This is a genomic window from Pseudomonas sp. DSP3-2-3 (assembly GCF_049898225.1).
Taxonomy (GTDB): domain Bacteria; phylum Pseudomonadota; class Gammaproteobacteria; order Pseudomonadales; family Pseudomonadaceae; genus Aquipseudomonas.
Window position 1 is genome coordinate 1 of the sequence record NZ_JAFCXH010000032.1, and the last position, 55,817, is coordinate 55,817.

A 55,817-nucleotide genomic window follows, 5' to 3' on the forward strand; every position below is an offset into this window, starting at 1 on the left:
CAGGGAGTTACTTTTGGTCGTATGCTTTTTCATGGACTCGCCCTCGCTGTCGTTGGCTTCTTAAGAATGCCACCGTGGCGCTACAGACGCCTCGGCTTGGGCGAGTCCATCCAATTACAAGGCTCAAGTCGCTTTTTTGTAACACAACACGTCTATCTTCAACTGTGCCCGCAAAAACACGCGGGCACGAACACCACGATTTCATAGGGGGCGCGCCTTAGGCAGGGAGCGACCCCTTTTTTTGTCTTCTTATATACGATTTAGTGCTTAATAAATATCTTCTTATTCCTTAACGAATATATGTCCCTTCCTTATACTTGGCCTCATGACCGCACCCCATGCAGGAGGCTGACCCCATGCACAACGAGTCGATTCGCTATCTGATCGTGCCAGGCTGGCAAGGGTCACCCGATGATCATTGGCAAACCCACTGGCAGAACAGCCTGCCCAACAGTACGCGCGTCGAGCAGGCCGATTGGCTCAAGCCGCGTCGCGAGGATTGGGTTGGCGAATTGCAGCGCAGCATTGCCGCCGACAGTACGCCGGTGATCTTGATTGCGCACAGCCTGGGGTGCGTGACCGTTGCTCATTGGGCGCGTCTGGCGCCGCTGGAATCCTTGCGCCAGGTGCGCGGCGCGTTGCTGGTTGCGCCGGCGGATGTCGAACGGCCCAATTGCTCGCCGGCGCTGCGCAATTTCGCGCCGATCCCAAAGGATTTGCTGCCATTTCCTACGCAGATAGTCACCTCCGATAACGACGCGGCGGTCAGCACGCAACGGGCCATGGACATGGCCCGTGACTGGGGCGCTGACATGAGCGTGCTCGGTGAAGCCGGGCACATCAACGTCAAGTCAGGGCATCGGCGTTGGGAACAAGGTTTCGCTTATCTGTATCGCCTGCAAAGCCGATTGGAACATCACGCTCGGCGTCGCGCATGAACTCAACAGACGCGATGAACGTCGCGTTTTCTTTTCATTACTTCGTCAGTTTTTCCCAACCGGGCCATGTGGTCCGGATATTTATTTTTTAACGCGTGAGCCGTCGCAAGGCTCGGGCGGGAGTTTTGCCATGAGCCTTAAAGAATCCTTCGGTCAGCCGTTACTGACCTTTCCCGACGCCGAAAAAAGCCCGCTGAGCATTCGCGCTAAAGCGCTGGTTTTCGTTGACCCACGCTCGCGGCAGCTGCGTGAGGAAATGGAACAACTTGCGCCGCGCGAACTGCCAGTGCTGATTCGGGGCGAGTCCGGCACGGGCAAGGAATTACTGGCACGCCATATTCATCGCGGCAGTGATCGCACCGGTCTGTTCGTGTCGGTCAACTGCGGCGCGATCAGCCCGTCCTATGCCGACGCTGAGCTGTTCGGATATGCCGCCGGCGCCCACAGCGGTTCGGTCAGCAGCCGCGCCGGCTGGTTCGGCTCGGCCAACGGCGGCACACTTTATCTGGATGAAATCGGCGATTTGCCACTACCAATCCAGACCAAACTGCTCGCCGCCCTTGAGAACCACGAAGTCACCCGCGTCGGCGCCCAGCAGCCCAGCCCGGTAGACGTGCGACTGGTCGCCGCGACCAGCATCGACCTGGCCAAAGCCGTGGCTGCCGGAAAATTCCACGAGCGGCTGTTTCACTACCTGAGTGAAGGGCATCTGGAATTGCCCTCGCTGCGCGAACAGCCGGGCAACATTCTGCCGCTGGCCGAGTATTTTCTCGGCATCTACAGCAACCGCCTGAACTTCGAAGTACCGCTGATCAGCGACGCGGCGCAACAAGTGCTCGAAGCCCACAGCTGGCCTGGCAACACCCGTGAGCTGGAAAACGTCATCCACTTTGCCTTGCTGGTCAGCAGCGGTGACGAGATTTTGCCGGAGCATCTGAATCTGCCGGACAGTGTCGATCCACTGGTGGAAATTGAGCGGCTTGTAGGAAAACTTCTTGTTGATGCAAAGGTTGAGCAGCTCTTTGCGACCCAGCGGCTGCTGGAGGCGGTTAAATCCAGAGTGGAAAGCGGCGCCCGCTGACTCGGCCCCCTGATTTTCGACGCCACATCCTTTGGAGGGATGTGGCGTTTTTATTTGGGCACAAAAATGTGCTGAGGGTTTCTTTCATGGTCGAAGGATAAATCCTACGACTCGCGACTTGTTATTCCCGCTATAAAACCGTAGATGGTCTATTGAAGTTGTATTAAATATGCTGATTTTGTGGGTGTTTATTACTTTTGATTGCATGTGCTGGACAGGCGAAAATATCTGAACCAGTCTGTTGTCGAGAAAATAAATGACCAGTGTTTCTCAGCGTTGATTTAATCAGCTCTCTTTCATTGGTGTTCAAAGCGGATCTCCGCTACCGAATCAATTCAATTTGTTGAGGCCCCCTCTTGTGCGGGGCATCCGAGGTATTGTTATGACTGCAATGTGGAATCAAATAGATACATTCTCCATCGAAAGTGCAACAGGCAATAATACTCTTTACGCGAATGGTCGTCAGTCAATCAAAGTGCGTGTCGCCGTAAAAGTTGTTGACGTAAATAATAAACCAGTGATCCTCACGGACCGTGAACGATCAACGATCACGCTGGTGAATTTTCATGGCGGCAAGGAAATCAAGTATCGCGATGCTCGTATGACTTCGCCGGTTGACTCCCAGTATGGTGACTGGGACTGGTCGCTGACAAAAATCGGTGGCTTTAGTTATTTTCCTGCCAATGGGGCGCAGACGCAGGGGCAAAGCGACGGGTCGGGCACTCAGGCGTCGGGTACTTACTATGTCGATATTTATGTCCGCTCTATAAGTCAAACACCTATTACACTGGCCGTGCGAATCAAACGGGACGATGGCATATCGTTCGACTCTCTCGAGTTCACCAGCGGTCGCCTCGAACTGCAGCCAGTTCCCCGTCCTGTCTACGGCCTGTCGCAGTACCGACTGGATAAGGTGACCGTCAAGCAGTGGCCGAAAAATGTTACTGGTCTCTCCGGCCTTGTCGCTCTTTTCTATCATCGGCTTGTTTTTGTCACAGGGGGAGAGAATTTGCAGTTCAAGTCTGTAAGTTTGTCTCCTGATGGACTTTATGCTCATCCAGACTTTGATGTCTATCAGGCATCAGTCGTTGGATTCACCGAGCCGGGTAATAATCAGATTTCTTACCTTTACCCACACGCCGCTATGCCCTCAAAGTTGGAATTGTCTCCTGCGCCAGGAGAGATCTTTTTTGTTGAAACGGGATTGGCAGGCAAGTCCGCCGGAGATATATATCAAGCTGCTTCCAAAAAAGATACGCTGGCGTGTACTGTCAATGCCGTGGATGTCTACGGGAACCTGCACCAGATAAATATGCGCTTCCAAACGAACAATAGTTGGCAGCCAGAGCTTTATTGATAGAACCATCGCGCCTGGTAGTCGGGCGCGATGACCTACAGTTTGATCCGATAGAGTTGTCTCTGACATGAAGCATATTTATTCAAACGCCTATAACTTTTTAAGCTTTGTCACCGCGGGAGTCGATCCTCGTACCGGCACATACAGTTGTAATATTTCCTTATCCGCGCTTATGGCCAATGCATTGAGTGGTCCATCGGTACCGGTGTCGATAGGGTTTAACGCGCTCAACACTGCAAACGCTGGTTTCGGCCTGGGGTGGACTCTGCCTCTTACGAGGTATAACAGCACTAGCCGTGAACTGGTGTTATCGAGCGGTGCTCGGTACAGGGCGAATTTAGCGCCGGATTTATTCGTCCTCATCGACAAGAAAGTTCGCGACTTGAAAGCAACCCGGGTAGGCGATGAGCTATTCGTCGAGCATAAGTCCGGCATTGTCGAGGTGTTGACCACTTCAGGGTCAAGCGGGGATGAATGGCTGGTCTCGAAAATTTATTCGCCCGAAGGCCGGGCGGTCAGCCTGGTCTACAGCCTCGTTGGTGGACAACAATTGTTGCGCGAGATTCGCGACGAGAGCTCGACCTTACTGACAGTGGATGTCCCGACGGGCTCTTCGCTGGCCTCCAGCATTACGCTGTGGCCGGAGAGTCCGTCCAGGAAGTTGGTCTTCATGCTGCAGATGCAGAATAACGAGCTGACGAAAATCAGCGTGTTATTGGATAACAACAGCCGAGCCTCGTGGCGCCTGACCTATGGGACCGTCGACGGACTGCGTCTGATCACGCGGCTGGAGCTACCGACTGGCGGCATTGACCGGATTGAATATCAAGCGTCTGCCTTGAGTCTACCCGCAGACGCGCCTGTCAGCGCCCTGCCCGCTGTGTCTTCGCACACCAGTTTTGCAGGCTCTGACCAGCCGCCCGTGAGACGGGAATATAGATACTCGTTAAAAAACTATCTGGGGAATGGCTCCAACGCCAGATGGCGCGATGACGGGGATAACCTGTATCAGGCGCCGGGCGATTATGAGTACGAGTCCACGGAAGAGCTGGTTCTGGGCGCCGGGACGAGCAAGCGGACAGTACGGAGCACCAGGCGAATCTACAATCGGTTCCATCTTCCCGTTGAAGAGACTGTCAATCAGAACGGAAAGACCGTGCGTAGCCGCACTCAGTATCATGAAAAACCAGGCCTGAAGTTCGAGGAGCAGCCTGCCAACTTTCAGTTGCCGATGAAGGTAGAAACTTCCTACTTCGATACGACAGCGCCTGACGTCGTCCGTATCGAAACGACGCTGACTGAGTACGATGAATTCGGAAACATTCTGAAGACGGTCTCGCCAACCGGAATTACCGAAGTTTTCACGTATTACCCGCTGGGCGAAACCGATGGTTGTCCTGCCGATTCGTTTGGGGCGGTGCGCTGGCTTAAACGGAAAACGTTGATCCCCGCGCCTGATCGGGCTCCAGCAGCCGCGTTGACATGCCTCTATCGCTACATCCAGTTGCCATCTGCCAGCTCGCAAAGGGACGCCTTCCTCGCATTGGAAAAAGAGTCTGTTTTTCAGGATGACGAGGATGCACCGGTCATGGCCATCGCGCGGCAATATGAGGCCGATCGCGACAGCATTTTTTTCGGTCGAGTGACGCGGAAAATCGAAACGGTTCAGGGCATTGAGTCGGTGTTCGATTACCACTATGAGCGAATGGATGACGCCGTATGCACAAAGACGACGCTGACGGCAGCAGACGGCGCCAGCACCACCAGGTCTACCTGGCAAAATCTGTTTACTGGTAACGAAGAGAAAACCGTTGGGCAGTTGGGCGTTGCGAGCGAGGTAACACATGACCGCCTCGGCCGCAAAACGCTTGAAATGCTCGCACCAAAGACCTCAAGCCAAGCGACGAGAACTCACAGCTATCACTTGGCTGATCGGGTGGACGACCCGGTGGAAACGCGGACGGTCGCCGCCAACGGAGGCACGATGCTGACGCGGCTTGATGGCATGAGCCGCAGATCAACGGTTGAAGTCCAGGATGTCGACGCCGACGGGCAACCGATGCGGGCCGTGTACAGCGCCAGTTACGATGCTCTTGGTCAGATGATCGAGGAAACCAATACGGATTGGCTGGACGGCAAACCTCATGCGCTGTCGAGCCGGTATACATACGACGATTGGGGCAACCGCAGTGCCCATATCGGACCCGATGGCGTACTCAACCATGACCGGCACGATCCGATTGCGCTGACACAGACCCAGGGAAGCGATAAGGCGGGTCTGACGATCATTACCAAAAATGCGTTTGGCAAAAACGACACCGTTGAGCGTATAGACCGCAACGGCAAGTCCTGCGCAATCACCTCGTATAGATATGACGGGCTGGGACGCTGTGTACAACAAACCGACCCGCTGGGGAATGTCACCCGTTTTGAATACGACTTTGCAGATCGTCTGGTGCTTACTCAATTGCCCGATGGCTCACGTATCAAAAAAGCCTTCGTTGCACACAGCACCGAAGACCTGGCCACGCACATTTGGGTCAACGACTATCTGGTAGGGCAGCGAACCTATGACGGGTTGCTGCGGGTCACCGATATCACCGTGGGTGGGCGTACCGAAAGGTTTACCTACACCGGTTCCCAGCCCAATCCAGCCACGCATGCCACTGCCGGCAGCAAGGTCATTGCGTACAAGTACGACCCGGCTCTCAACAATCAAGTTATCGAGCGAAGCGTGGAGGGGAGTAGCAACCTGTCTGCACAATTTCGCTATGACAACCTTCAAGCCAGGTTGATTCAGGCATCCAGCCCGGACAATCAACAGCAACGCAACTATTCCCCTTCTGGCCAGCTCGCGAGCGACAACCTGAGCGCGGGGCAGACTTCACTCGATTCCGCTCAACGCAGTTCACTTAACGGTTTGCCGATGGTTTACGTCGATGCATCTGGCTTAAAGCAGATTATTCGCTATGACGCGCTGTGCCGAATCGCTCAGGTAGAGCAGGGGACAGTCAAAGCCGACTACGCCTATGACCAACATGGCCATGTCAGCCGGATCGAAACGCTCGATACGCAAAGTGAACGCAAACTCATCACGGAGTTGGAATACGACGATTTTGGTCGTGAGGTGCGTCGGGTGCTGACGGTAGATCCGAATCAGCCTGAGGAGTTGTCGCAGCAATTCAACGAGAGTGACAAATTGATCCGTCGCACGCTGCGACGCGGCAGCTCTCTGATGCGTGATGAAGTGTTTGCGTATGACGTGCGCGGGCGACTTGAGCGCTATCAGTGCGATGGCGAGCATCTGCCGGTGGATTCGTGTGGCAAAGCCATTCTCCGCCAAACCTATACGTTCGATGAGCTGGACAACATTCGTCAATTGAAAACGGAGTTTGCTGAAGGCGAAAACGTCGCAACCTATGAATACGAATCTCCAGACAAAACCCAACTCAGTCGCGTTCGACATAGCCATACGGATTACGCCGCGCAAGAAGCGATATTCACTTATGACCCTGACGGCAACCAGCTCAATGACGAGCTTGGCCGTCGCATGATTTATGACGATCTGGGCAGGCTGGCCTCGGTCGCGCAGGAGCAGGCATGAATCAACTAATCAACTATCGCTATGACGCTTTGGATCGACTGATAGGAATCGATCCGGCGGGAGCTTCCAGCATCACGCGGACTTATCGCAGCGGCCGCGTCGCCACCCTGCATGGGGCAGGACAACAACACAGTCTGATGGAAGCGGGTGGTCGTGTGCTGGCTCAAACGACTGTCTCCGGCAGCTCGGTTGTGAACACACTGCTGGGCAGCGACCGGCAACGCAGCGTTTTGCAATCGGTTACTGGCGACGAAATCAGGCGCAGTGTCTACACGCCCTACGGAAGCAGCTCAGCGGATGGAGGCATGCAAAGTCTATTGGGTTTTAACGGTGAATTACCGGACCCTGTGACCGGGTGTTATCTGTTGGGTAACGGATATCGCGCCTACAATCCCGCACTGATGCGCTTCAACAGCCCCGACAGCATGAGTCCGTTCGACTCTGGCGGCATCAACCCTTATGCCTACTGCCTGGGCGATCCGATCAACATGAGTGATCCGACCGGGCATTTCTCATGGAAGTCGATTTTGAGCATCGCGATTGCCGTTGCCACTATTGCAATCACAGCAGTTACGCTGGGTATTGGCACGCCTCTGACCGGGCCGCTCATCTTTGCGGCAGTTCTCGATATCGGCTCAAATGTCCTCAGTATTGCCAGCACTCTCTCGACGGAGTTGGCTCCGGACTCGAAGGCGGGAAGCGTCCTGGGCCAGTTCGGTCTCGCTCTGGCGGCATTGTCGCTCTCGGTTCCCTACGCTGCGAAATTCGCAGCTTCGCGCAGCACTCGAGCGGCGGCCGGGTTTTTCGATGCGGGTCCTGTGTCGGTTACACGGCAAGGCGCTTTCAGAGGGCGACCGAAAAACCTCAGCGGGGCGGCGAAGGTGGGCAAAGGCGCCAGAAACACGGTCGCGCTACAAAACCGTCTGGAGCAGGTGCAGGAAGCTTTCAAGTATGTGAAATATGTCGGCTACGCCGTCAAAGGCTCGGACTTTGTGGAGAGCTCAATCCTCCCTTACTTCAAGCCGCCTGCTTCGGATGGCGCGGATCAGACACCTTCCACGGTAAATGCATTTTCGGGCGGCGGCGAAGCACTGCGGGGTTTGCAGGGTCAGGGGCCGGTCGGTATGAAGCTGAGTGAGTTTCTCACTGCGGATGATAGCGGCAGTCAGGCAATCCGGGAGTTCTGATCGCGGTCCTGGGCAGTGCATGATCTACCTGCATAAGCTTTAAAGGCATAAGCATTTGCCAAAAAAGTATTGTCTTGGAATAAGAAATATCGGTAATGTCCGCTCCACGCCCCCGACGCCATCCGCGTCGGGGCAACTCATTGATGAGCTGTTGTTCCGACGACCTCGATTTTCCCTAAGGACATTGCATGAAAAAGACGTTTTTGTTGACCGCTCTGGCGGCTGCGCTTTCGATCGGCCTGGCTCACGCGGGCGAAAAACTGGTGGTCGGCGCGACGCCGGTTCCCCACGCTGAAATTCTTGAGCTGATCAAACCGCAACTGGCCAAAGAAGGCGTGGACCTGGAAATCAAGGTCTTCACTGACTACGTACAACCTAACGTTCAACTGAACGAAAAACGCCTGGACGCCAACTACTTCCAGACCAAGCCTTATCTGGATGGCTTCAACAAAGGCAAGGGCGCGACGCTGGTTACCGGCGTTGGCGTACACGTTGAACCGTTTGGCGGCTACTCCAAGAAGTGGAAGTCCCTGGCCGAGCTGCCGGAAGGCGCAACCATCGCCATCCCTAACGAAGGCAGCAACGCCGGTCGCGCTCTGCTGCTGTTGCAAAAAGGCGGTCTGATCACTCTGAAAGATCCGACCAACGCTCTGGCAACGCCGAAAGACATCGCCTCCAACCCGAAAAAATTCAAGTTCCGCGAACTGGAATCCGCTGTGTTGCCGCGCGTTCTGGATCAGGTCGACCTGGACATGATCAACACCAACTACGCCCTTGAAGCCAAGTTGAGCCCGAAGAAAGACGCGTTGATCATCGAAGGCGCTGACTCGCCGTACGTCAACTATCTGGTGACCCGTACCGATAACGCGCACACCGACGCGATCGAGAAACTGTCCAAGGCGTTGACCAGCCAGCAAGTCAAAGACTACATCAACAAGAAGTACGACGGCGCGGTAGTGCCGGCGTTCTGATTGAGGCTGTAAACCTGCAATACCCAACGCCGACACTGGCAGCAGTGTCGGCGTTTTTGCGCATGGAAGGGCGCTCATCTCCATATTGTGGGAGCGGATTTATTCGCGAAGACGGCTTTCCAGGCAGTGCATATGTAGTGGATGAGCCGACGTTTTCCCGGATAAATCCGGTCCCACATGAAGCGCTGCTGTTCAGGCATCTAGCTCAATCCGAACTATCCATATGCGATAACGATATTTAAATTTAGTTTCTTATACCTATAAAGTCATGACTCTTAACCACCAGTCTTCTGGAGTCGGAGTTCATGTCAGCATCCTCCCTCGCTTCATCACCTGTTCAAGCCGCACCTCAAGTCTTTGAGGTACGTCCGTTCGCTGAAAAAGTTGGGGCGGAAATCGTTGGCCTGGATCTGTCCCTGCCGCTCAATGACGCCGACTTCGCGCGCGTTCATCAAGCGCATCTGGATCACCACGTTGTGGTGTTTCGCGATCAGCAGATTACGCCGCAGCAACAGATCGATTTCAGCCGCCGCTTTGGCATCCTGCAAATCCATGTGCTCAAGCAATTCCTGCTGGCCAACCACCCGGAAATCCTCATCGTTTCCAATATTGTTGAAGACGGTCAGCCGATTGGTCTGGGCGATGCCGGCAAATACTGGCATTCGGACCTGTCCTACAAAGAACTGCCGAGTCTGGGTTCAATGCTGCACGCTCAGGAACTGCCAAGCGAAGGCGGCGACACCTTGTTCGCCGATATGCACCTGGCCTGGGATACGCTGCCGCAACATTTGCGCGATGCCGTCGAAGGTCGCTCTGCGGTCCACAACTACACCGCGCGCTACAGCGAAGGCGATAACGCCGCCAGCTGGCGCCCGAAACTGACGCCTGAGCAACTGGCCCAGGTGGTCGAAGTGACTCATCCGATTGTGCGTACTCACCCGGAAAACGGTCGCAAGGCGCTGTTCGTCAGTGAAGGTTTCACCACGCGCATCGTCGGCCTGCCGGAAGACGAAAGCCGGGCACTGTTGAACGAAATCTACGCCCACAGCGTGCGCCCCGAGCATGTCTATCGCCATCAATGGCAGCCGCATGATCTGGTGTTCTGGGACAACCGTTCGCTGATCCATCTGGCTGCCGGTTGCCCGCCGCAGCTGCGCCGCAAACTCTTTCGCACGACCATTCAGGGCGATGCGCCGTTCTGATTTCGGGAGCTTTTCCATGAATGCTGTTTTGCAAAGCCACACGGCTAGCGAAAGCTTGATCGCGCCGCAGGTCAACCAGCCCACCGCTGAAGCACTGCTGCAAGTCCAGAACGTTAGCCTTGAATACCGCACCCCCGAGCGCGTGGTGCGGGCGACTCATCAGGTGAGCTTCGAGGTTGATCCGGCTGACCGATTCGTCCTGCTCGGCCCTTCGGGCTGCGGCAAGTCGACCTTGCTCAAAGCCGTCGCCGGTTTTATCAAACCCAGCGAGGGGCAAATTCGCCTGGCCGGAGCCGAAGTCAGCGAGCCTGGCCCGGACCGCATCGTGGTGTTTCAGGAATTCGACCAGCTGCCACCGTGGAAAACCGTGATCCAGAACGTGATGTTTCCGCTACTGGCCTCGCGCACGTTGAAGCGCAAGGAAGCCGAAGAGCGCGCGCATTACTACCTGGCGAAAGTCGGCTTGAGCGCCTTCGCCGACGCGTACCCGCACACCTTGTCCGGCGGCATGAAAGCGCGCGTGGCAATTGCCCGGGCGCTGGCGATGCAGCCGAAAATCCTGCTGATGGATGAACCTTTCGCAGCGCTCGACGCGCTGACCCGTCGCAAGATGCAGGAAGAGCTGCTGGAACTGTGGGAAGAGGTGCGCTTCACCTTGCTGTTCGTGACGCATTCCATCGAAGAAGCGCTGGTGGTCGGCAACCGCATCCTGTTGCTGTCGCCGCATCCCGGTCGCGTGCGGGCGGAAATCAACAGCCATCAATACGATCTGAAAAGCCTCGGCGGCGTGGGTTTTCAAAACACTGCCCAGCGCATCCATCGCTTGCTGTTCGATGAAGGCGAAACCGAATCGGTGGATCGTGAGTTGAGCTTTCAGGACATTCGGATTGCTTACTAACACTACGACCCAGTGTGGGAGCGAGCTTGCTCGCGAAGAGGCCGGGTCGGGCGATGCAAATCACCGCCTGCTAAAAGCCTTCGCGAGCAAGCTCGCTCCCACCGGGTGAGTTGCGCACAACAGAGAACCAAACCATGAGCCTTGCACCACCCATTCGTGAAGAATACGAAGTCACGCTCGAGCCATTCACCCAGGAAGAACTGGCTCGTGAAATCCCGCTGGCGCAACGCATCTGGCAGCTGAGCTGGGTGCGCAAGAGCGTGATCCTGATCGTGCTGGCAGTGATCTGGGAAGTCGCTGCGCGGATTCAGAACAACGATCTGCTGCTGCCCAGTTTCCTGCAAACCGCAGCCGCGTTTTATGACGGCATCCTTAGCGGTGAACTGATCGGCAAAGTGTGGATTTCCCTTACCGTGCTGATTCAGGGCTATTTGATCGGCATTGTGCTGGCCTTCGCCCTGACCACCCTGGCGGTTTCCACCCAGTTAGGCCGTGACCTGCTCAGCACCTTGACCGCTATGTTCAACCCGCTGCCCGCCATCGCGCTGCTGCCGCTGTCCTTGCTGTGGTTTGGCCTGGGTCAGAACAGCCTGATCTTCGTCCTGGTGCATTCGGTGTTGTGGGCGTTGGCGCTCAATACGTATGCAGGCTTTCTCGGGGTTTCCGAAACCCAGCGCATGGCCGGTCGCAATTACGGTCTCAAAGGCCTGCGCTTCGTCTGGTACATCCTGATCCCGGCTGCGCTGCCGTCGATTCTGGCGGGCCTGAAAATAGGCTGGGCCTTCGCCTGGCGCACCTTGATCGCCGCCGAGCTGGTGTTCGGCGCGTCGTCCGGTAAAGGCGGCCTGGGCTGGTACATCTTCCAGAACCGCAACGAGCTGTACACCGACAAGGTTTTCGCCGGGCTGGCAGCGGTAATCCTGATCGGTCTGCTGGTGGAAAACCTGCTGTTCGCCAACATCGAGCGCCTGACCGTCAAACGTTGGGGAATGCAGCGCTGACTTGATCGAAATTCCTACATCTGTTGGAGCGAGGCTTGCCCGCGAATCAGTCGACGCGGTCAGTCAGGTTTACCGCGTTATCGCTCTTCGCGGGCAAGCCTCGCTCCAACCCATTCTTATGAGGTTTACATGGCAATTTCTTTTAAACATCCAGCCCTCATCGCGCTGGCCGCAACCATAGGTCTGCTTAGCAGCAGCGCTCAGGCCGAGGGCAAAATCAGCATCGCCCAGCAGTTCGGCATCGGTTACCTGATTCTCGACGTGGTTCGCGATCAACAACTGATCGAGAAGCACGGCAAAGAGCAGGGCGTGGACATCAAGGTCGACTGGAACAGCATTTCCGGCGCCACCGCGATGAACGAAGCCTTGCTGGCTGGCGCGCTGGACGTAGTATCGGCTGGCGTGCCGCCGATGCTGACCATCTGGGACCGCACCAAAGGCAAACAGAACGTCAAGGCCATTGCCTCGCTGGGCTCGATGCCTAACTACCTGCTGACCAACAATCCCAACGTGAAAACCCTCAAGGATTTCACCGAGAAGGATCGCATCGCGGTGCCGGCCGCTGGCGTGGGCTTCCAGTCGCGCACCTTGCAGATCGAAACCGCCAAGCAGTTCGGTAATGACAACTTCAAGAAATTCGACAACATCTCCGTGAGCCTGGCGCACCCGGACGCCACCTCGGCGCTGATCGCTGGCGGTTCGGAAATCAACTCGCACTTCTCCAGCCCGCCGTTCCAGTATCAGGAACTGGAAAACCCCAATGTGCATAAAGTGCTGAGTTCCTACGACGTGCTGGGCGGTCAGGCGACGTTCAACGTCCTCTACACCACCCAGAAATTCCACGACGAAAACCCGAAGACCTACAAAGCGTTCTATGACGCGCTGGCCGAAGCCGAGAAAATCATCAAGGCTGATAAGCCTGCCGCCGCCAAAACCTATATCAAGGTCGAGCAGTCCAAACTGCCGCTGGCGCTGGTCGAGAAAATCGTCGCCGATCCGGAAATCGACTTCACCGTCGTGCCGCAACGCACCTTCATCTACGCCGAAAAACTGCAGGAACTCGGCGTGCTGAAAAACAAGGCGGCGAGCTGGAAGGATTACTTCTTCGAAGAAGCGCATGGCGGTGCGGGTAGCTAAAAGGTATTCCTGACCCGTTGGAGCGAGGCTTGCCCGCGAAGAGGTTGGTACACCCGATACAATTGTCGGCTGTCACAACGCCTCGCGAACAAGTTCGCTCCTACATGATTTGCGCATCAACTCGCCACATTCCGACGTATTACAGACCTTTCCTGCATCCATTTCCGTTTCCCTTGAGTGAAGTTTCCGAGAAAATCCCGAGCCCTTGCGCCTGTCAATTGCGCACATTAGTCTGCGTCTCGTCACTCAAAAGCAGTGATTGGTTTAATGAGTGTCAGGGAGATAAACATGGTCAAAGCAGCCCCCGTTTCACAGCCATTCTCACTCGAAACATCCTTGCTGCACGTCGCTGAATTGCTCAGCTGCGCCGCCGCTACCGCCTACGAAACCGGCGACTGCCTGAACGGCCCGAAACGCGACCTGGCGTTCTCGGTGGTGCATCTGATCACCATGGCCAAAACCGAACTGGAGCGCTCGCTGGATCACGTTGAAGAGCGTTGAGCTGACCAAAATCCGCTAGCCCTATTCGCGGGCAAGCCTCGCTCCAACGGAGCACGCGTTACTTCAGCTCAAAAATTCTCGCCAGCCGATCTCATCTCTCGTTGGAGATTCTATGTCTGGGGTCAACCGCCAGGCGCCGCAGATGTATTGTCTGAACCGGCGCCTTCCCGGCTAAAGCCGGTCCCACTGGATCGCGCTGATTGTGTGGGACCGGATTTATCCGGGAAGACGGCATTCCAGTAGACGCAAATACAGCGGCTGTACGTCCTATCGTGAATGTTGCGTAGATCCGTTGGAGCGAGGCTTGCCCGCGAGCAGTCCAAAAACCTAGCAGTTCTGCTAGTACCTCCCTCGCCCCATGACGCGCAAACTTGAGCGATCTATGCCGCGACGCGAGATCTTCAATGGCCGACCCAATCGAGCTTTGCCGCTATCAATACGATGCGCTGGATCGGCTGGCCACGCGCACGCCGCTGTCCGAGGCTATAGCGCGACGGTTTTACAACGGTGATAGCTTGGCGACGGAGCTTCAGGGCATTGAACACCACACCATTCTGCGCATAGGCAATCAACTCCTCGCGCACAAAAACCAGTCTGGCATCGTGTTGCTCGGCACCGATCAACAAAACAGCGTGCTGCACGCCGACGACATTGCCATTGCTTATGCACCCTATGGCCATCGAGAGAAGATCGACGTACTGCCGGGCCTGCCCGGTTTCAACGGCGAACCATCCGATCCCGTTACCGGACACTATCTGCTGGGCAACGGCTATCGCGCTTATAACCCGGTGCTGATGCGTTTCAATAGCCCGGACAGTTTGAGTCCGTTTGGTAGCGGTGGATTGAATGCCTATGCGTACTGCATTGGGGATCCGGTGAATCGGAGTGATCCTACCGGACACGTGTCGTGGCCCGCAGGAATGGGATTGGGTCTGAGCGTGATCGGTATTTTAGCGAGCATCGCAACCTTTGGCGCCGCGACGCCGCTGGCCATTGCGGGGCTGGCAACGGGTGTTGCCTCCGGTGCCGCTGGCGTTGCGCAGGCAGTCACGGAAAAATCCAATCCGGAGGCGAGTTCGGTGCTCGGCTGGGTGGGGCTCGGACTGGGTGTGGCTTCGGCTGGTTTTGGCGCTACGGCGGTGTTTCAGAGGGTGGGGAATCGGATCCATGAGTCTTTGGTGGCTTCCGGCGGATTATCAGGCAGAAACGCCGGAGGGTTAGGGATTGGCAATATTGCGTCGAAAGGGATTCCCCCGCCGTCGCCGACGCTTGAAGGTATGCCGATGGAGATAATGGACAAAATCACTAAAAATTTGCCCGGTCAGAGCATGGGAGTTCTGTCCAGGGTTTCGCCAAGGATGAACAACGTAGTGAATCGGTTATCTGCGTCACGATTCCAAAAGGTTATGGACAAAACCAAGAGCTACGGGGGGGTGATAATGCAAGTGGATAATATCGGCATGGGGAGCACGCCGGGCATAGCCCCATCAGTTGCCAAACGGGCAGGTTTCACCTTGGCGATCGCTCAAGCAGATTATCCTGAGCCAATGATTAGACGGGCGCCGAACGGAAAATGGATCAGATATGGTGGCATTCGTATTTGACCGTGCCTTAGAGCCTTCGAAGCCGTGCGTTGCTCCAAAGGGATTCATCAATCCGGCCAATGCCAGGCCGGTGCATCCAGCATCCCTTGCCCGACAATCCCGGTCTGCCCCAGCACCTTTTCCAATTCAATCGCATTGCATTCAGGGTCCTGCCCAAGCGCGGCGATGAGTCGCGAAGCATGGGAAACCACCCACATCTGGCAGTTATGCGAAGCCTTGATAATCAATCGGGCCAGTGCCGGAAGTAGATCCGGATGCAGGCTGGTTTCCGGTTCGTTGAGGACCATCATGGTGGGTGGGCGTGGGGTGAGCAGCGCGGCGATCAGCAGCAGATAGCGCAAGGTGCCGTCCGACAGTTCGGCTGCGGAAAGGGGCCGGAGTAAACCTTCCTGATAGAACAGCACCGCGAACTGGCCGCCGGGTACGGCATTGATCTTCAGGCTTGCGCCGGGGAAGGCGTCGCTGATGGCGGCATGTAGCGCATGGGCATCACCGATCTCCAGAATGGTTTGCAGCGCAGCGGCCAGGTCGCGGCCGTCGTGATGCAGCACGGGCGTGCGGGTGCCCAATTGCGGGCGACGCACTGGCGCGTCGGCGTCACTGCGAAAGTGATCATAAAAACGCCAACCGCGAATGGTTTCCCGCAGTTGCAGGACTTCCGGGCAGGTGCGCATGCTGCCGACCTGATCGAACAAGCTGTCAAACGCCGGGGTGTGCTGCGCCAGGACATCCCAGTCCCGGCCTTCGCGTGCGCGGATCATCGGGCCGCTGCGTTGCACCAGCAAACTCGCCGGGCGAAACAGCGGTCCGGCCCAGATACATTCCTTTTTGATCTCTGGGTCCAGGGCAAACGCGCTGAGGATTTTATCCGGCAGGCCCAGGGAAATCGCGTAGCTGAAATCCTCTCCGGCAAAGCCCAGACGCAGGCGTCTGACGTGCTGCCGTGGCCCGCCTTGCACCTCGACTTCGCCGTTGCGCATGCGTCGGGAGAGTTTCTCCGGCCCGGCCCAGAATGTGGAATCCAGGCCGCCTTCACGCGCCAATGCATTGATCACCCCGCCTTGGGCGGTTTCGGCGAGCAGCCGCAAGGCGCGGTACAGGTTAGACTTGCCGCTGCCATTGGGGCCGGTAATGATATTCAGGCGCTCCAGCGGGACGATCAAAGTGTTGATTGAGCGGTAATTGGCGACAGCCAGGGTCTTGAGCATTGATGGTCCTTGCGGCAGAAAAATGCCTGATATCAGTGCGTCACGAGTTTATCTGCCCAAGGAACCCTCGGCTACGCGCAGGGTCGCATAGTCACAGCGGCGCCACGTCTTTTCAGGGGCGCGCCCGGCATCCGCAAAAGGAGTCTGCATGCCTGCTTCCCCTTCAAGACCCGCCCTTTCGAAACTGGCCATTCTCGGACTGACCCTGTCGTTCGTGCTGTTGGGCGGGTGTGGTGAAGACAGGCCATTGGAGCCGAAGCTGCCACGCGTGCGCGTGCAGCAGGTTCAGACGATGGATTTTGCCGCCAAGGTTGCGCTGACTGGCGATATTCAGGCGCGGGTACAAACCCAGCTTTCGTTCCGGGTTGGCGGCAAGATCATCCAGCGCATGGTGGATGTGGGCGCCCGGGTGACTGCCCGTCAGGTCCTGGCCAGGCTTGATCCCAAGGATTTGCAGACCAATGTTGATTCAGCCACTGCCGAAGTTGCCGCGCAACAGGCGCGAGTGACGCAGACCAGCGCCGCGTTCGTGCGTCAGGAAAAACTGCTGCCCAAGGGTTACACCAGTCGCAGCGAATACGATTCAGCCCAAGCGGCGCTGCGCAGCAGCCAGAGCGCGTTGAAAGCCGCTCAGGCGCAACTGGCCAACGCCCGGGAGCAACTGGGTTACACCGCGCTGATCGCCGACGCGCCTGGCGTGATTACCGCGCGCCAGGCGGAAGTCGGGCAAGTGGTACAGGCCACCATGCCGATTTTCGGTCTGGCGCGCGATGGAGAGCGCGATGCGGTATTCAACGTGTATGAATCTCTCTTCATCGAGCCACCCACGGGTCGCGAGGTGCAGGTGACGTTACTCGACAATCCGCAGATCAAGGCCAGCGGCAAGGTGCGCGAAGTGACGCCTGCGGTGTCTGCCGAAACCGGCACGTTGCAAGTGAAAATCGCCCTGAGCCAACTGCCGGTCGGCATGGATCTGGGTTCGGTGGTCAGCGTGGCGTTGAGCGCGCCGGGCAAGGCCAGTGTTGAATTGCCATGGGCGGCGCTGACCAAGGGCCTGGGCGAGCAATTGGGCCAGCCAGCGGTGTGGGTAGTGGACGATCAGGGCAAGGTGCAACTGCGTGCGGTTACCGTCGGGCGGTATCTGACGGCCAAGGTGATCATTACCGATGGCCTGCAAGGCGGCGAAAAAGTCGTGGTCGCGGGTGGGCAGTTGTTGCATCCCGACATGCAAGTCGAAGTGGCTGACGCTGAGCAAAAACAGACGGCAGGAACGCAACCATGAAACGTCTTTCCTGCATCCTTTTGGTCAGCCTGCTAAGTGGCTGCGCCAAGGAAGAGCCTGCGCCAGAGCCGGTGCGCCCAGTGGTGTTCGTCGAGGCCAAATCCCTGACCGAAGAGAGTCTGGGACGCTTTGCCGGCAATATTGAAGCCCGCTATGAAAGCACGCTGGGCTTCCGCGTCGGTGGACGCATTGCCCGGCGCAACGTCGATGTCGGCAGTGAAGTGGAGAAGGGCGCCTTGCTCGCCACGCTTGACCCTACCGATCAACAGAACAACGTGCGCGCCAGTCAGGGCGATCTGGCCCGGATCGAGGCGCAGTGGATCAACACCCAGGCCAATGCGCGTCGCCAGCAGGAATTATTTGACCGTGGCGTGGGTGCGCAAGCGCAGTTGGATATCGCGCTGACGGATCTGAAAACCACCGGCTCCTCTCTCGCACAGGCCCGCGCAGCGTTGCGTCAGGCGCAGGATCAGCTCAGCTACAGCGAGCTGCGCTCCGATCACGCTGCCGTGGTCACCCGTTGGCAAGTCGAAGCGGGGCAGGTGGTGACCGCCGGACAGGAAGTCGTCACCCTGGCGCGCCCGGACATCAAGGAAGCGGTGATTGATTTGCCCGCGACGCTGGCCGAACAACTGCCGTCGGGCGTCGAATTCAAGGTTGCCAGCCAGCTTGACCCGATTATCAGCACCACCGCTACGTTGCGGGAAATAGAACCTCAGGCCGAGCGCTCGACCCGCACCCGTCGCGCGCGCCTGACCCTGACCGACACGCCCGCAGCATTTCGCCTCGGTACGGCAATCAGCGTCAGCCTCAGTTCGACCATCGCGTCGCGTACCGAGCTGCCGATCAATGCGCTACAGGAGGTCGACGGCAAGACGCAAATCTGGATCGTCGACATGCAGAGCCAGACCGTCAACCCGCGTGCAGTCAATGTCGTGAGTCGCAGCAATGGCTCGTTTGTGCTGAGCAACGGTGTCAATCCGGGCGAACGCGTGGTCAGTGCTGGCGTCAACAGCCTCAAACCCGGTCAGAAAGTCAAAGTCGATAAGGAAAGCCCGCGATGAAAGGGAATTTCAACCTGTCCGAATGGGCCATCAAGCACCAGTCGTTTGTCTGGTACCTGATGTTCGTTGCGCTGCTGATGGGGGTTTTTTCGTACATCAATCTGGGCCGCGAAGAAGACCCGTCCTTCACCATCAAGACCATGGTCGTACAAACCCGTTGGCCGGGCGCGACGGTGGACGAAACCCTGGAGCAGGTCACCGACCGCATCGAGAAAAAGCTCGAAGAGCTGGACTCGCTGGACTACGTGAAAAGCTACACGCGACCCGGTGAGTCGACGATTCTGGTCAACTTGCGTGACACCACCGACGCCAAGGCGATTCCGGAAATCTGGTACCAGGTGCGCAAAAAGATCGACGACATCCGCAGCCAATTCCCCCAAGGCATGCAGGGCCCGTTTTTCAATGACGAATTCGGCGATGTGTACGGCTCGATCTATGCCTTCACCGCCGATGGCTTCTCCATGCGTCAGCTGCGCGATTATGTGGAACAAGTCAGGACCGAAATTCGTGAAGTGCCGGGGCTCGGCAAGGTCGAGATGATTGGCCAGCAGGACGAAGTGCTGTACCTGAATTTCTCCACGCGCAAACTTGCAGCGCTGGGCCTGGACCAGCGTCAGGTGGTGCAAAGCCTGCAATCGCAAAACGCCGTGACCCCGGCTGGCGTGATTGAAGCCGGGCCGGAGCGGATTTCCGTGCGCACCTCCGGGCAGTTCGCCTCGGAGAAGGATCTGGAAACCGTCAACCTGCGTCTCAACGACCGTTTTTATCGCCTCAGTGACATCGCGGAAATCTCTCGCGGCTACACCGATCCGCCGAAACCGCTGTTCCGCTTCAACGGCAAGCCCGCCATCGGCCTGGCGATTGCCATGAAGAAGGGCGGCAATATCCAGGACTTCGGCAAGGCCCTGCACCAGCGCATGACCGATGCCACGGCGGATTTGCCGGTGGGCGTCGGCGTACACAACGTGTCGGATCAGGCCGAAGTGGTTGAGAAAGCCGTCGGCGGATTCACCAGTGCGCTGTTTGAAGCCGTGGTGATCGTGCTGATTGTCAGCTTCGTCAGCCTCGGCGTGCGCGCCGGTCTGGTCGTGGCGTGTTCGATCCCGCTGGTGCTGGCGATGGTCTTCGTGTTCATGGAGTACAGCGGCATTACCATGCAGCGTATTTCCCTTGGCGCACTGATCATTGCCCTAGGCCTGTTGGTAGACGACGCGATGATCACCGTGGAGATGATGGTCACGCGCCTGGAACTGGGCGAGACCAAGGAGCAGGCGGCGACCTTTGCTTACACCTCGACGGCCTTTCCAATGCTGACCGGGACGCTGGTGACCGTGGCTGGCTTCGTGCCCATTGGCCTCAACGCCAGTTCGGCGGGGGAATACACCTTCACGCTGTTCGCGGTGATCGCCGTGGCCATGCTGGTTTCCTGGGTGGTCGCGGTGCTGTTCGCGCCGGTGATCGGCGTGCATATCCTCAGCACCAACCTCAAGAAAAAACCTGAGAAAGAAGGCCGCATCGCACGAGGTTTCAACAGCAGCATGCTCTGGGCGATGCGCCATCGCTGGCTGACCATCATCATTACCGTGCTGTTGTTCGTTGGCGCAGTGTTCTCCATGCAGTTTGTGCAGAACCAGTTTTTCCCGTCCTCGGATCGGCCGGAAATCCTCGTCGACCTGAACCTGCCGCAGAACGCCTCGATCAACGAAACCATCAAGGCAGTCGACCGTTTCGAAGCGACGCTCAAGGACGATCCGGACATCGTGCGCTGGAGCACCTACATCGGTCAGGGCGCACTGCGCTTTTATCTGCCGCTGGATCAGCAGCTGGAAAACCCGTTCTACGCCCAGTTGGTGATCGTCAGCAAAGGCCTGGAAGAGCGCGGCGCACTCAGCGAGCGCTTGAATAAACGGCTGCGTGACGAATTCGTCGGCATCGGCAGCTACGTGCAAGCGCTGGAAATGGGGCCGCCGGTGGGGCGTCCGCTGCAATACCGGGTCAGTGGGGAAAACATCGACAAAGTGCGTCAGCACGCCATCGAACTGGCCACGTTGCTGGACAACAATCCTCATGTCGGCGAGATGATTTACGACTGGAACGAGCCGGGCAAAGTCCTGCGTATCGACATCAATCAGGACAAGGCGCGCCAGCTTGGCTTGTCCTCCGAAGACGTCGCGCAATTGATGAACAGCGTGGTCAGCGGCTCGGCGGTGACTCAGGTGCGCGATGACATCTATCTGATCAACGTCGTGGGGCGTGCCGAAGATGCCGAACGCGGCTCGCCGGAAACCCTGCAAAACCTGCAGATCGTCACGCCCGGCGGCACGTCGATTCCGTTGCTGGCGTTTGCCACTGTGCGTTATGAAATGGAGCAGCCGTTGGTCTGGCGCCGCGACCGCAAGCCGACCATCACCGTGAAAGCCGCTGTGGCTGACGATATGCAGCCCACCGATCTGGTCAAAAAGCTCAAGCCGGAGATCGACAAGTTCAGCGCGGGTTTGCCTGCCGGTTACAAAGTGGCGACTGGCGGCACCGTGGAAGAGAGCAGCAAGGCGCAAGGCCCGATCGCCAGCGTCGTGCCGTTGATGATCTTCCTGATGGCGACGTTCCTGATGATCCAGTTGCACAGCGTGCAGAAGATGTTCCTGGTGGCCAGCGTCGCGCCATTGGGTTTGATTGGTGTGGTGTTGGCGCTGATTCCCACGGGAACGCCCATGGGCTTTGTGGCGATTCTCGGGATTCTGGCGCTGATCGGCATCATCATTCGCAACTCGGTGATTCTGGTCACGCAGATCAATATCTACGAAAACGACGGCTATCTGCCGTGGGACGCAGTGGCTCAGGCGACCCAGCACCGACGTCGCCCGATCCTGCTCACCGCAGCGGCCGCGAGCCTGGGCATGATCCCGATTGCCCGGGAAGTGTTCTGGGGGCCGATGGCCTACGCGATGATCGGCGGCATCATCATCGCCACCCTGCTGACGCTGCTGTTTTTACCGGCGTTGTATGTGGCGTGGTATCGGATCAAGGAGCCGTCGGACAAGGATCGCGAGCAAGCCAAATCCGATGAAAATGTTCCACAGCCATCGAGCTGAACAGTGAATGCCCGATCCTTCAAGGATCGGGCATTTTGCTGGGCGGTCGCTTATGCGTCGGGTTCTTCGGTCAGCGTGAAGTTAGAGAACCACATGGATCTGTCCAGGCCGTCGGGTACATCTGGAACTGACGCGCCTGCTGTCACAAAGCAATTCAGCAGAGATATCGGAAAATAAAGGCGCGTGCTAACTTTTTTCCATTCGTTTGTGGCCAATCCCGGTACGGGCGAGACTTGTGGAGGTCCTTCACTCGGCACACCGCCAACGGCAACCACATACACAGCCCGGTCGACGTCCTGGTCACTACGTACCTCAAACTCTATGCGCATTGTTTTGCCTGGCAGATCAGGGATGGATTGTAGGATGTTGCACCCAACGGGCACGTAAATGCAGTTACCTTTTTGATACGGTTCGAAGCGCAGAGCAAATTCGCTATCTTGTGTCCAATATTTGAATTCGTTAATGAAATTTCCGTTTTTGATGTATTCAGTAGCCATGATCATTTTCCTTTTTGATCAGTGAAGTATTGACTGCTATCGGATCTGGAAATGGTTACTGCCAGACCTATGTCAGCTTATGCCGGTTTGTTACGGCGCGGTACTGTCAGAAGTTACAGTAACGAAGCGGACGTAATACGGGTTGCTTCCTTGTGTCAATGCCAACACCGGCTCCATCGGAATCTTTGCTGCCCTTCAAACGGCCTGTTGTCTGTATCCTGCAATTCAATTCAGTAACGGTTTACTCCTTCCACGGGTACAACCTGCGGGCTATGGTTTCACACCCAATAGCCGTCAATGGAGTGGCCGCTTTATGTACAAGACGCTTGAGCAGGTTTTCGGTTATCCACAGTTTCGCGCCGGCCAGGAAGCGGCGATCAGCGCCGTGCTGGCAGGGCGTTCGGCAGCGGCGATTTTCCCCACTGGGTCCGGTAAATCGCTGTGTTATCAGTTGCCGGCGTTGTTGTTGCCGCACCTGACGCTGGTGGTCTCGCCGTTGCTGGCGCTGATTCAGGACCAGCTGGCATTCCTGCAACGTCACGGCATTGCGGCGGCGAGCATTGATTCGGCGCAAAGCCGCGACGAGGTGGCGAAGGTCATGGCGCGGGCGCGGTCCGGCGAGCTGAAAATCCTGATGATCTCGGTCGAGCGTCTGAAGAACGAGCGCTTCCGGCACTTCATCACCCAGGTACCGATTTCCCTGCTGGTGGTGGACGAAGCGCACTGTATTTCCGAATGGGGCCACAACTTTCGTCCGGACTACCTCAAGCTGCCGGACTACCAGCGCGAGTTCAATATCCCGCAAGCCTTGTTGCTGACGGCAACCGCCACGCCGCAAGTGATCGCCGACATGCAGAGCAAATTCGCCATCGCCCCGGACGACGTGGTGACGACGGGCTTTTATCGCGCCAATCTGAATCTGTGGGTTGAACCGGTGAAAGGCGCGGACAAGCGTCGGCGGCTGGTGGAATGGTTAAGCCCCAAGGCGGGCGAGCCGACCATCGTTTATGTCACCCTGCAAAAAACCGCCGAATACATCGCGACGCATTTGCGTCAGAACGGTCTGGAGGCCAGCGCTTATCATGCCGGTTTGCCCCACGATCAGCGTGAGTCGATTCAGAAGCGCTTCATGGGCGGGCAACTCAATTGCATCGTCGCGACCATTGCCTTCGGCATGGGCATCGACAAAAGTGACATCCGCAACGTGGTGCACTTCGATCTACCCAAATCCATCGAAAACTACAGCCAGGAAATCGGCCGAGCCGGGCGTGATGGTGCGCCGTCCGACTGCCTGGTGCTGGCCAATCGCGACAGCCTCAATGTGCTGGAAAACTTCGTCTACGGCGATACGCCGGAGCATGAAGGCATTCGCTGCGTGCTGGAGGATGTGCTGGACGCCATCCCTCAAGGGCAATGGGAATTTCTCTTGGGACCGCTGGCCGATCAGAGCAACATTCGCCAGTTGCCGCTCAAGACGCTATTGGTGCAACTGGAACTGCGCGGGCTTATCGCACCGCGTTACTCGTATTTCGCCGAATATCGCTTCAAGTTTCTCATCGAGCCCGAGGCATTGGTGCAACGCTTTGAAGGCGAACGGCAGCAGTTTGTGCAAGCGTTGATTGATACATCGACGCGGGCGCGAACCTGGGCGACGATCAACTTCGACACTTTGTATCAACAGCATCAGGCCGAGCGCGGGCGCGTGGTCACGGCGCTGGATTACTTTCATGAGAAGGGCTGGATCGAGCTGGAAAGCAAGCAGGTCACCGAGGTGTACAGCGTGCTGGTCAGCGATTTCGATGCCGATGCCTTGAGCGCCGAGCTGCATGAGTACTTCACGCATCACGAAACGACCGAAGTTGCGCGTATTCACGCCATGCTCGATCTGTTTGCCAGTGAGCAATGCCTGAGCCAGCGTCTGGCAGATTATTTCGGTGATCACAAGGCGCCACAGCGTTGCGGGCATTGCTCGGTGTGTCTGGGTAACGTCGCCCGCCTTCCCGAGCCGCCTGCCTTGCCGGGGCTCGAAACGAAGGACTTCCCGCAGTTGTGCGGCGAGTTCATTCGCAAGCACGAGGATTACAAGGACGCAGCGCCTGGCGTTGAATGCCTGACGCGCTTTCTCTGCGGCATCAGCGTGCCCTTATTTACCAAACTCAAGGCCCGCGCCATCGGTGGTTTTGCGGCGTTGGAGGATTATCCGTATGCGCAGGTGCGTGAGTGGGTAAAGGCCAATGGTTGATCGAATTAAACCTGTGGGACCGGCTTTAGCCGGGAAAGCGGCATCACTCACCCAGAGAGGTCCGCAGACTGTCTCGGCCTCTTCGCGGGCAAGCCTCGCTCCAACGGTTAACAGGAGCTTCTATGACTGACACGACCCCGCAACGCACCGACTACCGCCACTTCCAGCCCATCACCACCCGCTGGCATGACAACGATATCTACGGCCATGTGAACAACGTGACCTACTACAGCTTCTTCGACACTACGGTAAATACCTACCTCATCGAACGCGGCGGGCTGGATATTCATGACGGTGCGGTGGTGGGATTTGTGGTGAGTTCTTCGTGCGATTACTTCGCGTCGATTGCCTACCCGGATCTGATCGAAGTCGGCCTGCGCGTGGCGAAACTGGGTAACAGCTCGGTGCAATATGAGCTGGCGGTATTCAAGGTGGGCGAGGATGACGCTTGTGCGGCAGGCCGCTTTGTTCATGTATTCGTGGATCGGGCGTCGAATCTGCCGGTAGCGCTGCCTGACGCGCTGCGCGAAGCGTTGCAGGTGTTGGCCGTCTGAATGCAACACGGGCCGCTTCAAGAGCGGCCCGTGCTGGATAACGCGTTAACTGATCAATTAACGGTGACGATAGTCGCGATGGTTTTTGCGGTGACCGTAAGCGTGACCGCGCGGGCCATGACCACGATCATAGTGGCGGCGATCATCGCCACGGTAGCGACGATCCGAACGCTCGTCGTTGCGGCTTTCGTTGCCCATGTAGTTACCCAGCGCACCACCCGCGCCGCCACCTGCGGCTGCGCCGACCAGGCTGCCGGTGTTACCGCCGACGCTACGGCCGATCACGTTACCGCCTGCTGCGCCCAGACCGCCACCGATGGCGGCTTCTGTACGGTTACGACGGTCCGCGCCCACGGCCGCGCCACCTGCGCCGCCCAGGCCAGCGCCAATCGCTGCGCCTGTACTGCCGCCAATCTGTTGGCCGACGACTGAACCGAGTACCCCACCCAATGCTCCGCCCACACCGGATTCGAGCGTACCGCCTGCTGAGGCGAAACCACTGGCCAGAGTGAGTGACAACAACAGAATCGAGGAATACTTCATGTAAGGAACCTCATAGGGATGACGGCGCGATCCTGAGGTCAAGTGAAGATTGTGGCAATGTAATTCCGACGAGTAACACGACTGACACACATATCACTAAGTTACTGTTTTCACTAAGGAACTTAAAGGCGTTTTGACAGTCTGAGGTTACTTGATCAAGGCCCGTTTCTCGCGAAACGGGCCTTTTTTTTGGCCTGTTCCGCAGAGACTGATCACGTGGCTGGGCGACAAATTCCTACGCTCAGCAAGGAAGTGGCCTAGGAAGTTTCTGTCAGTCTTCCCTGTTCAGTGCTGCTTTTCCTGTCAGTTTTTTCCGAGAAGCGCGACATCTTACTCTGACCAGAATCACTACAGTTTATGGTTCATGCCACGCAGGGTGGTATGTATGTAGTGACAATAAGGTTCGGATTGATGAGTTGGAAAATCGACAAGCGTTCTGCAAAGTTTGGGCACTTGGGTGTCGCGGCCCAGGCAACGTGGGACAGGTTTCAGAACGCCGTAAACCAGGGGCAGCATCCGACGATCGCCGCCAGGCAAGCCGGTGACACCAATCACAAGGTACTGAATAGCTCTAAAATCGAGCAACATCAGATTCGGCTGAGCTATAGCGATCGAGCCACTTTCCTCGTGGACGACGCCACTCAGACGGTGATGGTATTGCAAGTTGGGGGGCATACCTGAGCGAAGCAATTGCAGCCTGAAGAATGACTTCGTCAGGCTGCAACTCAATCAAACAATCCGCGCCGACTCACTCGCGCGTTCAAGACGAATCGCCACGAACTTCGAGGTTGGCGTGCTGCTGCCGTCGCCGATGCTTTCCAGCGGCACCAGCGGGTTTACTTCCGGGTAATAGGCAGCGGCTTGTCCGGCCGGAATGTCGAAGGCCAGCAGCGTGAAGCCTTTGACGCGACGCTCGCGGTTGTCGCCCCAGATCGAAATCACGTCAGCTTTTTGTCCCGGCTGGAAGCCCAGGCGGATGATGTCGGCTTCGTTGACGAACAACACGTCACGCTGACCTTTGACGCCGCGATAACGGTCGTCCAGGCCATAAATCGTGGTGTTGTACTGATCGTGGGAGCGCATCGATTGCATGATCAGGTCCGGAATCTGCCCGGTTGAGCGCACGCTTTCATGGACCAGATCCAGCGGCAGCACGTTGGCCTTGAAATTGGCGCGCGTGGTTGGCGTGTTCCAGCGACGCGAACCGGCAGAGTTACCAAGGTAGAAACCGCCTGGATTTTTCACCCGTTCGTTGAAGTCCTTGAAGCCGGGAATTGTGTCGGCGATCAGGTCACGAATACGGCTGTAATCTTCCACCAGCCACAGCCAGTCCACCGGTTGCTTGCCCAGCGTCGCGTTGGCGATGCCAGCAATGATGGCCGGTTCGGACTTCATCAATGCAGACAATGGGTCCAGCTGGCCGTTGGAGCCGTGGACCATGCTGAACGAATCTTCCACGGTGACGGCTTGCGGGCCGTTGGCCTGCTTGTCGATGTCGGTGCGGCCGTAGCACGGCAGAATCAGCGCTTCCTTGCCGTGAGTAAGGTGGCTGCGGTTGAGCTTGGTGCTTATCTGTACCGTCAGGTCGCAATTGCCCAGCGCGGCAACGGTGCGGGTGCTGTCCGGCGTGGCTTGGGCAAAGTTACCGCCAAGACCGATGAAGACTTTGGCGCGACCTTCAGCCATGGCATGAATCGCTTCCACCACGTTGTGGCCGTTTTCACGCGGGACTTTGAACTGGAAACGCTTTTCCAGCGCATCCAGGAAGAACGCCGGTGGGCGCTCGTTGATGCCCATGGTGCGGTCGCCTTGCACGTTACTGTGGCCGCGCACCGGGCACAGACCTGCGCCGGGACGGCCAATGTTGCCGCGCAGCAGCATCAGGTTGGCGACTTCCTGAATGGTCGGCACCGAATGGCGATGCTGGGTGATGCCCATCGCCCAGCACATGATCACGTTCTTGCCTTTGGCGTACATGCGCGCCGCTTGCTCGATGTCGCTCAATGGCAAGCCGGACTGCTCGACAATCGATTCCCACGACGTATCGTCGATGGCCGCGAGGTAATCGAGCACGCCGTGCGTGTGTTCGTTGAGGAACGCGTGATCGAAGACCAGCGGTGCATTGGCGGCCTGGGCTTCGCGTTCCCATTGCAGCAGGAACTTGGCCATGCCGCGCAGCAACGCCATGTCGCCGCCCAGATCCGGACGGAAATAAGCGGTGTTGGTCGGACGGTCACCGTTGGTGAGCATCTCGATCGGGTGCTGCGGATTCTGGAACCGTTCCAGGCCACGCTCTTTGAGTGGGTTGACGCAGACCACTTGAGCACCGCGTTTTACCGCCTCACGCAGGGGTTCGAGCATGCGCGGGTGGTTGGTGCCGGGGTTCTGGCCGAGGACGAAAATCGCATCGGCGTGTTCGAAGTCATCGAAGGTTACCGTGCCTTTGCCGACGCCCACGCTTTGGGACAACGCGACGCCGCTGGCTTCGTGGCACATGTTCGAGCAATCGGGGAAGTTGTTGGTGCCGAAGGCGCGCACGAACAGCTGATACAGATAAGCGGCTTCGTTGCTCGCCCGGCCCGAGGTGTAGAACTCGGCCATGTTCGGGCTTGGCAGCGCTTTCAGGTGTTTGGCGATCAGGGCGAACGCGTTGTCCCAGCTGATCGGCTTGTAACGATCACTTTCGGCGTCGTAGGCCATCGGCTCGGTCAGGCGGCCCTGGTATTCAAGCCAGTAGTCACTTTGCTCGCGCAATGCGCTGACGCTGTAGCGGGCGAAGAACGACGCATCGACGCGGCGCTTGGTAGCTTCCCAGTTGACCGCCTTGGCGCCGTTCTCGCAGAACTTGACCATGCCGCTTTCCGGCGAATCACCCCAGGCGCAACCCGGGCAGTCGAATCCGCCGTTCTGGTTGGTCTTGAGCATCATGCGCAGGTTTTTCAGGGCGTTGTCGCTGGACAGCCAGTGATGAGTCACGCTGATCAATGCGCCCCAACCGCCGGCCGCCCCTTTGTACGGCTTGTAGCGCGGGACCGGTTTGTTGTCGGCTTCTTTATGCATGCTCACGCTTGATTCTCCATCGCAGGGCTGTAGACCCGCGGCGCACTGTGCTGCGGCAGGTGAATTAGATTCAGGTTATGACGGCGCGCCCATTGCAGGGCCAGGCCGGTGGGTGACGACAGGCTGACCAGCGTCTGAATGCCAGCGCGCAGGACTTTCTGGATCAACTCCAGGCTGCAACGACTGGTGACAATGGCGGTGCCGCCCGCCATGGGGATTTCCCGGCGTACCAGCGCGCCGATCAATTTATCCAGGGCGTTGTGGCGACCGATATCTTCGCGGCCGAGCAATAGCTGGCCGTGGTTATCCATGAAAATCGCCGCGTGTACCGCGCCGCAATGTTGGCCAAGGGGCTGGAACTCGCCGATGCGCTGGCGCAGGCCGTCCAGCCATTCAATGGGCGGCAACGGCGCGCCGGGCAATACGTTCAATTCGGGTAAGGCTTGCTCTACCGCTTCCACACCGCACAACCCGCAGCCGCTGGTGCCAGCCATCTGGCGGCGTTGCTGTTTAAGGTTCCAGAACGCACGGCTGGCGATCTCAACGTCGGCCTGTTGCGCCGATCCGCAGCCACTGAGTTTGATGTCATAGATTTCGTCGGGCGACGCGACGATGCCGCTGGCCAGGCTGAAACCGACGACGAAATCTTCAAGATCAGTAGGGCTGACCAACATCACAGCCTGGCTGATGCCGTTGAAGGCAATCGCCAAAGCGACCTCTTCGGCCAGATCAGTGCGTGCTGATGCTTCGCGCGAAAGGTTCGAGTAGTTATAAGACTGGCTTGCGTCGGGCGCGGGCGAGTGTTGAGCGGGCGCCGTGCTGACCTTGCGCTTGGCGTGCATGGGAAAGTACCGGCAGAGTGACATCTAGATGACTCTAGCCTAGGCCTCTCGTCCGATAACGTCTAATCGCTTGTTCTGATGCTCCGATAGATGACGTCGATCAATGCTCTTCGCGAATTTTCTGGTATAGGGCCAGGCACGCTTCGGCCAGCGCTGAACGCGGGGCGCTGCGGCGCATGATCAAGCCCAGGCGCGCGAGGGTGCGGGCGTCGTCGATGGGATGCAGGCGCAGGTGTTCGGTGAGGTTCTCCAGCCCGCCGTCCAGCGGCATGATCGCGCAGCAGAAGCCGCCGTGGACTGCTTGCAGCAGTTGATGGACCGCATCGGTCTGCAACAACGGATGCGGTTGCAGGCCGCGACTGTGGAAGTTGTGATCGATGGATTGGCGAAAATGCATACCGCTGGTCAGCAGACCCAACGGCAATTCGATCAGGTCCGCCCAAGTCAGCGCCGGTGTCTTGAAGCTGTAATACCGTTGGTCGTAAAGCAGGCCCATGCGAGTTTCGGCCAGTTCCAGCGCGTCAAAACGCTCGGTATCCAGGCGTTCCAGATACGAAACCCCCAGATCAATGCGGTTGCTCGCCAGTTGCTCAAGGATTTGCTCGGAGCTCAGCGCCGACAGCTCGAACCGCAGGTTCGGGTGTGTTTCGTGCAGGCGTTGCAGCAGGGGCAGCGGGTCGAAGCTCGACAACGGCACCACGCCTAATCGCAGCGTACCGACCAGATTGCCGCGACAGGCGGCAGCTTCGGCCTGCAAGCCGTCGTAGGCCGCCAGCACCGTGCGCGCCCAGGCCAGCACGCGCTCGCCGGGTGCGGTGAACCCTTCAAAGCGCTGGCCGCGATTGACCAGCGGCAGATCCAGTTCTTCTTCAAGGTTGCGCAAGCGCATGGACAAGGTGGGTTGGGTGATGTTGCACCGGGCGGCGGCCTGGCCGAAGTGTCGGGTTTCGTCCAGGGCAATCAGGAATTTTAGTTGTTTGATATCCATCGTCACTCCACTGCGCAATGCAAGCGGCTGATTCTAGCCTGTCGGGCCGTCGGATGGGCGGATGGCAATTAGTCGGAACAAACGGCGAAGGAGCTGGTTCGAACTATCGTTATGTATTCACACCCCCAACGATAAGCATGGAGAAGCATCGATGAGCATTTTCAGTTTTTTGAAGGAAGCCGGCGAAAAGATTCTGGACGCGATCACGCCAGGCGATGCCAACGCTTCCGATGAAGCGTTGAAGAAACACATCTCCGCAGTAGGGCTGGGCAACCCGAACATTCAGACCACAGTTGAAGGCAGTACTGTGACTGTGACCGGTGAAGCGGCCAGTCAGGAAGAGAAAGAAAAGATTCTACTGACGCTGGGCAACATCAGTGGCGTGGAAAAAGTCGACGACCAGATGACCATCGCTGCTGGCGCTGCAATTGTGGCCGTAGCGAGATTCGTCACCGTCGTAAAAGGCGACACCCTCAGCGCTATTTCCAAACGTGAATATGGCGACGCCAACAAGTACCAGAAAATCTTCGATGCCAACAAGCCAATGCTCAAGGATGTGGACAAGATCTATCCGGGGCAGGTGTTGCGGATTCCTGAGTAAACCGTGTGGGAGCGAGCTTGCTCGCGAAGGCATTTATCTGAGCGCTGAAGATGCACGCGATGCTCTGGCCCCTTCGCAAGCAAGCTTGCTCCCACAAGTTCGTGCCAGGCGCTTGCTACAACCCCACAATCAACTCTCGATAATCCTTCACCGCGTCAAATTCCTCGGTGTCTTTCGGGCCTTTCTGGCTGTTGGGTTCGCTGACCGCCAGCAAGTGGGCGATGCCGAAGTTTCGGGCGCTGCGCAGGATGGGCAGCGTGTCGTCGATAAACAGGCTGCGCGTCGGCTCGAAGGCGATATCGGCGTGAAGGGCGTCCCAGAACTGTGGGTTTTCCTTGGGGAAGCCATAGTCATGGGAGCTGATCAGCCGCTCGAAATACGGCGCCAGCTCAATGCGCTCCATCTTCAGCGACAACGAATCGCGATGGGCGTTGGTGATCATGATCACGCGCTTGCCGGCCTGTTTAATGGCGGCCAGAAACGTCTCGGCATCCGGGCGCAAGGCGATCAGGTGCGCGGTTTCCAGTTTCAGCTCGCGGATCGACAGCTTCAGCTCTGCGCTCCAGAAGTCCAGGCAGTACCAATTGAGCGTGCCGGCGTTATTTTCAAACAGCGGTTTCATCTCCAGCAGCGCCATTGCGTGGCTGATGCCGTGTAACTCGGCATAGCGTGCAGGCAAGTGCTGCAGCCAGAAATGTTCGTCGTAATGCAGGTCCAGCAGCGTGCCGTCCATATCCAGCAGAACGGTATCGATGTCGCGCCAAGGCATGGAAGGCATTCGGGGCTCTCGGGTTGATGAATTGCATAAGCATATCCGACACAGACAATCGGAAAAGCCACGGTATAGTACGCCGTCAACGCAAAGGAGCCCGTCATGCGCCAGAAACCCACCGTACTTGCCCGCGAGATCGTCGCCAGTAGCCGCTTGTTCCGCGTCGAAGAGCTGCAGTTGCGCTTTGCCAACGGTGTTGAGCGTACCTACGAACGTCTGGTCGGTCGAGGCACCGGCTACGGCGCGGTCATGATCGTTGCGATGCTGGACGCCGATCACGCGGTGTTGATCGAAGAATATTGCGGCGGCACCGATGAGTACGAGTTGTCGTTGCCCAAGGGCTTGATCGAGCCGGGCGAAGACGTTTTGGCCGCCGCCAACCGCGAGCTCAAGGAAGAAGCCGGTTATGGCGCGCATCAGCTGGAACACTTGACCGAACTGTCGTTGTCGCCTGGCTATATGAGCCAGAAAATCCAGGTGGTGCTGGCCACCGATCTTTACGAAGAGCGCCTGGAGGGCGATGAGCCCGAGCCGATGCGCGTCGATAAGGTCAACCTGCGCGAGCTGTCGAGTCTGATCGAGCATCCGCAGTTCAGCGAAGGTCGAGCCTTGGCTGCGCTGTACCTGGTGCGCGACTTGCTGACTCAGCGAGGCCTGTTCCTGCCATGATCGACACGCTCGACAATTTGCCGCATCCGCTGCTCGCACCGGTGATCAGACTGGCCCGGCTGGCGGGTGAAGTCATCCTGCCGTACTGGCGCGCCAACGTCACCGTGACTTCCAAGGCCGACGATTCTCCGGTCACCGCCGCCGACCTGGCTGCGCACCATTTGCTGGTCGAAGGCTTGCAGGCGCTGGCACCGGACATTCACGTGCTGTCCGAAGAAGACGCCGACATCCCGCTGAGCGAGCGTGCCAGTTGGGAACGCTGGTGGCTGGTTGATCCGCTGGATGGCACCAAAGAGTTTATTTCCGGCAGCGAAGAATTCACCGTCAACGTCGCTTTGATCGAACGCGGTCGCGTGGTGTTCGGCGTGGTGTCGATGCCCACCAACAACCGCTGCTACTTTGGCGGCGCGGGGCTGGGCGCCTGGCGCAGCGACGATGACGACCATATCTCGCCGATCAGCGTGCGCACCGAGCCGGGTGAAGGCCACGATTTCACGGTGGTCGCCAGCCGCCGCCACACCAGCGCCGAACAGGAGCGCCTGCTGGCCGGGCTGTCTGCTGCGGTGGGGCATCTGCACTTGACCAATATCGGCAGCTCGCTGAAATTCTGCCTGCTGGCCGAAGGCGCTGCCGACTGCTATCCGCGCCTGGCCCCGACCTCGCAATGGGACACGGCTGCTGCCCAAGGCGTGCTGGAAGGCGCGGGCGGAGAAGTGGTGGAGTTGTCCGGCGAAGCGTTCAGTTACCCGGCGCGGGAATCACTGCTGAACCCGTTCTTCCTGGCGCTGCCCGCCAAGGCGGCGTGGCGCGAGAAGCTGCTGGATCTGGCGCGCTCGTGATTGGGTTCGTTGGAGGCTTGCCCGCGAAGGCAGTATTTCAGGTTCGAATAAATATCTGATTCGACCGATTTTTCGCGAGCAAGCTCGCTCCCACAAGACCGCGATCTGGCCGATACCCCGTTTTGGTAGGTTGAGCACGATCCTGTGGGAGCGTTCGGAGGTTACGACGGCCGCGAAGCGATGTTTCAGGCAGGCTGATACTACCGATGCAACACAAACTGCCCGACAAACTTCACCGCTTCGGCATCGCTGTCTGGCGCACAAATCCGCGTCGGTAACGTCAGGCGCGCGCGGCCGCGGCGTTGGTAGGTGGCGAGGAACTTGTCCCAGAGTGCGGCATCCGGCGCGTCGCAAATCGCTACCGCATCGCCGCGTACCGGCAGCGGATAGCTGATCTGTCCGTCCTGGATCACGATGTGCCCGTCACGGATACCCGCTTCGCGCAGGCGCAGGTGCAACCAACCCCAGCCCGCCAGCACTGCGCCGCAATACAGGCTGCCGCCGAACATCGTGCTCTTGTGATTGATATTCGGCTCAAGGGGCAGGTGCAGGCGCAGTTGCTGGTGTTGCCAGCTCAGGACTTTCACGCCCATCTCCCGAGTCAGCGGGATGTCGTGATGCAGCACGTGCTCCAGTTCTTTAGGCAGGTTCATTCCGCATCCTCGGTGTTACTGCCACTGTCGCCAAAACTCAGGCCGTGTTTGCGCAGCTTGTCGTGCAGGGTTTTGCGCGGCAGGCCGAGGGCTTCGGCGAGGCTGCGTACCGAGCTGTGCGGACGGGCCAGTTCGGCGGCGATCAGCGCCCGCTCGAAGCTTTCGACCTGCTCGCTCAGACCGCCGCCACTGGCGGGCATGGTCGGCACATCGTTGCCTTCCAGCGCCAATTCCAGCCCCAGCGCGAAACGCTCGGCGGCGTTTTGCAACTCCCGCACATTGCCCGGCCAGGTATGGCGCAACAGCAGGGCGCGATGTCCCGGTTGCAGCTCATGCCGGGGCAGGCCATGGCGCATGCTCGCCGCATCGGCGTAGTGCTGGAATAACATCAGCGCATCTTCGCCCCGTTCGCGCAGTGGTGGAATGCGCAGCGGCGCGACGTTGAGGCGGTAATACAAGTCCGCGCGGAAGCGGCCCTGGTCGGCGGCCTGGCGTAAATCTTCCTTGGTCGCGGCGATCACCCGGATATCCAGCGCGATCTGCTGATTGCCGCCCAAGCGTTCAACGACCCGCTCTTGCAGCAAACGCAGCAGCTTGACCTGCACGTCCATGCTCATGCTTTCGATTTCATCAAGAAACAGCGTGCCACCGTTGGCGAACTCGAACTTGCCGATCCGGCGTTTTTGCGCGCCGGTGAAAGCCCCCGGTTCATGGCCGAACAGTTCGCTCTCGACCACGGATTCGGCCAACGCGCCGGCATTGATCGCGACGAACGGCCCGCTGCGCCGGTTGGACAAATCGTGCAGCGCCCGGGCGACCACTTCTTTGCCTGCGCCGGTTTCGCCGAGGATCAGCACGTCGGCCCTGGTTGCCGCCAGCGCGCCGATCTGTTCGCGCAGGCGCAGCATGGGCGCGGATTGGCCCACCAGTCGCGTGCTCAATTGCTGGCGATCGCTCAGGGCCAGACGCAGGCTGCGGTTATCCAGCACCAGACGCCGCAACGCCAGGGCGCGGCGCACGCTGTCGAGCAGGGAATCGCTGGCGAAGGGTTTCTCCAGAAAGTCATAGGCCCCGGCACGCATGGCCTGCACCGCCAGCGGCACATCGCCGTGACCGGTAATCAGCAAGACCGGCAGTTCCGGGTCCTGACTGTGCAATTGGCTCAGCAGTTCGAGGCCATCCATGCCTGGCATGCGGATATCGCTGACCACCACGCCAGGCCAGTCGCGGCCGACGCGGCCCGCCAGACCATTGGCTTCGGTCAGGGTCAATACCTTGAGGCCCGCCAGGTCCAGCGTCTGGCTCAAGGCCTGGCGCAGGTGCGGGTCGTCGTCGATCAGCACTACCTGGATATGGCTGTCGATGGCGGTCATGCGGAAAGATCCTCGGGCGGTTGAAGGCTGACGCCGGACGCACCGGCACGCAGGCGCAAAGTCAGCAGGGCGCCGCCGCCGGGATGATTGGCGAACAGCAACTCACCGCCCAGCGCGCGCATCAGCGTATCGCAGATTGCCAGACCAAGGCCCAACCCCTGCGTGCGTGTCTTAGTCGTGAAAAAGGGTTCGCGGGCGTGAGCCAGTGCTTCCTGGGAAAACCCCGGACCGTTATCGCGAATGAACAGGTTGACGCCTTCCGGGGTTTGTTCGGCACTTAACCAGAGTTTGCGCGGCGGGCCTTTTTCGGTCAGGGCGTCCAGCGCATTGGCCAGCACGTTGCCCAACACTTGACGCAAGCGGGTTTCCCCGGCCTGAACCCACAGCGTGGCGTCCGGCAAATCGCGGATCAGTTCCACTTCCATGGCGCGTCGGCGTTTGGCCAGCAGCGCCAGCGCGTCATCCAGCGCCGGTTGCAGGGCAACACTTTCCGGCGCATGGCGATCACGTCGGGCGAAAGCGCGCAGGTGGGCAATAATCGAGGCCATGCGCCCGGTCAGCTCGCTGATCAGCTTGAGGTTGCCCCGCGCATCATCGGTGCGCCCATGGTCGAGCAGCACTTCGGCGTTTTCTGCGTAGCTGCGAATCGCCGCCAGCGGTTGATTGAGTTCATGGCTGATGCTCGCCGACATGGTGCCCAGCGCCGACAGTTTGCTGGCCTGCACCAGTTCGTCCTGAGCGCGCACCAGTTCCTGCTGCGCCTGTTCGCGCTCCAGCACTTCCTGTTTGAGCCGACTGTTGAGGCCTTCCAGATCGCTGGTACGCTCGATCACCCGCACTTCCAGCTCGCGGCGGGCCTTGGCTTCAAAGGCGATGCGGTCCAGATAATGGCGTCGGCGCTGGATCATGATGCCCAGCAGCAACATCACCACCAGCAACGTCGCGCCGCCGACTGCGACGACCGTGCGTACTGGTCGGTCGATCAGGACGCGCGGTGCGAGGATATTCACGCTCCAGCCGGTTTCATCGATGTGATGAGTCTGGGTCAGCCAGGCCTTTTCGTTGAGCAGCAGCGGGCGTGGATCCCGGGTTGGATACGGCTGGATGGCGATGATCGCCTGTTTTTCCTCTTCGCTCAGGGCGCGGGTGGCGCGGAATCGCCAGTCAGGATTGGAGGTCAGGATGACCACGCCGTTATGGTCGGTGAGCAGCAATTGCTCGGGCGTCTTGCCCCACAAGGTTTCGGTGTGGTCCAGATCGACCTTCACCACCAGCGCGCCGATGACCTGATTTTCGTTGCGCACCGCCGAGGCAAAAAAGTACCCGCGTTTGCCGGAGGTGGTGCCCAGCCCGAAAAAACGCCCGAGATTGCCGGCCATCGCGTCATTGAAATAAGGCCGAAAGGCAAAGTTACGGCCGAGGAAACTGTCTCGTTTATCCCAATTCGATGCGGCCAGCGTGGTGCCGTCCGGGCCCATCAGGTACATGACTTCAGCACCGGTCTGGCGCGAAATTTCCTGGAGCAGCAGGTTGGCTGCGTTGATCGTTCGGGCATCCTGAGGCGCCGCCAGTGCCGCGCGCAAGGCAGGCAGCTGGCTGAGAATCTGCGGCAAGGTTTCGTAACGGTGCAGCGTGCCCAACAGGTTGGCGACGAATAGATCCAGCGTCTGGCGATTCTGGCTGATCAGCTCGTTACGGTAATAGCGCTCGGCCAGATGCTCCAGCGGCCACAACAGCGGCGCGAGCAGAATCGCCAAAAGCGCCAGGCTGCGCCAGCGGGGACGGGGCGGAAGTTTGGAGGTGGTGATCATGGTCTGCATGCGCCGTGAGGGTCAGTTCGATACTGGTCCTTTGCCATGCAAAAGGCTTTCGCGAGCAAGCTCGCTCCCACAGGTCTATGGCAGATTCTGTGGGAGCGAGCTTGCTCGCGAAAGCGTCAGTTCAAGCACAAGAGCCATTCGTATTGAATACTTTCGGCATTATGCCTAACGCTGCTCCCTCAGGCACTCCAGCAATGCGCTGTGCCAGTCGGTTTGTTGCACGCCCCATTCGCGTTGCAGTCGGCTGCAATCCAGTCGCGAGTTGAGCGGGCGCGGCGCGGGGGTTGGATAAGCGCTGGACGGGATGGGGTGCAACGTCGCGCATTTCTTGCCGCTGTTGATCAACTCCTGACCAATTGCCTCGGCAAAACCGAACCACGAGGTCTCGCCACTGGCGGTCAGGTGATAGGTGCCCCAGGCGCCGGGATTGCCATTGCGCCAGCGTTCGATCAACTGCCGCGTGCTCTGGGCGATAGTGCCCGCCCAGGTTGGTGCGCCGATCTGATCGGCCACCACGTTCAATTCGTCCCGTTCCTGCAACAGACGTTGCATGGTCAGCAGAAAGTTGCGCCCGACGGTGGAGTACACCCAGCTGGTGCGCAAAATCAAATGCTGCCCGCCGATGGCGCTGATCGCCTGTTCGCCGGTCAACTTGCTTGCACCATAGACGCCGAGGGGTTTGGGTTCGTCCTCTTCGGTGTAGGGCGATTGCTTGCTGCCATCGAACACGTAATCGGTGGAGTAATGAATCAGCGGGATGCCCAACTCTTTCGCCTGCCGGGCAAAAGCGCCCGCTGACATCGCGTTGATCTGAAACGCTGCTGTCGCATCGGTTTCCGCCTGATCCACTGCGGTGTAGGCGGCCGCATTGATGATCAGGTCCGGTTGCTCGGCTTGCACCCGATCAATCACCGCCAATGGATCATTCAGATCCAGTTGATCGCGGCCCAGCACCACCAGTTTGCCAAGGTCCACCAGGCTTTTCTGCAAGGCCTGGGAGACTTGGCCATGCTGGCCGGAAATGAGGATTTTCAGCGATCTTTCGGTGCGATCTGTCATGGGAAAAGATCAGCCTCCTTCAGGGTTTTTGCGTTCTGGTCCTTGGCCGACATTTTCGGCTGCTTGCCATCCAGCTCCCAATCGATACCAAGGTCCGGGTCATCCCAGCGGATGCAGCGCTCTGCGGCCGGGGTATAGTAATCAGTGGTCTTGTACAAAAACTCCGCGTAGTCGCTGAGCACCACGAAACCGTGGGCAAAGCCCGGCGGCACCCACAACTGGCGGAAATTCTCGGCGGACAGCTTCACGCCGACCCATTTGCCGAAGGTCGGCGAGCTGCGGCGGATGTCCACGGCAATATCCAGCACTTCGCCAGACGTCACGCGCACCAGTTTTCCCTGGGCATGTTCGATCTGATAATGCAGGCCGCGCAGCACGCCCTTGGCCGAGCGGGAATGGTTGTCCTGCACGAACTGGGTGTTGAGACCGGTGGCATCCTCGAAGGCCTTGGCGTTGAAGCTTTCATAGAAGAAACCCCGTTCATCACCGAACACACGCGGCTCGATGATGATGACTTCAGGCACTTCACAGGCAATCACATTCACTGATTTTCCCCCGCAAGCTTGAACAGGTATTGGCCATAACCGGTCTTGCCGAAATAGTCGGCACGCTGGAGCAAGTGCTCGCGATCCACCCAGCCGTTCTGGTAGGCGATTTCTTCGAGGCAGGCGACTTTCAGGCCCTGGCGATGTTCGATGGTCTGCACGTATTGCGACGCGTCGAGCAGGCTGTCGTGGGTGCCGGTGTCGAGCCAGGCAAACCCGCGCCCGAAACGCTCGACGCGCAGGTCGCCGCGTTCCAGATACGCGTTGTTCACGTCAGTGATTTCCAGCTCGCCGCGTGGCGATGGCTTGACGTCCTTGGCGATCTGGATCACTTCGTTGTCGTAGAAATACAGGCCGGTCACCGCGTAGCTCGACTTCGGATGCTTGGGTTTCTCTTCGATGGACAGCGCGCGGCCGTCGTCGTCGAAGTCGATCACGCCAAAGCGCTCCGGGTCCTTGACCCAATAACCGAACACCGTCGCGCCTTCGGTATGGGCCGCGGCTTTTTGCAGCTGTTCGCTGAAGTGCTGACCGTGGAAGATGTTGTCGCCCAGAATCAGGCACACCGAGTCGTCGCCGATGAACTCTTCGCCGATCAGGAATGCCTGGGCCAGGCCATCGGGTTTAGGCTGCTCGGCGTAATGAAAGTTGACCCCGAACTGACTGCCGTCGCCCAGCAGATTGCGGTATTGCGGCAGATCCTGAGGCGTGGAAATGATCAGGATTTCGCGAATGCCGGTCAGCATCAGCACCGAGATCGGGTAGTAAATCATCGGTTTGTCGTAGATGGGCAACAGCTGTTTGGAGACACCCAGAGTGATGGGGTGCAGGCGGGTGCCCGACCCGCCTGCCAGAACGATTCCCTTGGTCATGCGATCAGATCCTTATGGTTGGTGAAGCCCAGTCGTTGGCCCTGATAGCTGCCGTCCTGCACTCTGCGGCACCATTCCAGGTTGTCGAGATACCATTGCACAGTTTTGCGTAAGCCTGATTCGAAGGTTTCTTCAGGCGTCCAGCCCAGCTCGCGCTCGATCTTGCCGGCATCGATGGCATAGCGCAGATCGTGGCCCGGACGATCCACCACGTAGGTGATCAGGTCGGCAAAATTCGTCACGCCAGCGGGATGCTCCGGCGCCAGTTCTTCGAGCAGTGCGCAAATGCTGCGCACCACGTCGATGTTCTTCTGCTCGTTGTGGCCGCCAATATTGTAGGTCTCGCCGACCACACCTTCGGTCACGACCTTGAGCAGCGCCCGCGCGTGGTCCTCGACAAACAGCCAGTCGCGCACTTGCAGGCCGTTGCCATATACCGGCAGCGGCTTGCCCGCGAGGGCGTTGAGGATCACCAGCGGGATTAGCTTCTCGGGGAAGTGAAACGGGCCGTAGTTGTTCGAGCAATTGGTAACCACCACCGGCAAGCCGTAAGTGCGATGCCAGGCGCGGACCAGATGATCGGAAGCTGCCTTGCTGGCCGAATACGGTGAGCTGGGTGCATAGGGCGTGGTTTCGGTGAACAGGTCATCGACGCCGTGCAGGTCGCCATACACTTCGTCGGTGGAAATGTGATGGAAGCGAAACGCTGCGCGCTCGGCTTGCGGCAACTTGAGCCAGTAACCGCGCACGGCTTCCAGCAGGCTGTAGGTGCCGACGATGTTGGTCTGAATGAATTCCGCCGGGCCGTCGATGGAGCGGTCGACATGGGATTCAGCGGCCAGATGCATGATGGCGTGCGGCGCAAAGCGCTCAAGCACGGCGCTGACCTGGGCCTGATCGCAGATGTCGGCCTGCACGAACTCATAGCGGGTATTGGTCGCGATGCTGGCCAGCGACTCGAGGTTGCCGGCATAGGTCAATTTGTCGAAATTAAGCACATCATGTTCGGTGTTCTGGATCAGATGACGGATCAGCGCCGAGCCGATGAAGCCCGCACCGCCAGTTACAAGTATTCGCATGAGCTGGCCTTCTTCCTTGTTGGTCGTAAGACGTATGGAGCATAGCTTGTGGGCGTGAGCAGGCCCGCGCAAGCAGCATCAAGCAAGAATGGTCGCTTGGGTCATGAAAAGAATTGATTGGCCCCCGGCCGTTGCGTCATAAAACCGGCGATGGCGATTCTACGGCGCTCTGAATTGGTGTCGTTAATCCGACGCAACTATAGTTGGGGGGCTAAGCACCCAAGCCATGCCTGATTTGCCCTCGTCGGCCGGGCCGGGCAAGCCCGTCCAAGACTATTTGAGGTTGTTCATGCCCCTCGCCACGTTGATTCGCCGTTCCAGTCTGCCATGTCCGGAAATCACTACAGAGCAGGCGCTGCAACTGCTCGATCAACATTACGGCCTGAGCGGTACGTTGAAGACGCTGGGCAGTCAGCAGGACCGCAATTTCCTGCTCGACACCGGCAATCGCCGCTATGTCCTGAAAATCTGCCATGGCGCGTATTCGCCTGCCGAGTTGCAGGCCCAACACGCGGCGCTGGGGCATCTGGCTGCTCACGCGAAAGTCAGCGTGCCAGGCGTGGTCGGCAGCAAAAATGCCGAGCAGCTGCTGTCGCTGGAAATCGACGCAAAGCCCGTGCATGTACGCTTGCTGGAGTTTATCGACGGGCAGTCACTCAGCCATCTGGCGCATCTGCCAACCGATGTCGTGGTCGGGCTCGGCGAGCTGTGCGCCCAGGTTGATCAGGCGCTGGCAGGCTTCGAACATCCGGGACTGGAGCGCATCCTGCAATGGGACCCTCGGCATGCAATGGCGCTGATCAAGCATTTGCTGCCGGTGATCGACGACGTCGATAACCGCGCTTGTATCGCCGAGGCGGCCGAGCAGGCGCAGGATCGTTTGCTGCCGCTGATTGCCGCGCTGCCGATGCAGGCCGTGCATCTGGATATCACCGAATACAACGTGGTCTGGGCACGCGACGCACAGCGTCAATGGCAGTTGCAGGGTTTGATCGACTTCGGTGATTTGGTCTCCACTTGGCGCATCGCGGACCTTTCCGTCACCTGCGCGGCGCTGCTGCACCATGCTAACGGCGATCCGCTGTATATCCTGCCGGCGATTCGCGCCTACCACGCGATCAATCCCTTGCAGCGTGAAGAGTTGCAGGCGCTTTGGCCGCTGATCGTCGCACGTTCGGCGGTGTTGGTGCTCAGCAGTGAACAGCAAGCCAGGGTCGAACCGGACAACACTTACATTCAGGCCAATATCGCCAGCGAATGGGGCATCTTCGATCTCGCCACTTCCGTGCCGATTGCCCTGATGGAAGCGGCGATTCTCGCGGCGCTGGGCATGGCGACGGTCAAACTCCCGGAACCGATTTACTTCCCGTTGCTGCCGAGCCTGATCGGTCGCGAATTTCGACGGGTGGACCTGGGCGTGCTGAGCGAGCATTTCGTCGCGGGCAACTGGCAGCAGGATGGCATTGACGAGCAGTTGTTGACGCAAGCCGCGCAGGCAACCGGCCAGGCGGCGAGCCGTTTCGGCGAATATCGCCTGTCGCGCACCCTGATTGACAGTGCGAAGCAACCCGAGACCTGCGCCTTGCACGTGGAGTTGAGCCTGCCGGAGGCAATCGCCTTGCATGCGCCGTTCAGCGGCACCTTGCGCATGACCGCCGACGCCGCGTTATTGCTGGTGGGCGAGCACATCAGCCTGCGCCTGTGGGGCGCCGCTAGCCAATTGCAGTCCGGGCAAAGGGTCGTCGCCGGAGACGAAATCGGCCAAAGCGCCGGTTCGCTGATCCTGCAACTCTGTTCTGCGCCGAACTTGAGCCCGCCGTTATTTGCCACGCCAGCCTGGGTTGATGCCTGGCGTGCGTTGTGCCCGTCGCCTTCGACGCTGCTGGGTTTCCCCTGCGATGCGCCGCCGCTGCCGGATTCGACGGGGCTGCTGGCGCGTCGTGATGCCAGCTTCGCTCGTTCGCAAAAACATTATTACCAGGCACCGCCGCACATCGAGCGCGGCTGGCGCAATCATCTGATCGACATGCAGGGCCGGTCTTATCTGGACATGCTCAACAACGTTGCGGTCCTCGGCCACGGCCATCCGCGCATGGCGGCCGAAGCGAGTCGGCAATGGTCGCTGCTCAACACCAATTCGCGCTTTCATTACGCGGCCATCGCGGAATTTTCCGAACGCCTGCTGGAGCTGGCACCGCAAGGCATGGATCGGGTGTTTCTGGTCAACAGCGGCACCGAAGCCTGCGACCTGGCGATTCGTCTGGCCTGGGCGTTCAGTGGCGGGCGCGACATGCTCTGCGTGCTGGAGGCCTATCACGGCTGGTCAGTGGCGGCGGATGCGGTGTCCACCTCCATCGCGGATAACCCGCAAGCCTTGAGCACCCGTCCGGACTGGGTGCATCCGGTTACGGCGCCGAATACCTATCGCGGCGAATTTCGCGGCGCGGACAGCGCGCCGCAATACGTGCGCAGTGTCGAGCAGGTCTTGCAGCAGTTGGCCGCGCAACAGCGGCAGGTGGCGGGGTTTATCTGCGAGCCGGTTTATGGCAACGCCGGCGGGATTTCCTTGCCGCCGGGTTACTTGCAGCAGGTTTACCAGAAGGTCCGGGAGCGGGGCGGCGTGTGCATTGCCGATGAAGTGCAGGTCGGTTATGGCCGGTTGGGCCGGTACTTCTGGGGTTTCGAAGAGCAGGGCGTAGTGCCGGACATCATCACCATGGCCAAAGGCATGGGTAACGGCCAGCCGCTGGGCGCGGTGATCACCCGCCGGGAAATCGCCGAGGCACTGGAAGCCGAGGGCTATTTCTTCTCGTCAGCCGGAGGAAGCCCGGTGAGCTGCCGCATCGGCATGGCGGTGCTCGACGTGATGAAAGAGGAAAAGCTGTGGGAAAACGCGGAAATTGTCGGCGGACATTTCAAGGCGCGGCTGGAAGCGCTGATCGATCTGCATCCATTGGTGGGCGCGGTACACGGCATGGGCTTCTATCTGGGCGTCGAGCTGGTGCGTGATCGCCAGAGCCTGGAACCGGCCACTGAAGAAACCGCCTATTTATGCGAGCGCCTGCGGGAACTGGGCATTTTCATGCAGCCCACCGGCGACTACCTGAATATCCTGAAAATCAAACCGCCGATGGTCACCACCCGGCAGAGTGTGGATTTCTTTGTGGATATGGTGTCAAAGGTGTTGGCTGAGTTGGAATAAGGCGGCGTTCGCCGCGCCAATGATCTTTGTGGGAGCAAGCTTGCTTGCGAAGGGGAAAGTACATGCGACAGGTTTTGTATCTGAAAGATTGCCTTCGCGAGCAAGCTCACTCCCACAAGTGCGTGGTTTATCCAGATTAATATCGGCTTATCTTGAGTTAAATCTGATCCTGCCCTGGCCTCAGGCTTTCAGCCCCGATTTTTATCGGCTATAAAGGCATCCAGAATGTCACCGCACCTCTGCTATGGTGATCAGCCTTTTGAATCCGCCCCTCGGAGACCTCATGACAACGCTCAATAGCACGCCGCGCGCCGACGGCTTTTACATGCCGGCCGAATGGGCGCCGCAGACCCAGACCTGGATGGTATGGCCGGAGCGCCCGGACAACTGGCGTCTGGGCGGCAAACCGGTGCAGAGCGCTCACGTTGCGGTGGCCAAAGCCATCGCGCGGTTCGAGCCGGTGACCGTCGCCGTTTCCGCCGAACAATACGACAACGCTCGTGCGCGCCTCGATGTGCCGAACATTCGCGTGGTGGAAATCAGCAGCAACGACGCCTGGGTGCGCGACACCGGTCCGACCTTCGTCATCAATGACCACGGTCAGGTGCGCGGCGTGGATTGGGACTTCAACGCCTGGGGCGGTTTCGACGGCGGGCTGTATTCGCCATGGAACCTGGATTCCCAACTGGCGAGCAAGGTCCTGGAAATCGAGCGCAGCCCGCGATATCAGACCAAGGGGTTCGTGCTCGAAGGCGGCTCGATCCACGTCGATGGCGAGGGCACGCTGATCACTACCGAAGAGTGCCTGCTCAATCGCAATCGCAACCCGCACCTGTCCCGTGCAGAGATCGAAGCCGTGCTCAGCGACAACCTGGCGGTCGACAAAATCATCTGGTTGCCGGACGGCCTGTTTAACGACGAAACGGATGGACACGTCGATAACTTCTGCTGCTACGTGCGCCCCGGCGAAGTGCTACTGGCCTGGACAGATGATCCCGAAGACCCCAACTATTCGCGCTGCCACGCGGCGTTGAGTATTTTGGAAAACAATCGGGACGCCAAGGGTCGGTCATTCATCGTGCACAAGATGCCGATTCCGGGCCCATTGTTCGCCACCCATGAAGAATGCGCAGGCGTTGATCAGGTGCATGGCAGTCAGGAGCGCAACCCTTCGGTGCGTCTGGCCGGTTCCTATGTGAATTTCCTGATCGTGAATGGCGGGATTATCGCCCCCAGCTTCGACGATCCACTGGACGAAACGGCGCGAAAAATCCTGCAAACGCTGTTCCCCGAGCATGAAGTGGTGATGGTTCCAGGCCGCGAGTTACTGCTCGGCGGCGGCAATATTCACTGCCTGACCCAGCAGCAACCCGCCCCGCATCGGGTCTGAATTGTAGGACGATATTTCCGTCCGGACACACAGTTGGTCCCGATCTTGCTCTCATTAACCCATCACTCGATGGGTTTTTTATGGGTCGCGGTTTGCTGGTCTATGCTTTTGGATAGATCTGTAACGAAGTGTTTAATCGTTTCCCGCGTCTCTCGTCTGTCATATAGCACCCGTACATTTAGCTCCTCACGACTTACAGAGGTTGTCCCTATGAACGCAGCTCTAGAGCACCATGCTCGCGGTTTGTCTGCTAGTAGCGAGGCTCGTCAGGTAATGGCGGATTGGTTAAGGACGACCAATATTCGAACACCTCAACGACCGGATGTACGCAAAATGCTTCTTCAGCGTTACCCGGCCGGGTTGCTGGAAGAGGCGGAACTGGAAGCGTTGATCAACGTGCATCGAGACTCCAACAGCTCGTTCTAGAGCGGTTGGATGTTTCAAAGGTGTTACAAGCAAATTGACACCTTTTAAACCTGCGTCTAGGATTTGCGTCCTCCGCCCGTGGCCTAATGCCATGCATCAGTAGTCCACTGCGATGATTGCGCCGGCCTTTCGAAACCTGTTTTTTCGGAAGGCCAAACGACTGAACAAGTCGTCGCCACGGCGCGTGATCAATCCGCAGAAAGGGAATTACCGATGCTCACTACACGTATCAGCTTGCTCACACTGGGTCTGATCAGTGCTGGACAGGTCATGGCTGACGGCCAGGCCGACTCGAAGGGGTTTGTTGAGGACAGCAGCCTCAACCTGTTCCTGCGCAACGCGTACATCAATCGCGATTACAAGAATGGCCGCGAAGACAAGGCCGAATGGGGCCAGGGCTTCACCGCCAACTTCGCCTCGGGTTTCACCCAGGGCACGGTCGGCGTGGGCGTCGATGCGTTCGCGTTGTACGGTTTGCGTCTGGATGGCGGCAAGGGTCGCAGCGGCGCGGGCGGTATCGACTTCTTCAAGCAGGGCGACAGTGGCGCAGCGGCGGATGACCTGTCGCGTTTTGGCGGCGCAGTAAAAGCACGTGTCTCCAACACCGTGATCAAGTACGGCGACCAGATGCCAGAGTTCCCGGTGCTGAGCTACGACAACTCGCGCCTGCTGCCGGAAAGCTACACCGGCACGCTGATCACTTCCAAAGAGATCGATGGCCTGGTGGTCAACGTGGGTCGCTTCACCCAACAGACGCGTAAAAGTGCCGAAGGTCGCGACAGTGGCGATCTGAAAAGCATCAACGTCTACGGTGCCAGCTACAAATTCACCGACGCGTTCAGCGCTGCGTTCTACGCCTCCGACGACGAAGACACGCTGAAAAAGCAGTACCTGAACCTGAACTACGTATTTGCCCTGCAGCCTGACCAGTCGCTGACGTTCGACTTCAACGGCTACAAGACCGAGCTGGACAAGGAAATCGCCGACAGCGGCGAGCGCGACAACAAGATCTGGAGCCTGGCGGCGACCTGGGCAGTGGGCATCCACTCGTTTACCATCGCCCACCAGCGCAGCACCGGCGATACCGGCTACAACTACGGCGGTTATCGCAATGCCGGCGGCTACGGTGATGGTGGCAACACGATCTACCTGGCGAATTCGTACTGGTCCGACTTCAACGGCAAGGACGAGCGTTCCTGGCAGGCGGGTTACGGCGTGAACCTGTCGACCGTGGTCACTCCGGGCCTGAGCTATAAAGTGGCTTACGTGCGCGGCGACAACATCGATGACGGCACCAACCGCGGCAGCGGCGAAGAACGCGAAATCTTCAGCCAACTGACCTACGTGGTGCAGAGCGGCCCGGCGAAAGACTTGTCGGTGCGTTTGCGCAACTCGTTCCTGCGTGTGTCCGACAACGCCAGCAACTACAACAGCGAAGGCAACGAAACGCGGATCTTCGTGGATTACCCGATCAACGTGTTCTGATAGTTGGAGGCTTGCCCGCGAAGGACTTTTCGCGAGCAAGCTCGCTCCCACAAGTGAAATGCGGTCATCTCGTGGGACCAGATTTATCCGGGAAGGCGTCGGTGCAGACACTACATCTGCGGCATCTGTGGGTTGCCCCCAAACATAGAGTCTCCCACAATGGGTGCTGGCCTGCGCTACCATGTGCCATCCCGGCACCCGACCTGATTACCCATGGCCCTCGCGACGCCTCCCGATCTTTCTGATATTGCCGTGCCCGTGCAACCGCTGGCGCGTACCTATCCGCGTGGGCGCTACATCGAGCCGCATGAGCACGTCTGGGGTCAGGTGCTGTACGCCACGTCCGGCGTGATGTGGGTCGAAACGCCGTTGGAAGCGTTGGTCGTTCCACCGCAACGGGCGGTGTGGTTGCCGCCCGGTGTGGTGCATGGCATTCGCGTTGTGACCGACCTGGAAATGCGCAATATCTACCTGCGTCCGGCCATTGCCGAAACCCTCGAAAGCACGGTGCAGGTTTTCGAAGTCGGCCGTTTGTTGCGCGAATTGATCCTCGGCCTTGTCGCTCAGGATCACGAACAGGCGTCGGAGTATTACGACGCGTTGGTCGGACTGGCGCTGCTGGAACTCAAGCGCGCCAAACGATCGATTCTGAAAATCCCCATGCCCGATCAATCCGACCGCCGTCTGATGAACCTGTGTCAGGCGGTCATGAGCGAGCCGTCGCTGGCGATTGCGTTCGAGCAGCATGCGGAAAACGCCGGGGCCAGCGTTCGCACCCTGGCGCGCCTGTTTCAAAGCGCACTGGGCATGGGCTTTGCCGAGTGGCGTCGACAAGTGCAACTGGCCACCGCCGTGGCGGAAATCATTCAGGGCGTGCCCGTCAGCACCATCGCCCGCTCACTGGGCTACTCGCCCAGCAGCTTCAGCGACATGTTCCGTCGGGAGCTGGGTGTGGCGCCGTCGAAATACCCTGCACAAACGCCCACTTAGGAGCGAACCTGTGTGGGGGCGAGCTTGCTCGCGAAGCGTCCTGTCACACACCTCGCCAACAAGTTGGCTCCTACCGGGATTTGGCCGATATTCCGAAGTCCTTGGCCGATAGCTTTTCCCTGCCGCTCGTAAACTTTGCGCATTCCAAGTTTGCCCGGAGTTCACCATGAGCTATCTCATTTCCATCGTTATTGGCATCGCCGTCGGCCTGCTCTACGGCGCCCTTGATTTCCGTTCGCCTGCGCCGCCCGCCGTGGCGTTGGTCGGTCTGACCGGCATGTTGCTGGGCGAAAAAATATGGCCCATGGGCAAGCAATTGTTTGCCAGCTGGGTGTCCTGATTTCGAATCGCGCCGAATAAACTTCACCAGAGGCCTTCCATGAAAGCACTGCAATTTTCCCGAACCGGCGACCTCGCCGCGCTGCAATACGTCGAACTGCCCAAGCCGATCCCTGGTCCGGATGAAGTGGTGATCCAGGTGAAAGCCGCGGGCCTGAATCCCAGCGACGTCAAAAACGTGCTGGGTCGTTTTCCCTACACCACGCTGCCACGCGTGCCGGGGCGGGATTTTGCCGGGGTCGTGGTGGAAGGCCCGCAGGCGCTGCTCGGCCAGGAAGTCTGGGGCACTGGCAAAGAGCCGGGCTTCTTTCGTGACGGATCCCACGCTGAATTTCTCACCTTGCCGGCCAAGGGCGTAGCGATCAAACCCACGCATTTGAGCTTCAGCCAGGCCGCCAGCCTTGGCGTGCCTTACACCACCGCATGGGACGCGTTGCAGCGCAGCCTGGTCGGTGCCGATACGCGTTTGCTGGTGATCGGTGCCAATGGCGCGGTCGGCAGTGCCGCCCTGGCGCTGGGCAAGATTCTTGGCGCCCAGGTCCTCGGCGCGGTACGTCGCCCGGAACAACTCAAGACGCTGCAGGATCAGGGCTTCGACGCCATTTTTCTGGACAAGGCTGAAGAACTGGCCGGACAAGTCAGCGCGATTTACCAGGGCGGCGCCGACGTCATCTTCGACACCACCGGTTTCTGGCTGCCCGCCGCGGTGACTGCGTTGGCGCCGTTCGGCCGCATCGCCATCATCGCCGCGCCGGTAGATGGCCACGTGCAATTGCCCGCCCTGGCGTTGTATCGCAAAGGCGGCTCGGTGGTCGGCATCAACTCGTTGCTGTACGACTGCCAGGCCTGCGCGAAGATGCTCGACCAGTTCGGCCGATTCTTCGACGAAGGCAGCTTGCCGCTGCCCACCGGCCTGCTTGAATCACCGCTCAGCGAAGGCCTGGCACGCTACGCCCAGGTCAACCAGGGCGCGGGGGAGAAGGTGATTCTGTTGCCATGATGCGTCTGTGGGAGCGAGGCTTGCCCGCGAAGAACGATGGCGCGGTCTGTCTGGTCCACCGAGGCGCCTGATTCGCGGGCAAGCCTCGCTCCAACGGGCGGCCTCTTGCCTTAGCGGTTAAACCGCTCAACCAGCGCACGCAGCCCGCGTGACGCCGCTTCAAGCTCAGCGCCGCGCGATACGGCGGCGCTGGCGTTGTTGGCGGATCGTTCGAAGGTCTCGGCCACGTTATTGATCTGCCGGGAGATGTCCTCGGCCACGTGCGCCTGTTCTTCCGAAGCCGTCGCCATTTGATGGCCCATGCTGCTGATCCGGCCGATCACTTCGCGAATACCTTGCAACGCATCCTGCGCCTCGATGACCTGGGCAACACCTTTGTCAGCCTCGCTGATCCCCAACTGCGCAATGCTGACCGCGTCGTCGGCACCCTTTTTCAAGGACGCGATAACCGCCTGGATCTGCTGGGTCGACTCACGCGTCTTGCCCGCCAACGCGCGGACTTCATCGGCAACCACCGCAAAGCCACGGCCTTGTTCACCTGCCCGAGCCGCTTCGATGGCGGCGTTGAGCGCGAGCAGGTTGGTCTGATCGGCAATCGCTTGAATAACCCCGGCCGCCGACATGATCTGCTGGGTTTCATTGGCCAGGTTATCGACGGCGCTGCTGATATTGGTGACCGTGCCCGCCAGACGCTGAATCGCTTCGCGGGAAGTGCCCGCCACTCGGTTGCCTTGCTCGGCAAGCTCATTGGCCGTGCTGGCTTCGGATGCGGTGTGCTGCACATGCCTGGCAACTTCGTTGATCGAGGCGGCCATTTCAGTCATGGCCGCTGCGGTCATGTCCGTCTCGGCACGTTGCTCCAGCAGGGCGCGCTCGGTTTGCGAGGAGAGCTGAGTGGAATGCCCCGCCGCTTCGGAAACCTGATTGGCCAGATCGCTCAGGCGGGTCAACGCGGTTTTGAGGCGCGCGTCCTCGCTGAGCAAAATCATTTCCACGCGAGCCTGGGAACCGTAGGCATCGCTGTAAGTCAGCGCGCTCACCGGATCGGTAAATGCATTCGGCGCGCTGTTGATGATGCTGGTCAGCTGCCGTTCGCCGCGCATATAAGCCCACGCGCCCAGCGCCACAAACAACCCGGCGATGACCACTTGAGCGACGATGCCGGGGAAGAAGTTATTCACGGCGAGGGCGATGACTGCGGCAACGACTGGCACCGCGACGATGCTGGCAAACACACCCAGATGACGGGCGCCGGTGACTGCGCTTTTGCCTTCACGCAAACGCGCATACAAAGCTTCGGCACGGGCGATTTCCTCGCGCGTCGGCTTGACCCGCACGGACTCATAACCGATCAGCCGACCGTTCTCCAGAATCGGCGTCACGTACGCGCTGACCCAGTAGAAATCGCCGTTCTTGCAGCGATTCTTGACGATGCCCATCCAGCTTTTGCCCGCCTTCAAATAGCCCCACATCACGCCGAAAACATCTTTGGGCATGTCAGGATGGCGAACCAGATTGTGTGGGCTACCGATGATTTCTGCCTGGGAATAACCACTGATTCTCGCGAACTCATCGTTGCAATAGGTGATTTTGCCGCTTGTATCTGTCGCTGAAATCAAACGTTGTTCGGCAGGAAAGGTTTGCTCGGTTTGGGTCACATGCTTGGCCATCTTCAACATCCGTAAGAAGTACTTCAAGAGCCGCGCTGGCAGCGAGGTCCGGCCAACAGTGGGGGGAGTATAGGTAGCGCCTTGGCGTTATCAATTTTGCACCCGACTTTTGTGCCGGGGTTATCCGGCACTCGGCAAAGTCCTATCGGCCTGTCGCGGCAGTTCTCCAGCCGGAATGATGAACGGGAGAACTGCCTGGCTGATAGCCGCCCAGCTTCTCGATTTCTCACGTCCTCAATCCGGGCAAAAGCAATGTCCCTAAAATGGAAACAATGAATCCGTATTTTGGGTAATTGTCTCGATTAGGCGCTGGCATTATCTTTGTTCCAACGCCGCAGAACACAGCCAAACGCTGAAGCGCGGCAACCGGACTCAGCTACTCAATCTAATGTTTAAAGGGAATAAAACCATGTCGATCCGCGAACTGCTCAACCCAACCAACTCCGCCCTGATCCTCATCGACCACCAGCCGCAAATGGCTTTCGGCGTCCAGTCGATTGACCGCCAGACCTTGAAGAACAACACCGTGGGCCTGGCCAAGGCCGCCAAACTGTTCAACGTGCCGACCATCCTGACCTCGGTCGAAACCAAAAGCTTCAGCGGCTACATCTGGCCAGAACTGCTCGGCGTGTTCCCGGATCAACAGCCCATCGAACGTACTTCCATGAACTCCTGGGAAGACAAGAAACTGGTCGAAGCGGTCAAAGCCACCGGCCGCAAAAAACTGATCATCGCCGCGCTGTGGACCGAAGTCTGCCTGACCTTCCCGGCCCTGGAAGCCATGGAAGAAGGCTACGAGGTGTACATCGTCACCGACGCCTCCGGCGGCACCACCAAAGAAGCCCACGACATGTCCGTGCAGCGCATGATTCAGGCTGGCGCAGTACCGGTTACCTGGCAACAAGTGCTGCTCGAATACCAACGCGACTGGGCGCACAAAGAAACCTACGACGCGGTCATGGAACTGGTCCTGGAACACAGCGGTGCATACGGCATGGGCGTCGACTACGCCTACACCATGGTCCACGGCGCGCCGCAGCGTAAGGTCGTCTGATCCACTAAACCCCTGACCGAATCGCCCCCGAACAGCAATGTTCGGGGGCGATTTGCGTTGCAGCGCCAGCACAAAAAACTGTTGGAGATTTCCTGGCCGGAATGCCTGGCTTTTGTGGGAGAGGACTTGTCCTCGATCGCCAGCCCAGACAACCCGAATCCGCCTGACCCACATGCAGTGCTGAATTTAGAGCCATCGAGGACAAGTCCTCTCCCACCGGGAAGTGGCATGACCAGGATGCGCTGCCCCCCAGCAATCCCCCGCCCGTCGTGCAACTTGTGCCAAAACCCGCAGTCATACACCCGCCATAATTCACCCGCTCAAGAATCACCTTCCTCGCCGTCCCATCAGAGCTGCCGCCCCATGCGCCCAACCGCTCGTTCTTATATCCTGCTCTGCCTGATTCCCCTGCTCGCGCTATTCACCGGCTCAGCCCAAGCCAGTGGAGAAGGGTTGCTCGCCCAAGCCATCAACGACTACCGCGCCCAACCCTCGCGCTGCACCAGCAGCACACCCCGCGCCTTGTCGCCGTTGGCGCTGAAGTCGAAACTCGCACTGCCCATCGGCTTCGGCGGCGATCTGCGCGAGACACTCAAGGCGTCCGGCTATCGAGCGGTGTCGGTGCGCACCATCCGTCTGGTCGGCGCGCCTGATGCGGACGCCGCTTTCGATATGCTCCAGCGCCGCTATTGCGCGGCGTTGCTCGACACCGATTTCGCCGACATCGGCATCACCCGCGCAGCGAACGAGTGGCGCGTGGTGCTGGCCAAACCGCTGCTCGATGGTCGCCTGGAAGACAAACAAACCGCCGGCAAAACCTTGCTCGCCCAAGTCAACGCCGCCCGCGCTCAACCGCGCATGTGCGGCCGCAAACCTTACGCCGCCGCCCGCCCGCTGGCGTGGAACGCTGCATTGGCAACCGCCGCGCAACAACACAGCCTGGCCATGGCCAATGAAAGCTACTTCGCCCACATCGATCCCAACGGCGACTTGCCCGAAGACCGCGCCCGAGCCGCTGGTTACGGCGGTCGCCAAGTCGGCGAAAACATCGCCAGCGGCCAAGGCTCGGCAACCACCGCAATGCAAGGCTGGCTCGCCAGTCCCGGCCACTGCGCGAATCTCATGAACCCGATGTTCACCCAGGTCGGCGCGGCATACGGCACCAACTCGCGCAGCCATGCCGGGGTTTACTGGACGATGGTATTCGGCGCGCCTTGATGGGTATGCTCGGCGCAGGATTTTCATAAGCGAGGATGGACCAATGCTGGATTTCAACAACAAGGGCTTTTTCAAACTCAAACAAAACAGCGAATACGCCGAGCGCGTGCAATCGCTGCTGCTGGAAGACGAAGAAGTCATCGACGCCTACAAATCCATGCGCGACGGCGTGGTGTTCACCAACAAACGCATCATCTCGGTCAACGTGCAGGGCATCACCGGCAGCAAAAAAGACTTCACCTCGCTGCCCTACAAAAACATCGTCGCCTACTCCATTGAAACCTCCGGAACCTTCGACCTCGACTCCGAACTGGAAATCTACTTCTCGTCCCTGGGCAAAGTGAAATTCGAATTCACCGGCAGAACCTCGATAGTCGAAATCTCCAAGCACATCTCCCGCTATCTGCTGGATTGACCGCCCGCTGTCGAAGCTCTACAGCTGAGCCTCGATAGCCGCTTTATCGACCACCGACCAGACCCGCGCAATCTTCCCGTCGCGGAACTGATAAAAGACATTCTCGGTAAAACGCACCCGCTTCCCGTTCACCGCCAGCCCAAGGAACTCACCCTTCGGGCTGCAATCGAAACCTAGGCGAGCAGCAATATGGTCGGCGTCAGCGACCAGCAACACAATGTTGAACTGCAAATCCGGGATCTGCCGAAAGTCGTTCTCCAGCATCTCCCGATAACCCGAAAGCCCGAACGGCCGGTCGTTGTGATACGCGTCCTCGTGCACGAAGTTGCCTAAAGCGGGCCAGTTTTTGGCGTTCAGGCAGGCGATGTAGGATTTGTAGATTTCGGGGAGATTTGAGGTGGTCATAGGCTGCCTCGAATTTTAGGCGCTCGAAATGCGCGTAACCCGTTGGAGCAAGGCTCGCCCGCGAAAGCGTCAGATCAAACAACGCATTCGCGGCCGAAAAAACCAATCGCGGGCAAGCCTCGCTCCAACGAGGCAGCCCTTCGAGCCGCCGCAGGAAACGTGAATTTACGACGTTTTACTTCCCGCTTCCAACCCGGCAACCGCCGCTTCCACCAACACCCGCGCCGCCTCAATCTGATGCATCACAGACCGCGCGAGCGCCCCAAATTCCTTGGTGCTGTTATCCGCTGATTCATAAGCGGTGGCGGCCGCGCAGGTGAGGTATTCCGAGGCGGTTATCAGGGCGTCTTCGACTCTTACGCCTGGCTTTGTGGTGAGCAGACTCATGCCGATTTCGAAAGGCTTGGTCTGTGGGGCTGGGTATTCGGTTGGATGCGATTTGGAACTGAGCATAGTGACTCCTTGGTTTGTTGAGCCATCACTCATCGCGACTAAACGACGGGTGGCGGCTGAGCGCGGGTTAGTCGACCGGGAACCAAGCAAACCCGGCGCACCCGAAGGTGCCCCGTGCACAGCCGCCATAAATCGCCATGCCGATCTTGGGATACGGTCATGCTGGCGGACACGCTTTGCTGGTAGATCGGGCGACTAAACCCTGTCGTTGATTTTCAACGACAGGCAGGAAATTAGCCGCAGCGTCAGGCATCCACAAGCGTCGCAGAGGATATCCACAAAATTCAGAATCGTCTTACAGATGGGCGGATTTATTGCTGAAGGATGTTTCTGGGTTGCGGGGATTTGGGGGTGATTTTCTGATGGGGTGTTGGGTTTTTGGCCAGATTGGAGCGGCAGGGAAGGGCGCTCGCCTTGGTACATCAGAACAAGACGAGCGAGCTGATATCTAGCCAGAACGCTGCGTTATTACGCTCTACTCTTTTCTTCCAACCCGGCAACCGACGCCTCAACCAGTGACCTTGCCCCCGAGAAACGTATCCCTTAACCCGGCGTCGGGGTTGAGTATCTAAGGTTGTTGCATTTGCCAGTTCTTCTCGTATTGCATCGGGCTTACGTAAAGCAGAGTCGAGTGC

49 protein-coding genes are annotated in these 55,817 nt (G+C 58.8%); 31 read left to right on the top strand and 18 right to left on the bottom strand.

From position 1 onward, the window contains the following. From ACP7E4_RS25840 to ACP7E4_RS25900, 13 genes are all read left to right on the top strand, one after another. Positions 1 to 207: hypothetical protein (locus ACP7E4_RS25840; protein WP_426118556.1), on the top strand; the 207-nt coding region annotated here is incomplete at its 5' end. A gap of 149 nt (positions 208 to 356) precedes the next feature. Then, positions 357 to 938, top strand: coding sequence for an alpha/beta hydrolase (locus tag ACP7E4_RS25845; RefSeq protein WP_426118558.1), 582 nt, complete (start codon positions 357 to 359; stop codon positions 936 to 938). Positions 939 to 1,068: 130 nt separating this feature from the next. Next, a complete protein-coding gene (locus ACP7E4_RS25850; RefSeq protein ID WP_426118560.1) occupies positions 1,069 to 2,019 on the top strand; it encodes a sigma 54-interacting transcriptional regulator in 951 nt (316 codons plus the stop codon). Positions 2,020 to 2,401: 382 nt separating this feature from the next. Continuing rightward, positions 2,402 to 3,376 (top strand): hypothetical protein, encoded by a 975-nt coding sequence (locus ACP7E4_RS25855; RefSeq protein WP_426118562.1) that lies wholly within the window; start codon positions 2,402 to 2,404, stop codon positions 3,374 to 3,376. A gap of 67 nt (positions 3,377 to 3,443) precedes the next feature. Further along, complete coding sequence (locus ACP7E4_RS25860) at positions 3,444 to 6,980, top strand: RHS repeat domain-containing protein (RefSeq protein ID WP_426118563.1); 3,537 nt, start codon at positions 3,444 to 3,446, stop codon at positions 6,978 to 6,980. Next, the gene (locus tag ACP7E4_RS25865; RefSeq protein WP_426118565.1) at positions 6,977 to 8,167 is read left to right on the top strand and encodes an RHS repeat-associated core domain-containing protein; all 1,191 of its coding nucleotides are present in this window, start codon (positions 6,977 to 6,979) and stop codon (positions 8,165 to 8,167) included. The genes ACP7E4_RS25860 and ACP7E4_RS25865 overlap by 4 nt, the downstream gene beginning before the upstream one ends. Before the next feature lie 188 nt (positions 8,168 to 8,355). Continuing rightward, entirely contained in the window at positions 8,356 to 9,138 is a 783-nt protein-coding gene (locus ACP7E4_RS25870; protein ID WP_426118566.1) for a MetQ/NlpA family ABC transporter substrate-binding protein, read from the top strand. Positions 9,139 to 9,443: 305 nt separating this feature from the next. After that, entirely contained in the window at positions 9,444 to 10,340 is an 897-nt protein-coding gene (locus tag ACP7E4_RS25875) for a TauD/TfdA dioxygenase family protein (RefSeq protein ID WP_426118567.1), read from the top strand. A gap of 16 nt (positions 10,341 to 10,356) precedes the next feature. Continuing rightward, positions 10,357 to 11,238: an ABC transporter ATP-binding protein gene (locus tag ACP7E4_RS25880; RefSeq protein WP_426118568.1), complete on the top strand. Its 882-nt coding sequence runs from the start codon at positions 10,357 to 10,359 to the stop codon at positions 11,236 to 11,238. A gap of 134 nt (positions 11,239 to 11,372) precedes the next feature. Beyond that, on the top strand, positions 11,373 to 12,239 hold the full coding sequence (locus ACP7E4_RS25885; protein ID WP_426118569.1) for an ABC transporter permease: 867 nt from the start codon (positions 11,373 to 11,375) through the stop codon (positions 12,237 to 12,239). A 129-nt stretch (positions 12,240 to 12,368) separates the two neighbouring features. Beyond that, positions 12,369 to 13,376, top strand: coding sequence for an ABC transporter substrate-binding protein (locus tag ACP7E4_RS25890; RefSeq protein ID WP_426118571.1), 1,008 nt, complete (start codon positions 12,369 to 12,371; stop codon positions 13,374 to 13,376). Between the two features lie 288 nt (positions 13,377 to 13,664). Continuing rightward, the gene (locus ACP7E4_RS25895; RefSeq protein ID WP_426118573.1) at positions 13,665 to 13,877 is read left to right on the top strand and encodes a DUF6124 family protein; all 213 of its coding nucleotides are present in this window, start codon (positions 13,665 to 13,667) and stop codon (positions 13,875 to 13,877) included. Positions 13,878 to 14,281: 404 nt separating this feature from the next. Continuing rightward, positions 14,282 to 15,481, top strand: a complete 1,200-nt coding sequence (locus tag ACP7E4_RS25900; protein WP_426118574.1) for an RHS repeat-associated core domain-containing protein — start codon at positions 14,282 to 14,284, stop codon at positions 15,479 to 15,481. Between the two features lie 47 nt (positions 15,482 to 15,528). Here the strand turns inward: ACP7E4_RS25900 and ACP7E4_RS25905 are convergent, their stop codons facing one another. After that, positions 15,529 to 16,689, bottom strand: coding sequence for an AAA family ATPase (locus ACP7E4_RS25905; RefSeq protein ID WP_426118576.1), 1,161 nt, complete (start codon positions 16,687 to 16,689; stop codon positions 15,529 to 15,531). A gap of 148 nt (positions 16,690 to 16,837) precedes the next feature. Between ACP7E4_RS25905 and ACP7E4_RS25910 the strand changes: the two genes are divergently transcribed. From ACP7E4_RS25910 to ACP7E4_RS25920, 3 genes are read left to right on the top strand one after another with little or no spacing between them, the layout of a single operon-like run. Continuing rightward, on the top strand, positions 16,838 to 17,971 hold the full coding sequence (locus tag ACP7E4_RS25910) for an efflux RND transporter periplasmic adaptor subunit (protein ID WP_426118578.1): 1,134 nt from the start codon (positions 16,838 to 16,840) through the stop codon (positions 17,969 to 17,971). Further along, positions 17,968 to 19,035 carry an efflux RND transporter periplasmic adaptor subunit gene (locus tag ACP7E4_RS25915; protein ID WP_426118579.1) on the top strand — a complete coding sequence of 356 codons (1,068 nt, stop codon included), beginning with the start codon at positions 17,968 to 17,970 and terminating at the stop codon, positions 19,033 to 19,035. Before ACP7E4_RS25910 ends, ACP7E4_RS25915 begins: the two co-directional genes overlap by 4 nt. Continuing rightward, positions 19,032 to 22,127, top strand: coding sequence for an efflux RND transporter permease subunit (locus ACP7E4_RS25920; protein WP_426118580.1), 3,096 nt, complete (start codon positions 19,032 to 19,034; stop codon positions 22,125 to 22,127). Before ACP7E4_RS25915 ends, ACP7E4_RS25920 begins: the two co-directional genes overlap by 4 nt. A 50-nt stretch (positions 22,128 to 22,177) precedes the next feature. On the opposite strand, the gene ACP7E4_RS25925 is transcribed toward ACP7E4_RS25920, so the two are convergent. Then, the gene (locus ACP7E4_RS25925) at positions 22,178 to 22,624 is read right to left on the bottom strand and encodes a hypothetical protein (RefSeq protein ID WP_426118582.1); all 447 of its coding nucleotides are present in this window, start codon (positions 22,622 to 22,624) and stop codon (positions 22,178 to 22,180) included. Positions 22,625 to 22,937: 313 nt separating this feature from the next. Here ACP7E4_RS25925 and ACP7E4_RS25930 point away from each other — a divergent pair, with 313 nt between their 5' ends. Both ACP7E4_RS25930 and ACP7E4_RS25935 read left to right on the top strand, forming a co-directional pair. Then, entirely contained in the window at positions 22,938 to 24,866 is a 1,929-nt protein-coding gene (locus ACP7E4_RS25930; RefSeq protein WP_426118583.1) for a RecQ family ATP-dependent DNA helicase, read from the top strand. Between the two features lie 122 nt (positions 24,867 to 24,988). Beyond that, positions 24,989 to 25,420 carry an acyl-CoA thioesterase gene (locus ACP7E4_RS25935; protein ID WP_426118584.1) on the top strand — a complete coding sequence of 144 codons (432 nt, stop codon included), beginning with the start codon at positions 24,989 to 24,991 and terminating at the stop codon, positions 25,418 to 25,420. A 57-nt stretch (positions 25,421 to 25,477) separates the two neighbouring features. On the opposite strand, the gene ACP7E4_RS25940 is transcribed toward ACP7E4_RS25935, so the two are convergent. Next, a complete protein-coding gene (locus tag ACP7E4_RS25940; RefSeq protein WP_065835246.1) occupies positions 25,478 to 25,963 on the bottom strand; it encodes a YMGG-like glycine zipper-containing protein in 486 nt (161 codons plus the stop codon). 411 nt (positions 25,964 to 26,374) lie between these two features. On the opposite strand from ACP7E4_RS25940, the gene ACP7E4_RS25945 reads away from it, so the two are divergent. Next, positions 26,375 to 26,644, top strand: coding sequence for a hypothetical protein (locus ACP7E4_RS25945; RefSeq protein WP_426118585.1), 270 nt, complete (start codon positions 26,375 to 26,377; stop codon positions 26,642 to 26,644). A 48-nt stretch (positions 26,645 to 26,692) separates the two neighbouring features. On the opposite strand, the gene ACP7E4_RS25950 is transcribed toward ACP7E4_RS25945, so the two are convergent. From ACP7E4_RS25950 to ACP7E4_RS25960, 3 genes are all read right to left on the bottom strand, one after another. Further along, positions 26,693 to 29,023, bottom strand: coding sequence for an FdhF/YdeP family oxidoreductase (locus tag ACP7E4_RS25950; protein WP_426118620.1), 2,331 nt, complete (start codon positions 29,021 to 29,023; stop codon positions 26,693 to 26,695). Between the two features lie 2 nt (positions 29,024 to 29,025). Then, positions 29,026 to 29,865 carry a formate dehydrogenase accessory sulfurtransferase FdhD gene (gene fdhD, locus ACP7E4_RS25955; protein WP_426118586.1) on the bottom strand — a complete coding sequence of 280 codons (840 nt, stop codon included), beginning with the start codon at positions 29,863 to 29,865 and terminating at the stop codon, positions 29,026 to 29,028. A gap of 100 nt (positions 29,866 to 29,965) precedes the next feature. Next, complete coding sequence (locus ACP7E4_RS25960) at positions 29,966 to 30,853, bottom strand: LysR family transcriptional regulator (RefSeq protein WP_426118588.1); 888 nt, start codon at positions 30,851 to 30,853, stop codon at positions 29,966 to 29,968. 151 nt (positions 30,854 to 31,004) lie between these two features. On the opposite strand from ACP7E4_RS25960, the gene lysM reads away from it, so the two are divergent. After that, positions 31,005 to 31,454, top strand: a complete 450-nt coding sequence (lysM, locus tag ACP7E4_RS25965) for a peptidoglycan-binding protein LysM (protein ID WP_426118589.1) — start codon at positions 31,005 to 31,007, stop codon at positions 31,452 to 31,454. A gap of 115 nt (positions 31,455 to 31,569) precedes the next feature. Here the strand turns inward: lysM and yrfG are convergent, their stop codons facing one another. Then, positions 31,570 to 32,232 carry a GMP/IMP nucleotidase gene (gene yrfG / locus ACP7E4_RS25970; RefSeq protein ID WP_426118590.1) on the bottom strand — a complete coding sequence of 221 codons (663 nt, stop codon included), beginning with the start codon at positions 32,230 to 32,232 and terminating at the stop codon, positions 31,570 to 31,572. 96 nt (positions 32,233 to 32,328) lie between these two features. On the opposite strand from yrfG, the gene nudE reads away from it, so the two are divergent. Both nudE and cysQ read left to right on the top strand, forming a co-directional pair. Further along, a complete protein-coding gene (gene nudE, locus ACP7E4_RS25975) occupies positions 32,329 to 32,895 on the top strand; it encodes an ADP compounds hydrolase NudE (protein WP_331149032.1) in 567 nt (188 codons plus the stop codon). Continuing rightward, positions 32,892 to 33,734: a 3'(2'),5'-bisphosphate nucleotidase CysQ gene (gene cysQ / locus ACP7E4_RS25980; RefSeq protein ID WP_426118591.1), complete on the top strand. Its 843-nt coding sequence runs from the start codon at positions 32,892 to 32,894 to the stop codon at positions 33,732 to 33,734. The genes nudE and cysQ overlap by 4 nt, the downstream gene beginning before the upstream one ends. Before the next feature lie 200 nt (positions 33,735 to 33,934). Here cysQ and ACP7E4_RS25985 read toward each other — a convergent pair whose 3' ends face one another. From ACP7E4_RS25985 to rfbB, 7 genes are all read right to left on the bottom strand, one after another. Further along, positions 33,935 to 34,387, bottom strand: a complete 453-nt coding sequence (locus tag ACP7E4_RS25985) for a thioesterase domain-containing protein (protein ID WP_426118592.1) — start codon at positions 34,385 to 34,387, stop codon at positions 33,935 to 33,937. Continuing rightward, on the bottom strand, positions 34,384 to 35,760 hold the full coding sequence (locus ACP7E4_RS25990) for a sigma-54-dependent transcriptional regulator (RefSeq protein WP_426118593.1): 1,377 nt from the start codon (positions 35,758 to 35,760) through the stop codon (positions 34,384 to 34,386). The genes ACP7E4_RS25985 and ACP7E4_RS25990 overlap by 4 nt, the downstream gene beginning before the upstream one ends. Further along, positions 35,757 to 37,571 (bottom strand): sensor histidine kinase, encoded by a 1,815-nt coding sequence (locus ACP7E4_RS25995; RefSeq protein ID WP_426118595.1) that lies wholly within the window; start codon positions 37,569 to 37,571, stop codon positions 35,757 to 35,759. The genes ACP7E4_RS25990 and ACP7E4_RS25995 overlap by 4 nt, the downstream gene beginning before the upstream one ends. A 174-nt stretch (positions 37,572 to 37,745) precedes the next feature. Beyond that, positions 37,746 to 38,639, bottom strand: coding sequence for a dTDP-4-dehydrorhamnose reductase (gene rfbD, locus ACP7E4_RS26000; protein WP_426118597.1), 894 nt, complete (start codon positions 38,637 to 38,639; stop codon positions 37,746 to 37,748). After that, positions 38,636 to 39,184, bottom strand: a complete 549-nt coding sequence (gene rfbC / locus ACP7E4_RS26005) for a dTDP-4-dehydrorhamnose 3,5-epimerase (RefSeq protein ID WP_426118598.1) — start codon at positions 39,182 to 39,184, stop codon at positions 38,636 to 38,638. Before rfbC ends, rfbD begins: the two co-directional genes overlap by 4 nt. After that, the gene (gene rfbA, locus ACP7E4_RS26010) at positions 39,181 to 40,056 is read right to left on the bottom strand and encodes a glucose-1-phosphate thymidylyltransferase RfbA (protein ID WP_426118599.1); all 876 of its coding nucleotides are present in this window, start codon (positions 40,054 to 40,056) and stop codon (positions 39,181 to 39,183) included. Before rfbA ends, rfbC begins: the two co-directional genes overlap by 4 nt. Beyond that, positions 40,053 to 41,135, bottom strand: a complete 1,083-nt coding sequence (rfbB, locus tag ACP7E4_RS26015; RefSeq protein WP_426118601.1) for a dTDP-glucose 4,6-dehydratase — start codon at positions 41,133 to 41,135, stop codon at positions 40,053 to 40,055. Before rfbB ends, rfbA begins: the two co-directional genes overlap by 4 nt. 289 nt (positions 41,136 to 41,424) lie before the next feature. On the opposite strand from rfbB, the gene ACP7E4_RS26020 reads away from it, so the two are divergent. From ACP7E4_RS26020 to ACP7E4_RS26045, 6 genes are all read left to right on the top strand, one after another. Beyond that, positions 41,425 to 44,337, top strand: a complete 2,913-nt coding sequence (locus tag ACP7E4_RS26020) for an aminotransferase (protein ID WP_426118621.1) — start codon at positions 41,425 to 41,427, stop codon at positions 44,335 to 44,337. A gap of 283 nt (positions 44,338 to 44,620) precedes the next feature. Further along, positions 44,621 to 45,727 carry an agmatine deiminase gene (aguA, locus tag ACP7E4_RS26025; RefSeq protein WP_426118603.1) on the top strand — a complete coding sequence of 369 codons (1,107 nt, stop codon included), beginning with the start codon at positions 44,621 to 44,623 and terminating at the stop codon, positions 45,725 to 45,727. Between the two features lie 639 nt (positions 45,728 to 46,366). Then, positions 46,367 to 47,638 carry an OprD family porin gene (locus tag ACP7E4_RS26030; RefSeq protein ID WP_426118605.1) on the top strand — a complete coding sequence of 424 codons (1,272 nt, stop codon included), beginning with the start codon at positions 46,367 to 46,369 and terminating at the stop codon, positions 47,636 to 47,638. Between the two features lie 213 nt (positions 47,639 to 47,851). After that, the gene (locus ACP7E4_RS26035) at positions 47,852 to 48,628 is read left to right on the top strand and encodes an AraC family transcriptional regulator (RefSeq protein WP_426118607.1); all 777 of its coding nucleotides are present in this window, start codon (positions 47,852 to 47,854) and stop codon (positions 48,626 to 48,628) included. Positions 48,629 to 48,794: 166 nt separating this feature from the next. After that, positions 48,795 to 48,968, top strand: coding sequence for a DUF1427 family protein (locus tag ACP7E4_RS26040; protein ID WP_080482243.1), 174 nt, complete (start codon positions 48,795 to 48,797; stop codon positions 48,966 to 48,968). Between the two features lie 39 nt (positions 48,969 to 49,007). Beyond that, the gene (locus ACP7E4_RS26045) at positions 49,008 to 49,967 is read left to right on the top strand and encodes a quinone oxidoreductase family protein (protein ID WP_426118610.1); all 960 of its coding nucleotides are present in this window, start codon (positions 49,008 to 49,010) and stop codon (positions 49,965 to 49,967) included. Between the two features lie 110 nt (positions 49,968 to 50,077). Here the strand turns inward: ACP7E4_RS26045 and ACP7E4_RS26050 are convergent, their stop codons facing one another. Continuing rightward, positions 50,078 to 51,643 (bottom strand): methyl-accepting chemotaxis protein, encoded by a 1,566-nt coding sequence (locus tag ACP7E4_RS26050; protein ID WP_426118623.1) that lies wholly within the window; start codon positions 51,641 to 51,643, stop codon positions 50,078 to 50,080. 403 nt (positions 51,644 to 52,046) lie between these two features. Here ACP7E4_RS26050 and ACP7E4_RS26055 point away from each other — a divergent pair, with 403 nt between their 5' ends. From ACP7E4_RS26055 to ACP7E4_RS26065, 3 genes are all read left to right on the top strand, one after another. Further along, positions 52,047 to 52,691 carry a hydrolase gene (locus ACP7E4_RS26055; RefSeq protein WP_426118612.1) on the top strand — a complete coding sequence of 215 codons (645 nt, stop codon included), beginning with the start codon at positions 52,047 to 52,049 and terminating at the stop codon, positions 52,689 to 52,691. A 363-nt stretch (positions 52,692 to 53,054) separates the two neighbouring features. After that, on the top strand, positions 53,055 to 53,909 hold the full coding sequence (locus ACP7E4_RS26060) for a CAP domain-containing protein (RefSeq protein WP_426118613.1): 855 nt from the start codon (positions 53,055 to 53,057) through the stop codon (positions 53,907 to 53,909). 43 nt (positions 53,910 to 53,952) lie between these two features. Next, positions 53,953 to 54,324 carry a PH domain-containing protein gene (locus ACP7E4_RS26065; protein ID WP_331149016.1) on the top strand — a complete coding sequence of 124 codons (372 nt, stop codon included), beginning with the start codon at positions 53,953 to 53,955 and terminating at the stop codon, positions 54,322 to 54,324. 18 nt (positions 54,325 to 54,342) lie between these two features. Here the strand turns inward: ACP7E4_RS26065 and ACP7E4_RS26070 are convergent, their stop codons facing one another. The 3 genes from ACP7E4_RS26070 to ACP7E4_RS26080 all read right to left on the bottom strand — a co-directional run. Next, on the bottom strand, positions 54,343 to 54,729 hold the full coding sequence (locus ACP7E4_RS26070; RefSeq protein ID WP_426118615.1) for an ester cyclase: 387 nt from the start codon (positions 54,727 to 54,729) through the stop codon (positions 54,343 to 54,345). A 165-nt stretch (positions 54,730 to 54,894) separates the two neighbouring features. Beyond that, complete coding sequence (locus ACP7E4_RS26075) at positions 54,895 to 55,182, bottom strand: hypothetical protein (RefSeq protein WP_426118616.1); 288 nt, start codon at positions 55,180 to 55,182, stop codon at positions 54,895 to 54,897. 422 nt (positions 55,183 to 55,604) lie between these two features. Continuing rightward, the coding region (locus ACP7E4_RS26080) for a hypothetical protein (RefSeq protein ID WP_426118618.1) at positions 55,605 to 55,817 on the bottom strand (213 nt) is incomplete at its 5' end.

Bases quoted from the DNA above. Each gene is read 5' to 3' on its own strand.
- ACP7E4_RS25880 (WP_426118568.1), top strand. From the start codon at position 10,357: ATGAATGCTGTTTTGCAAAGCCACACGGCTAGCGAAAGCTTGATCGCG.
- rfbB (WP_426118601.1), bottom strand. From the start codon at position 41,135: ATGCGAATACTTGTAACTGGCGGTGCGGGCTTCATCGGCTCGGCGCTG.
- ACP7E4_RS26065 (WP_331149016.1), top strand. From the start codon at position 53,953: ATGCTGGATTTCAACAACAAGGGCTTTTTCAAACTCAAACAAAACAGC.
- ACP7E4_RS25930 (WP_426118583.1), top strand. From the start codon at position 22,938: ATGTACAAGACGCTTGAGCAGGTTTTCGGTTATCCACAGTTTCGCGCC.
- nudE (WP_331149032.1), top strand. From the start codon at position 32,329: ATGCGCCAGAAACCCACCGTACTTGCCCGCGAGATCGTCGCCAGTAGC.
- ACP7E4_RS25925 (WP_426118582.1), bottom strand. From the start codon at position 22,624: ATGGCTACTGAATACATCAAAAACGGAAATTTCATTAACGAATTCAAA.
- ACP7E4_RS25915 (WP_426118579.1), top strand. From the start codon at position 17,968: ATGAAACGTCTTTCCTGCATCCTTTTGGTCAGCCTGCTAAGTGGCTGC.
- ACP7E4_RS26060 (WP_426118613.1), top strand. From the start codon at position 53,055: ATGCGCCCAACCGCTCGTTCTTATATCCTGCTCTGCCTGATTCCCCTG.
- ACP7E4_RS25950 (WP_426118620.1), bottom strand. From the start codon at position 29,023: ATGCATAAAGAAGCCGACAACAAACCGGTCCCGCGCTACAAGCCGTAC.
- ACP7E4_RS25870 (WP_426118566.1), top strand. From the start codon at position 8,356: ATGAAAAAGACGTTTTTGTTGACCGCTCTGGCGGCTGCGCTTTCGATC.
- ACP7E4_RS25875 (WP_426118567.1), top strand. From the start codon at position 9,444: ATGTCAGCATCCTCCCTCGCTTCATCACCTGTTCAAGCCGCACCTCAA.
- ACP7E4_RS25905 (WP_426118576.1), bottom strand. From the start codon at position 16,689: ATGCTCAAGACCCTGGCTGTCGCCAATTACCGCTCAATCAACACTTTG.
- ACP7E4_RS25855 (WP_426118562.1), top strand. From the start codon at position 2,402: ATGACTGCAATGTGGAATCAAATAGATACATTCTCCATCGAAAGTGCA.
- fdhD (WP_426118586.1), bottom strand. From the start codon at position 29,865: ATGCACGCCAAGCGCAAGGTCAGCACGGCGCCCGCTCAACACTCGCCC.
- ACP7E4_RS25900 (WP_426118574.1), top strand. From the start codon at position 14,282: ATGGCCGACCCAATCGAGCTTTGCCGCTATCAATACGATGCGCTGGAT.
- ACP7E4_RS26020 (WP_426118621.1), top strand. From the start codon at position 41,425: ATGCCCCTCGCCACGTTGATTCGCCGTTCCAGTCTGCCATGTCCGGAA.
- rfbD (WP_426118597.1), bottom strand. From the start codon at position 38,639: ATGACAGATCGCACCGAAAGATCGCTGAAAATCCTCATTTCCGGCCAG.
- ACP7E4_RS26045 (WP_426118610.1), top strand. From the start codon at position 49,008: ATGAAAGCACTGCAATTTTCCCGAACCGGCGACCTCGCCGCGCTGCAA.
- ACP7E4_RS25890 (WP_426118571.1), top strand. From the start codon at position 12,369: ATGGCAATTTCTTTTAAACATCCAGCCCTCATCGCGCTGGCCGCAACC.
- ACP7E4_RS25885 (WP_426118569.1), top strand. From the start codon at position 11,373: ATGAGCCTTGCACCACCCATTCGTGAAGAATACGAAGTCACGCTCGAG.
- ACP7E4_RS26075 (WP_426118616.1), bottom strand. From the start codon at position 55,182: ATGCTCAGTTCCAAATCGCATCCAACCGAATACCCAGCCCCACAGACC.
- ACP7E4_RS25910 (WP_426118578.1), top strand. From the start codon at position 16,838: ATGCCTGCTTCCCCTTCAAGACCCGCCCTTTCGAAACTGGCCATTCTC.
- yrfG (WP_426118590.1), bottom strand. From the start codon at position 32,232: ATGCCTTCCATGCCTTGGCGCGACATCGATACCGTTCTGCTGGATATG.
- ACP7E4_RS26070 (WP_426118615.1), bottom strand. From the start codon at position 54,729: ATGACCACCTCAAATCTCCCCGAAATCTACAAATCCTACATCGCCTGC.
- ACP7E4_RS26040 (WP_080482243.1), top strand. From the start codon at position 48,795: ATGAGCTATCTCATTTCCATCGTTATTGGCATCGCCGTCGGCCTGCTC.
- cysQ (WP_426118591.1), top strand. From the start codon at position 32,892: ATGATCGACACGCTCGACAATTTGCCGCATCCGCTGCTCGCACCGGTG.
- ACP7E4_RS25985 (WP_426118592.1), bottom strand. From the start codon at position 34,387: ATGAACCTGCCTAAAGAACTGGAGCACGTGCTGCATCACGACATCCCG.
- lysM (WP_426118589.1), top strand. From the start codon at position 31,005: ATGAGCATTTTCAGTTTTTTGAAGGAAGCCGGCGAAAAGATTCTGGAC.
- ACP7E4_RS26035 (WP_426118607.1), top strand. From the start codon at position 47,852: ATGGCCCTCGCGACGCCTCCCGATCTTTCTGATATTGCCGTGCCCGTG.
- rfbA (WP_426118599.1), bottom strand. From the start codon at position 40,056: ATGACCAAGGGAATCGTTCTGGCAGGCGGGTCGGGCACCCGCCTGCAC.
- ACP7E4_RS25920 (WP_426118580.1), top strand. From the start codon at position 19,032: ATGAAAGGGAATTTCAACCTGTCCGAATGGGCCATCAAGCACCAGTCG.
- aguA (WP_426118603.1), top strand. From the start codon at position 44,621: ATGACAACGCTCAATAGCACGCCGCGCGCCGACGGCTTTTACATGCCG.
- ACP7E4_RS25845 (WP_426118558.1), top strand. From the start codon at position 357: ATGCACAACGAGTCGATTCGCTATCTGATCGTGCCAGGCTGGCAAGGG.
- ACP7E4_RS25850 (WP_426118560.1), top strand. From the start codon at position 1,069: ATGAGCCTTAAAGAATCCTTCGGTCAGCCGTTACTGACCTTTCCCGAC.
- ACP7E4_RS25990 (WP_426118593.1), bottom strand. From the start codon at position 35,760: ATGACCGCCATCGACAGCCATATCCAGGTAGTGCTGATCGACGACGAC.
- ACP7E4_RS25895 (WP_426118573.1), top strand. From the start codon at position 13,665: ATGGTCAAAGCAGCCCCCGTTTCACAGCCATTCTCACTCGAAACATCC.
- ACP7E4_RS26030 (WP_426118605.1), top strand. From the start codon at position 46,367: ATGCTCACTACACGTATCAGCTTGCTCACACTGGGTCTGATCAGTGCT.
- ACP7E4_RS25860 (WP_426118563.1), top strand. From the start codon at position 3,444: ATGAAGCATATTTATTCAAACGCCTATAACTTTTTAAGCTTTGTCACC.
- ACP7E4_RS25940 (WP_065835246.1), bottom strand. From the start codon at position 25,963: ATGAAGTATTCCTCGATTCTGTTGTTGTCACTCACTCTGGCCAGTGGT.
- ACP7E4_RS25865 (WP_426118565.1), top strand. From the start codon at position 6,977: ATGAATCAACTAATCAACTATCGCTATGACGCTTTGGATCGACTGATA.
- ACP7E4_RS25935 (WP_426118584.1), top strand. From the start codon at position 24,989: ATGACTGACACGACCCCGCAACGCACCGACTACCGCCACTTCCAGCCC.
- ACP7E4_RS25995 (WP_426118595.1), bottom strand. From the start codon at position 37,571: ATGATCACCACCTCCAAACTTCCGCCCCGTCCCCGCTGGCGCAGCCTG.
- ACP7E4_RS25960 (WP_426118588.1), bottom strand. From the start codon at position 30,853: ATGGATATCAAACAACTAAAATTCCTGATTGCCCTGGACGAAACCCGA.
- ACP7E4_RS25945 (WP_426118585.1), top strand. From the start codon at position 26,375: ATGAGTTGGAAAATCGACAAGCGTTCTGCAAAGTTTGGGCACTTGGGT.
- ACP7E4_RS26055 (WP_426118612.1), top strand. From the start codon at position 52,047: ATGTCGATCCGCGAACTGCTCAACCCAACCAACTCCGCCCTGATCCTC.